Raw genomic sequence first — 55825 nt, 5'->3', positions numbered from 1 at the left:
ACTCGACGACCATTGTTCCGCAAACCGATGCCTGGATCGTTTAGCTTTGGCGTTGGGTTCATGGCTTGCATGTCAACCAAGGGGTTGTTGGTTTCGGAGGCTGGGTGAGTCTGCATTTCGCCACCCATACCGCCCATCCCTGCCATCTTGCTGTGGTCCATGCCGGCCATGTTGGACATGTCGCCTTTGTCCATTCCCGCCATCTTGCTGTGGTCCATACCGGCCATGTTAGTCATATCACCGCTGTCCATGCCGGTCATCCCGGTCATGTCACTTTGGTCCATGCTCGACATCTTGCTGTGGTCCATGCCAGCCATGCCTGACATGTCACCTTGTTTCATATCGCCGCCGCCCATACCAGCCATGCTGCCATGGTCCATGCCCGCCATACCGCCCATTCCCATGTCATCCATGGTCAAAAGAGGCCGAGGATCGGTCGCAGGCACCTGTGCCTGCAATCCTTCGCGAACCGCCAGGGTACCGCGTGCATAACCGGTTCTATCCATGGACTGGGCGAAGATGGTGTAAGCCTCTTCGCTGGCAGGTTCTACGATCACGTCATACGTTTCTGCCACGGCGATGCGGAATTCATCGACGCTGACTGGTTTGACATGTTGGCCGTCAGCCGCCACAACGGTCATTTTCAAACCAGGGATGCGGACGTCGAAATAGCTCATACCTGAGCCGTTGATAAAGCGCAGGCGCAGCTTCTCGCCCGGCTTGAAAATACCGGTCCAGTTACCATTCGGCGCCTGGCCATTCATGAGATAGGTGTAAGTATCCCCACTGACGTCTGCGAGATCGGTGGGGTTCATTTTCATTTCAGCCCACATCTTCCGGTCGGCCACGGCAGCAGACCAACCTTGCTTGCTGACGTCGTCGATGAAGTCGCCCACGGTACGTTTGTGGTGGTTGTAGTAGTCCGATTGCTTCTTGAGCTTGGCCATGACGCGACTAGGGTCTTCATCGGTCCAGTCAGTCAACATCACCACATAGTCGCGGTTGTATTGAAAAGGTTCAGGCTCTTTCGAGTCGATGACGATTGGACCGTAAACGCCTGCCTGCTCCTGCAAACCAGAGTGGCTGTGGTACCAGTACGTACCGTTCTGATGCACCTTGAATTTGTACTCGTACATGCCATCGGGCGCGATGCCATGGAAACTCAAACCCGGTACACCGTCCATGTTGGCGGGCAGAATGATCCCGTGCCAATGAATGGAGGTGTCTTGGTCTAGGCGATTTTTCACACGCAGTGTGACCATTTCGCCTTCGCGCCAGCGCAGCAAAGGTCCGGGCAACGAACCATTGATGGTCATGGCTGTGCGCGGCGAGCCAGTTATGTTTACAGGGGTTTCACCAATAAACAGATCAAATTCGTTACCGGTGAGAACGCTCGGCAGACCAGGGCTGGTCACTGCCCATACAGGAGTGCGCCACAGACCAAGGCCGCCGAGAATGCCACCAGCGGCCAGGCCTTTAACGAATGTCCGCCTAGAGGTTTTGGAATGCATGCCGTTTATGTCCGATCAGTCAAAAGGGAAGCCGTGCGAAGCAACCAATGAGTTGCTCAAACAGGTTGAAGGCACTCTCTCGGGGTTTTGTGATGAGCCCGAATGAGCTTCGCTCGCCGTCACTAAAAACGAGTACTTACGGCAAGCGAGCTCAGAAATTGCCACATTTGAACCACCACAGTGATTACATTTCTGTCAGCTTGGGAACGCAGCAAGCTATTCAGCAATTCTTGTGGTCCATCGCTTTGGGTTGGCTTTCTGCGATGGGAGGTTGGGTGCTTTGCTTTTGGGCTACTTGATACGATTCCATTGAATTATTCCTGGCCGCTTCCATACGTGCGAACGCCCGGTCACCACCGCCTTCAGCCATAGCCAAAGAAGAGACGGTCAGGGCTGCGACGACAAACAAAGTTTTGATGGGTGTCATTTGGTATTCCTCGGATGAGTATTGGTAACCCCCGAATCCACATCAGATGATTCTTCGGGGTGAGCTTGATGCTCAATAGGACTATAAGACTCATCCCCTGTCAGGAACCTTAGGCCAATATTACAGTTGTGACAGGTTGCGATATTCTCTTGAGGAACACGCTAGTTACTCCGTAAGGTCTCGATCATCCAGCGATCGCATAACCGCCATTTACCGAATAAAATTTTAGCTATGTATTTTTGTAAGCTTCCGTTCACGTTCAAGGTGGCGAGAGGCTTTTAGTTCCTGTGCTGAAATTGAAGTGCGTCGGATTGAACGCACGCGGTCAGCATTGATTATTCGGTATCGTGGTAAATAGTAGCGTTACTGAAGGTGATTAGGTTTGAGTATTGATTTTGAGAAAGCGCTTGGCTCCGCAGAAAGATCGTTAATTTACCGTAGCCAAAGAGCTGAGTTGCTGAGCAACAATATCGCTAACGCCGATACCTCGAACTTCAAGGCCCAGGATTTAGGATTTTCTGCTGTGCTTGAAGGCCAGACAAAAGGTGCTCTTGTTACTCCGTTCTCTTGAAAACAATAAGGCTACTTCATATTGCCGGAGAAGAATTAGCAGGTGCCATTTACAGAGGTTCTTTTCTTTACAGCACACCGGATCAACCTTCCATTGATCAAAACACTGTCGATCAACAGGTCGAAGTCGCAAAGTACGCAGAAATCGAAATGCGTTTTTATGCCGCTTTTACTAGGTTGAATGGAGTATTTAAAGCTTTGCTTAAAGTTTTACGAGGTGACTAATAAGCAAAGGCCGGCCCAAAGGGTCGCTGGCAGCAATTTCACCGTCCAATTCCCAGATTTGAAGTGGTTTATTTTTGAGCCTCACCGACGTATACGCTGCACGACCGACTTTACCCTTTTATAGTGCGGCTAAACCCTGCCACGGCAAGATCTGATCCATCTGAATCTGGGAGCGGTCGCGGGTCTGCTTGGGTTACCGGCATACTCGGTATTGGCGAAGGCCATCTGTTTTATCGGGGTTCAACCGTTCAGGTCGTGCGATACGGGTATTCCCCAGCGATGGAAGTTTTTTTCAGTTCCCTAAGGGCTATTCGCCACGAAATGCTAACCAACTAGAAGCTGACAGGAATGTAATATTGATTTCTGTCGACTGTTCGCCTAGCGTGGTCTAGGGTGAAATATGAACCCTGAGCACGCATTTTCTGACTGCTATGAAACAGCATTTTGCTCGCATTAAGACTGGTATTTGTCTGCAATATCCTAATTCGCTATCTATCCGAAATGATCAGCTTTTTTAACCGAAACTGTCGAATCTCGATGGTCCCAACACCACTGCTAGCAAGGAGAACATAGCTATGACCAACACTCCGATGCCCCTCACATGGCGCCTCAGCAGTGGCTAAGGCTAGTCGGGCCCCAATTGCAGGTACAGAAATGGCGATTTCTGTACGCAGGGGCAATGGTATGTATATGCCAATCTTCCGCCTTCTAACAGGAGATTCACAATGTCCAAGCATATCAAGCACAACAGCTCTAGCCGGTTCACTTTATCGGTAAGGGCGGTCGCGATGGCTGTCGCGGTGATGGCAACAGCGCCGACGTGGACCAGTGCCGCAGAGCCCGCGAAAAGCGAAACAATGCCGATGTCTTCCGAGCATATGGATCATTCGAAGATGGACGGCATGAAAAAAATGGGTGGTATGTCCAAGACCGGCGATGTGGATTATGACTTCGCGGCAAACATGCGCATGCATCACCAGATGGCAGTCAAGATGGCGCAAGCCGAACTCAAGAGCGGAAAAAATCCAGAGATGCTCCGTATGGCCAAAGACATAATTGCCGCACAGGAAAAGGAAATCGCCGTACTTGATCAGTGGATTAAAGCTAATAAAAAACCATGACCATGACCATGACCATGGTGATGTCGATCTGTGCACTGCATCTTCGACAGAAATAGCCGCACCAGTTTGGCCGGTAATTCGCCGCCAGTGCACATTACCTTGAACGGGTACGGGACGAAAAACCAAGCTCCGCTTGGTCCATGGCTTGAAATGAACCCAAGGGGAGCCTGGGCATGCGGGGCTCTTACCCTGGGAGAGAATCAGCGCGCTCAGGCGCTGATCTGGGAAGGAAAACCTAACGCCTCGACAGCTTTACGAACCTGCTCTGGGCTTTGGCTGCTTTCAACGCTCACCTTACCGACTGCCCGATCCACGGAAACCCCCCGGTGTCAGGATAGTTGTAGCCTCTCCGGTTGTTCCTAAAAAAGCACATCGGGGAGCGGAGCAGCATGGGCGTGACTGTGGTCGTGGTGGCTCGATATGGGAGGCATGGCTATTTCCCTTTTTCGTCCTTGTGGGTTGCTGCCTGATCGCCATGGCTATGTCCGCCGTGTCCATGTCCAAAAAAATGCATCAATGGACAGATCAACAGAATCAGATAAGGCCAAAATGGATAAACGTGGCTGAAATGCTCCCGCACCACGTAGAAGGCACCAATCGCAATGAGCATGATCAGTACGACGCCTGTTTTGCTCCTCCAAAATGGTGCGGTGGTGTTTCCATCCGGATGCTGATGGTTATTCATGATCTAAACCCCACTGTGTGAGCGTTGCTGTGATCTCTGCGACAGAGCGTAGCCAACTCTTGCGTCGAAGCGGTGTTAGCAGCCAGCTCCGGCTTACTTCAGGTCAAACTGACCAACCATCCCTGACTGATAATGCCCCGGCACGTTGCAGGCAAACTGAAGCCCAGTGCTGTTGTTGAAGGTCCAGATCAGCTCCTGGGTTGCGCCTGGCTCGATCAGGACGCTGTTCGGGTCGTTGTGTTCCATTCCGACCATCTTCATTCCACCCATGCTGTGGCCCATGTCGCTCATCGTTTTCCCTGTACCGGTGGGGTTAAGCGTCCCGTTCTGGAACATGCTTGCCATTTCTTTTTGGTGCGCTGCATGAGCAGCGGCTTTGCCGATGTTGAACTCGTGCAGCATCGAACCCTCATTGCGAAGGACAAATCGAATGGTTTCACCAGGTTTTACGTCGATGCTTTCAGGCTTGAAGAAAATATCACCCATCTCCACCACCACCGTACGGGTAACCTCAGAGGCGACTCCAGGCTGGCCGATGCCCTCTTTCCCATGACCTACGTCGGCCATGGCCGTAGCACCGAATAGTAGAGTGATTGCTGCGATGACAGGGGTAACGAGCTTATCTTTCATAGTGACCTCGAGAGTAAGAGGGGGAACACTGGCTATGCTAAAGACACGGAGCTGCCAGTTAACTGACCTGAACACTACATTTCTGTCAGTTTTCGAAATAAATACGGCGTCCAGATGACGCCGCATTCAACAAGACTGTTCAAAAAGCTCTTTTCAGCGAGTTGCTCACTGGTGATTCTCTGAAAGCATCAATTTGTGCTCGCGCTGCATTTGGCTCAAAACGTCGTCGACAATTTTGTCGTGCTTTTCCATCCAGGCCAGGTGCTGCTGGGGTGACATTGAGGCGTCTGGATGATCTTTATGGAGTTGGCTCATGATGTCGCCGAGCATCTTCATATGCTCGGCCATGTGGACATGACGCTGTCCTTCAGGGGCTTTTTCAGCTTGAATCAGTACGGCTTCAGCTTTGTCGCGCAGGCCTTCCATACGTTCTATCACCCGGTCTCCACCACTTTCAGCCCATACAGAAGCTGAGACGAGTATCGAGCTCACAAAAAACAGCATTTTCAGGCGATTCATGGGGTAACTCCTTATGGAATTGTTTTCCGGCTCCCAAACGTTTCATGCTGAAGAGACGGTCGAGCACCAGGAAGTACTCATGCTTGAACCCTAGACAGCGCTTGCTGACATCTACCTGAAGCCAATATTACTTTTCTGTCAGTTGCTGGTTGGCCGGCGTGTTTCGTTGCAGACTGCGCTTCATCATTATCCGAGAGCCACCCTCATGAGACTTCTGGTTGCTGAAGACGAACCCAAAATAGGTATCTATTTGGAGCAAGGACTCACGGAGGCGGGGTTCAATGTGGATCGCTTTACCAATGGCAAAGTGGCGCTTCAGCACGCTTTGAGCGAGGCCTATGACCTGCTGATTCTAGACGTCATGATGCCTGGGCTGGATGGCTGGGAAGTACTTCAGAAGGTTCGTGCATCCGGAAAAGATGTTCCCGTGCTCTTCCTCACGGCGCGAGACCGCGTTGAAGATCGAGTGAAAGGACTTGAACTCGGGGCAGATGATTACCTGATCAAACCCTTCGCATTTTCTGAACTGTTGGCTCGTGTCAGAACGTTGCTGCGTCGGGGTAACGGCGCTCCCTCTCAAACCTATATGAAATTGGCTGATCTGGAGGTGGACCTGCTCAAGCGTCGGGCCATTCGTGGAGGTAAGCGTATAGACCTTACGGCCAAAGAGTTTGCGCTGCTTGAGCTGTTGCTACGTCGTCGAGGGGAGGTGCTGCCAAAATCACTTATCGCCTCCCAGGTTTGGGATATGAACTTCGACAGCGATACCAACGTTATCGAGGTTGCAGTGAGACGGTTGAGGGCCAAGATAGATGACGACTTTGAGGTCAAGTTGATTCATACCGCAAGGGGAATGGGTTACATGCTCGACGCACCTGATTCGGAGTCGGAATGAACCGAATGTCCCTGACAGCTCGCATGAGCCTTATGTTCATGCTCGCGGTAACGGCCGTTCTCACTGTTGCCGGACTCAGTTTCAATAACCTCAGCCGGCATCACTTCAAGATGCTGGATCAGCAGGCGCTGAACGAAAAGCTCAATTCGACTCAAAGAATTCTGACGGGGTTGAACAGCATTGATCAATTCAGTGATGTTAAGCCTGAGCTAGAGGCGCTGCTTGGCGCTCACCGTGATTTGACTGCTCTAATAATCGATGGTGGCGGCAAACTACTGTTTGCTGATCCCGGTCCCGTCGATGTACCGGAGGAATTTCGCACCATTCCAAACAACAACGTCTGGGAGTGGCGAGATCAAGAGCAGATGTTCCGTGGTGTGACGGCACAAGCCATTGTGACGGGACAAGACAAGCCATTGACCGTCATGTTGATCTTTGACGTTACTCAGCATATGTCCTTTTTCGAGACGCTCGAGCGATGGTTTTGGATAGGGCTGGTGATCAGCGCGCTGGTCAGTGCAGCGTTGGGCTGGATGGTCGCGAGCAGTGGCCTGCGGCCTATTAGCCAAGTCACTCAGGTCGCGGCTTCAATGTCAGCTAAATCACTCAAAGAGCGTATTCCATTAGCACCGGTTCCCAAAGAGCTTCAGCAAATGGTGCTGTCATTCAACGCAATGTTATCTAGGTTGGACGATGCGTTTGTTCGTTTATCGAATTTCTCTGCGGACATTGCTCACGAGTTACGGACCCCCGTCAGCAACTTGATGACCCACACGGAAGTGGTGCTTTCTAGAAAAAGGAATATCGAGGACTACGAAGACAATCTGTACTCAAATCTTGATGATTTGAAGCGTATGGGGCGAATGATCGATGACATGCTTTTTCTGGCGAAGTCTGACAATGGTCTGATCACGCACGAGAACAAACCGATAGACCTGGTGGAAGTCGTAGAGAAATTGCTCGAATACTACCGCCTGTTGGCTGATGAGCGAGGCATTGAGCTCACGGTTTCAGGAAGGGGCAGTGTTCGAGGCGATGTTCTTATGCTCCACAGAGCCATTTCTAATCTGCTCTCAAATGCGCTGCGCTACACCTATGAAGGGAAGTCCATCAGTGTCGATATTCAGCAGAAGGATATGTCGGTATTGGTCGTTGTGGAGAACCAAGGAGAGCCCATTGCTCCCGAACATCTTGAAAAGCTGTTCGATCGCTTTTACCGGGTGGACCCAGCTCGGCGAGAAGGCAGTCCCAGCAACGCGGGGCTAGGTCTGTCAATTACCCGATCAATAATTGAAGCGCATGATGGAAAGATATGGTGTACGTCCTTTAATGGAAGAACGGCCTTTCATCTAGAGTTTCCTAGTGTTGACTTGAGGGTTAGCTGAACAACGGCGCATTTGCGATCAACGGCGATCTCTCAGCCTGCGCCCAGCGTCCACTTTCGTTATTTTTGAATGAGTGAAAACCCAGGTGTCGCGGGCACGCGGTCTCGTCTTTAAGTCTCGCTACGCCCGCCAATTCGAGGCCAAACACCGCGTCAAGCTGACTGAAATGTAATCGAACAGTTTGCGTTCGTGTGGCATCGTGGTCTTGCACTGTGACGTTGGGGCCTAGTGAGTTTCTCGTGTTCAACCTGCCCTAGAACACGGAGGCTACTAGCTAATCATCAGTGGTTTTAACAAGAATCGAAAAGTAAAAACTAGATATTCCCAAACAAACCTCGAATCAACAGCTCTTGCTGTGAGGAGTCTTGCATGTCATTCCTTAAAACTACCACCGTAGCTGTTGCACTTACCGCTGGTTTGCTTCTGAGTGCAGTTGCTCAAGCACATCCAAAGCTCCTTTCTTCCACTCCGGCAGAAGGCTCGGATGCGGCGGCCCCTTCGAAAATTGAACTGCACTTTTCTGAGAATCTCACCACTCAGTTTTCCGGTGCAAAACTGATCATGACCGATATGCCTGGCATGCCGAACTCCCCAATGGGTGTTAAGGCCGCCGTCGCTGGTGGCGGTGATCCGAAAACGATGGTGATTACACCGGCAGCACCTTTGACCACCGGTACCTACAAAGTCGAATGGCGTGCGGTCTCCTCGGACACTCACCCGATCACCGGCAACTTCTCATTTAAAGTGAAATGATTTATGAGCGACTCAATAAATATTGTGGTTCGCTTTGCTCTTTATTTCGACCTGATGTTGTTATTCGGATTGGCAATTTTCGGCTTGTACAGCCTCAGGGGAAAGGAAAGAGTATCGGGCACGGTCTTGAATTTTGAGTCGCTTCTTTACGGTACTTCTGTCGCAGGTGTAGCTCTATCCCTTGTCGCCATGTTGTTGCTTGCGAAAGCAATGAGCGGTGTGTCGGAGCTTATGGAGCTACATCACCATATTTTTGAAATGGTCCTCATGGGGACCGACGTCGGGTTGACCTGGATGGTCCGAATAGCTGCCTTGGTGATGGCAATTATTGGCGTCGCATTGAATAAGCGATTTCCGACACCCAGTCTCTGGATCGTCACCGTATGCGGAGCGATTGCGTTGGCGACGTTGGCTTGGACAGGGCACGGTGCCATGGATGAAGGCAGCCGACGCTACTGGCATTTCATCACCGATATATTCCATCTTTTAGCCGCAGGTGGCTGGTTGGGTGCTCTATTGGCATTCGCTCTACTGCTGCGGTTGAAATCGCTAAAGGGCGAACAAGAAGCTCGAATTCTTGCACGGGTGCTGACTGGTTTTGAATCGGCCGGCGCTGTGATCGTAGTGATCATAAGCATCACAGGCGTAGTGAATTATCTGTTTGTCATCGGTCCAAATCTCGATGAAGTGATGCTCAGTACGTACGGTGTCCTGCTGTTTTTGAAGATCCTGCTCTTTGCCGGGATGATCGTGTTAGCCACGCTGAACCGCTTTCACCTAAGTCCGGTATTGGAGCGGTCAGTTCGGAGTGGAGAATACTCTGCCGCGGTCAATGCCTTGCGCCGCAGCATGACACTCGAATTTTTAATGGCAGTCATCATAATTTGTCTTGTCGCATGGTTAGGCACTTTAAGTCCGGAAATGGAAATGAGCGCAGGATAGAGGTTGGTGACAGCCGACTAAGGAGTCTAGTAGGTGAATTGTAAGGGCCATTTCCACCGGCTACACTCCAGCCCATGAAACGCTACCTACGGTTTTGCCTGATTTTCCTGATTAGCCTGGCGCTTCCCCTCAGCGGGATGGCGGGTGTCCAGGCGTCGACTGAACCCTGCCCCATGAAAACCATGGGCATGGCGATGATGAACGGCATGGGTCAAGACTGCTGTCATGACATGAAAAGTCCCACCGAGCACGGTAAACCCTGTAAGCCAGGCCAGGAGTGCAAGACTGGTGGCATGCTGCAAGTCTCCATCATCAAGCCTCCTATCACCTTATCCAGCCCCCTCATACTGTCCTTCTCCCTAGATTCCCATCCAGTACAAACCCCGTCAGGGGTATGGCGACCGCCCCGCACTTGATTCCTGTACCACACTGAGCCTCATTCCGCGTTAGCGGGATGGCATATCTGCGTGCATGTCTGATGAAGCGCGCAGTGGATGATCACAGGAATCGTAAACATGAACTCCAAGTGCTATTGCACAGGCTGGTCCCTCGTGGCCGGTCTGGCGGCAAGCGTACTGGCATTGCCGAGCCTCGCTGCCGCATTGACACTCGATGAAGCGTTGCGGCTGGCCGAAAACAATGCACCGTCGCTGACCGCACAAGACGCCAGAATTCAGGCTGCCAGCAGTGCAGCTATTCCAGCCGGTGAACTACCTGACCCCAAACTGCTGCTGGGTGTGCAGAACTACCCCATTGGCGGTCCGGATCGCTGGAGCATCGACCAGGACTTCATGACCATGCAAATGGTCGGGGTCAGGCAAGAGATGCCCAACAGCGACAAGCGCAAAGCGCGCATTGAGGTCGCCGATGCGGCCGTTGATCGCGCCGCTGCGGAGCGTCGAGTCGAACGTCTGAAGGTACGCCAGTCCACGGCGTTGGCATGGATCAGTAGCTACTCGGTTGAGCGTAAAGATGCGCTGTTCCAGGACTTCTACAAAGAAAATCGCCTGCTGACCGATACCGTCCGGGCCCAGATTGCCGGCGGCCGCGCTCAACCCGCCGATGCGGTGACGCCCAAGCAAGAAGCGGCTCAACTGGCGGAGCAACAGGATGATCTGATTCTCCAGAGAGCGCAGGCCCGAGCAGCCCTCAAACGCTGGATTGGCTCAGCCGCCAACGACAAGCCTGTGGGCAGCTTGCCTGAATGGCCCGTCGATACCTCAAGCTACTCTCATAAACTGCAACACCATCCCGAGTTGGCAGCGTTTGCGCCGATGACCCGTGAAGCGCAAGCCAAGGTTCGTGAAGCCGTGTCGGAGAAGCAGTCGGACTGGAGCTGGGAACTGGATTATCAGCGCCGTGGCCGTGAGTTTGGCGATATGGTCAGCGTGCAATTTTCCTGGGACCTACCGCTGTTTCCTGACTCGCGCCAAAACCCCAAAATCGCAGCCAAACAGGCTGAACTCAGTCAGCTTGAGGCCGAGCGCGAAGCCCTGTCACGCGAGCACACTCAGCAACTAGAGAGCGAACTGGCCGACTATGAGCGCCTGAATCGTGCCGTGCGCCGAAACCAGGAAAGCCTGTTACCACTGGCCAAGGAAAAGGTCGAACTCAGCATGGCCAGTTATCGGTCCGGCAAAGGCGATTTAAACGCCGTTGTTGCCGCCCGACGTGAACTCATCGAAGCCCGCCTCAAACAGATCGACGTGGAAGAGCAGCGAGCGCTGACCAGTGCGCGTCTGTATTTTGCTTATGGGGAGTCCAGCCAATGATCCTTAAAAAATGGAACGGGGCATTGCTGGTAGGCATCTCGCTGGCATTGGGTGTTGCCGGTGGTTACTGGTTCGCTCACCAGCGCATGAGCGGAGTACCAGCTACCGCCCCAGATCAGAGCCTCAATCCACCGGATGAACGCAAGGCTCTGTATTGGTACGACCCCATGTACCCGCAGCAAAAGTTCGATAAGCCGGGAAAATCCCCCTTCATGGACATGCAACTGGTTCCCCAATACGCCAGCGGCGCAGGGGACCGTGCGACCGTCAGCATCGATCCGAGTCTGACCCAGAATCTCGGACTGCGTTTTGCGACTGTCACCCGTGGAATCTTTGATTCCAGCCTCGACGTGACAGGTGTCTTGGTGTTCAACGAACGTGATGTCGCTGTGATTCAGGCGCGCACCACTGGCTTTGTGGAGCGGGTCTATGCCCATGCTCCCGGCGATGTGCTCAAAGCCAACGCGGCGTTGGCGGATATCCTGGTGCCCGAATGGGCAGCCGCCCAGACAGAGTTCCTTGCCCTGAAGCGCAACGGTGATGCTGACCTGTTAGCTGCGGCCCGCCAGCGACTGCGGCTCACCGGGATGCCGGCAGCACTGATTGCTCAGGTAGAGCGTGGCGGTAAGGTTCAGCCGTACCTGACGCTCACCAGCCCCATTGCCGGTGTGCTGCAAGAATTGAACGTACGTGCGGGGATGACCGTGGCGACCGGCGACACCCTGGCACGCGTCAATGGCTTGAGCAGCGTCTGGCTCGCCGTGGCCGTACCAGAATCGGATGCCGGATCGATCACCGTGGGACAGGGAGTCGAAGCGCACCTGCCAGCTTTCCCAGGGACAATGCTCAACGGCAAGGTCAGCGCGATTTTGCCAGAGACCAATCCGGACAGTCGCACCCTTCGCGTGCGGGTGGAACTACCCAATCCGGACGGACGCCTCAGACCGGGTTTGACGGCGCAGGTACGCCTGAATCGTTCGACCGGGCAAAGTGTGTTGTGGGTGCCGAGCGAAGCCGTCATTCGCACGGGCCGACGTGCTCTAGTGATGCTTGCCGAAGACGCGGGCCGCTACCGTCCCGTGGAGGTGCAACTCGGGCAGGAAAGCGATGGCAAGACGGCGATAGTGAAAGGCCTGGAAGAAGGACAGAAGGTAGTTACCTCTGGCCAGTTCCTGCTCGACTCGGAGGCCAGTCTTAAGGGCATTGTTGCCCGCTCAGAGGAAGAGTCATCACCCAGCGCAGCAGCCTCCAGCTTTCATGAGGCGGATGGGCAGATCGTTGAGATCAACGATAAAGAAGTCACGCTTGCCCATGGTCCCTTCAAGACGCTGGGCATGCCTGGTATGACGATGATGTTCCCACTCGCTAGTCCGGCGCTGATGCAGGGCCTCAAAACGGGCGATAATGTTCGGATTGCGGTGAGCCAGACCGATGATGGTTTGCGTGTTGAGCGTCTGGATAAATCGGGGAGCCAGCCATGATCGCTGCCCTGATTCGTTGGTCAGTGGCCAACCGATTCCTGGTGCTACTGGCGACGCTGTTTGTCACGGCTTGGGGCATTTGGTCGGTGCAGAGCACGCCCATCGATGCGCTGCCAGATCTCTCGGATGTCCAGGTGATCATCCGCACCCCTTATCCGGGACAAGCGCCGCAGATTGTCGAGAACCAGGTGACCTATCCATTGGCCACCACCATGCTCTCGGTACCGGGAGCCAAGACTGTGCGTGGCTATTCCTTCTTCGGTGACAGCTTCGTTTACGTGCTGTTCGAAGACGGCACTGACTTGTACTGGGCTCGCTCGCGGGTGTTGGAGTATCTGAGCCAAATACAAAGTCGGTTGCCGGCCAGCGCCAAGCCGGCGTTGGGGCCGGATGCGACGGGGGTGGGCTGGATCTATCAGTACGCATTGGTGGATCGCAGTGGAGGACACGACCTGGCGCAGCTACGCGCACTTCAGGATTGGTTCCTCAAGTTCGAACTCAAGACCCTGCCCAACGTTGCGGAAGTGGCCACCGTGGGAGGCATGGTCAAGCAGTACCAGGTCCAGCTCGATCCGCTCAAACTGGCCAGCCTCGGTATCACTCAGGCTGAGGTGACCGAAGCGATCGGCAAGGCCAACCAGGAAACCGGTGGTGCCGTGCTGGAGATGGCAGAGACCGAGTTCATCGTGCGCGCTTCCGGATACTTGAAGACGCTCAATGACTTTCGGGCGATCCCGCTCAAGCTGGCTTCGGGAGGAGTGCCGGTGACCCTTGGCGATGTCGCCACGATTCAGTTGGGACCGGAAATGCGGCGTGGCATTACTGAACTCGACGGCGAAGGCGAGACCGTCGGCGGCGTGGTGATTTTGCGCAGCGGCAAGAATGCTCGCGAGACCATTGCAGCGGTCAAGACCAAACTCGACGAACTGAAAAGCAGCCTGCCGGCCGGGGTGGAAATCGTCACCACCTACGACCGCAGCAAGCTGATCGACCGCGCTATTGAAAATCTCAGCCACAAGCTAATCGAAGAGTTCATCGTCGTCGCGTTGGTGTGTGGGATCTTCCTCTGGCACCTGCGCTCATCCCTGGTGGCGATCATCTCCTTGCCTGTTGGTGTGTTGATTGCCTTCATCGTCATGCGCTACCAAGGGATCAACGCCAACATCATGTCCTTGGGCGGGATTGCCATCGCCATCGGCGCCATGGTCGATGCCGCCGTGGTGATGATCGAGAACGCCCACAAGAAGATTGAGGCATGGCACGTGGCCAACCCGGGGGAAGAACTGAAGGGTGAGCGTCATTGGCATGTAATGACCGAAGCGGCGGCAGAGGTAGGCCCTGCGCTGTTCTTCTGTTTGTTGATCATCACCCTGTCGTTCATTCCGGTGTTCACCCTGGAAGCACAAGAGGGGCGGTTATTCGGTCCATTGGCTTTCACCAAGACCTACGCCATGGCTGCAGCGGCGGGATTGTCAGTGACCTTGGTGCCAGTGCTGATGGGCTACTGGATTCGAGGACGAATTCCCAGTGAACATCAGAACCCGTTGAACCGGTGGTTGATTCGGATCTATCAGCCAGCCCTGGACGCAGTCTTGCGTCGACCAAAGATCACGCTGCTGGTGGCGCTATTGGTTTTTGTCAGTGCGCTATGGCCAATGTCTCGCTTGGGTGGCGAGTTTCTCCCCCCGTTGGACGAGGGTGACCTGCTCTATATGCCTTCAGCTTTGCCGGGACTGTCGGCGCAGAAGGCCGCGCAACTGCTGCAACAGACCGACCGCCTGATCAAGACCGTACCAGAGGTTGAACACGTCTTTGGTAAAGCCGGCCGCGCTGAAACCGCCACCGACCCGGCACCGCTGGAGATGTTCGAAACCACCATCCAATTCAAGCCGCACGAGCAATGGCGTCCAGGCATGACCCAGGAAAAGTTGGTGGAAGAACTGGATCGAGTGGTACGAGTCCCTGGGCTGACGAATATCTGGATACCGCCGATTCGTAACCGTATCGACATGCTTGCCACGGGGATCAAGAGTCCCATCGGAGTGAAAGTTGCCGGCACCAATCTATCGGAGATCGATGCCGCGACTCAGGCCGTCGAGCGAGTGGCCAAGGGCGTACCCGGCGTCAGTTCGGCTCTGGCCGAGCGACTAACGGGTGGTCGCTATATCGATGTGGATATCGACCGCAAAGCCGCCGCCCGCTACGGGCTGAATATTTCGGATGTGCAGTCCATCGTGGCCAGCGCTATCGGCGGTGAAAACGTCGGGGAGACCATTGAAGGACTTGCACGCTTCCCGATCAACGTGCGTTACCCACGGGAATGGCGTGACTCGCTCGGCGCCTTGGAGCAATTGCCGATCTACACCCCTCTTGGGAGCCAGATCACCCTCGGCACCGTGGCGAAGGTCAAGGTCACGGACGGTCCGCCGATGCTCAAGAGCGAGAACGCACGACCCTCTGGTTGGGTTTACATCGACGTGCGTGGCCGGGACATTGCCTCGGTGGTCGCTGATCTACGCCGGGTCGTCAATGAACAGGTCAAGTTGCAGCCCGGCATGAGCTTGAGTTATTCAGGGCAGTTCGAGTTTCTCGAAAGGGCTAACGCACGACTCAAACTGGTGGTGCCCGCCACGCTGCTGATCATCTTCGTGTTGCTCTATCTGACGTTCGCACGCTTTGATGAGGCGTTGTTGATCATGGCCACGTTGCCATTTGCACTGACTGGCGGGGCATGGTTCCTCTATCTGTTGGGGTTCAACCTGTCGGTCGCCACCGGAGTCGGCTTTATCGCGTTGGCCGGTGTTTCTGCCGAGTTTGGCGTGATCATGCTGCTCTACCTGAAGAACGCCTGGGCCGAACGTGAAGACCTCGGTGACAACACTGAGCGCGGGCTGGTTGCGGCCATTCGTGAAGGCGCTGTGCAGCGCGTTCGACCCAAGGCCATGACCGTGGCCGTGATCATTGCCGGCCTTTTACCCATCTTGTTGGGCAGCGGTACTGGTAGCGAAGTGATGAGCCGCATCGCCGCGCCTATGGTCGGCGGCATGATCACGGCACCCTTGCTTTCCCTGTTTGTCATTCCGGCAGCCTATCGCCTGATGCGTCGCCGGCACCTCATAGTTGAACCCATCAACCCTCAAGGAAAATTCATATGAAACTGACCCTGATTGCAGTTGCAAGCACCGTGTTTACGCTGTCTCTTTCGGCCCACGCAGAGGATATGCCGGGCATGAAAATGGACGGAATGGAGGGCATGCAGATGAAGCAGGAAACAACGCAGACTCCAGTCGCCACCGCCGACGGAACGATCAAGGCTATCGATACTACGAAGCATACGGTGACCATCTCTCACGGCGCTGTTCCAGCTGTGCAATGGCCGCCGATGACCATGGCCTTTTCCGTGACGGAAGATCAGCTGACAGGGCTGACGGCTGGAGACCGAGTGTCGTTTTCATTTCGAGTAGAGGGTGGCAGAGCGACGATTGTTTCAATAAAAAAGTGAATTAGCGGTGGTGGAAGTGACCGGCGCACTATGTCGCGCCGGTCGTTACCAGTAAATCGTCTTGTTCAGGAAACCCGGTACTTCGGGATGTTGCATCGACCGGTTGAATCCACAGCCGATAGCTGCCGCAGGCGAGTGAGTCATGCCCAGATGCATTTTTCTCAGTTTTTTGGCTCGCCTTGTTTCACCATGGCGCGCCATTCCTGGACGCTTGATCGCTCGTGCATTTTGGCATGCCATGCACGCAATGCTTCACATTCATCAGGTATAGGCAGTTTCACCAGCGAGGCGAAAATCATGCCGCCCAGTACCGCAATGTCGGCCATCTCGCGATGAGCGTACCGTCGGCCAACTCGAGGACGGGAAGTGTTCCGGAGTAGTTGATGGCTAGAAACGCTGGCTTCTTGTGCTCGCCTGTCCATAGATTGACCGGCACAAACTCGATCCGGGACAGCAGGCCTTTCTCTGCTAACGCGATTCGGACCCGCGCCGGGGAGGGCCCGTTGTACCAGTCGTAAATTTTCATAATTAGGAATTTCGACGCGTCGGAGTGTTGCTGCTGAAAAGTCATGATTTATTTACCTACCTATCAAGTGGTAGGTAGAGGCTGCGGAATACCAGGACCTGCCCGAGGAGGTGAAAAGTGAAGTGCTGGCGTTTGCAGACATCAATGTGGCATGGCTGACGAAAGTACTCTCTGATATCGGTCTGGGAAGCATTGAAGTGTGCGAGCGACGTGCCCGCGCCATTTACACCGCCGTTGCTGGCGCTCAATTGATTGCCCGAACTCGCTTCGATATCGGTTTATTCGACGAACTGGTTCAGAGCTATCAAGAGGCGGGACTCCTTCCGACATAACTGGCTTAACGCGTCATGTGGGCCGTTTCCAGCCTGACCGAAGGGGTGAAAGCAGTACGTCACGAATGGCTGCTTACAACCCTGGCTGTTTGAAAACGTTTTAGAAACAGTTCGACAGTCAGAATCGGCGATCACCGCGTCTCGCGGATGCGGCATCAGCTCGCCGAAGACCGCACAACTCCCTTGCGACGGTTGGACTTTTCCTCGAGTTGGATGGCGAAATCCATGGCCTCTCGGTAGCTGAAACGGTAGGCCCAGGTCTTGCCAGTGTATCGCTCGATGACCTGGAAGATGCCGAGCTGCATGGTCACCACCTGGAAGCGAACACCGCGGCGCGACTTCAGTCGATTAGTGCGCCGGAAGAAATCGATGCGTGCTGCATTGGAGTGGATGAGCAGGGCGCCGAGCTCATCGATGCGCTGCAGAAAGGATGGATGCATGTCTGATCCTCGAAGTGGGGAGCATGTATTCGTAAGCACTCGTGCCGCTAGCTGCTTGTCTATGGATGCAGAGGTAGTTCTGACGGATAAATGTAGTCGTAAAAAAGCCACATCGAAACCTGACTTTTCTTTTTGCGTTAAACAGACTTCTTCGCGAACCCGAGGGTTTTCTCTCACAACCCTTGCTGGGCCTGCGTGGATCGACTGCCGGGAAGGCGAAAGTCACCCTCCATCTATTCAAGGCAGATTCCAGGCGTTGCGGGCAAGCTATCGAGAAATGCGGCAATCTGCCGGGTACCGCGCAAGTGCACCGTAGAAATTTTCGGGCCTATGGCCAGGCGCACCGCCTCGATACCTGGGCGATAGCCACGATCGAAATTCAACACGAAGTTCAGAAAGGTCAGGAATGCCCGGTCGAGCTTCTCTGTACAGCCAGCTGCAAGGTCAGGGCGAGGGCGGTTCATTACGCTGCGCATGATCACCCGGGTGAAACAGGTGAGCCGCGACGTATCGAGCCAGATGATCAGGTCGGTACGGGGCAGGCGCAGGTCGAAGGTTCGCCGCGCATAGTTGCCTTCACAAATCCAGGCATCCGGTGCGATCGCTTCGCGGACCCGTGCGCGGAACTGCTCAGCGTCGGGTTCGACCCAGCCGGGCTCCCAGAACAGTGTGTCCAGGTGCACCACGGGCAGGCTCAGGCGCTTGCCGAGCGCACGGGCGAGGGTGGATTTGCCGCTACCGGCATTGCCCAGAATTACAATCCGTTGCTGCATGAGGACTTCCTGTCGCGAAAAAAGCCGGCAATTGTGCAGGTTCTGGAGGGCCAGTTAAAGGCCCAAGCAGATCACCCGATACAACGGTGGGGCCTGGGGCTGGTATTTGAGCTGAAGCACCGACCGTCTATTTCAGGTACCACCCCCACGGCTGGTCGCTGACGTACTCGGTCACTTGCTTGACCTCCAGGTAATTGTGCAAACCCCACTGGCCGAGTTCCCGGCCAATACCGCTGTGTTTCATGCCGCCCCACGGTGCCTCGACGAAGGTTGGTTGCGAGCAGTTAACCCAGATAATCCCGGCGCGCAGTTGGTTGGCGACGCGGGCGGTACGTTGCAAATCAGCACTCATCACGGCGGCGGCGAGGCCGAAGCGGCTGGCGTTGGCCATTTGCAAGGCTTGCTCTTCGGTCTTGAAGCGCTTGATGCACAGCACCGGACCGAACACCTCTTCGCGCCAGAGGATGCTGCTGTGTCCGGGCTCGTCGAAGATGGCCGGTTCGATGAAATAACCCTCTGGCAGATACGCCGGCTGCCGACCTCCGGTGAGCAGGCGTGCGCCGCTGGCCAGTCCCTGATCGATAAAGCCGAGGACCTTGTCGTGTTGACCTCGGCTGACCAAAGGGCCCAACAACACGCCGGGTTCCAGCCCTGGGCCGATGGTGATCTTGCGGGTTTCCTCAACCAGTCGCTCGATCAACCGCGAGGCGATGTTTTCCTGTACCAGCAAGCGTGAAGTGGCGCTGCACACCTGGCCCTGGTTCCAGAAAATCCCGAACAGAATCCACTCCACCGCCGCTTCGACATCGGCATCGTCGAACACAATGAACGCAGACTTTCCGCCCAGCTCCAGGCTGATGTTCTTGATGTCGCGAGCGGCCGCCGACATGATTTTTGCCCCGGTGGGCACGCTGCCGGTGAAGGCCAGTTTGTCCACGCCAGGGTGTTCGGTGAGCGGGCCGCCGGCGTCGGCTCCAAGACCGGTCACGACGTTCAGGACCCCGGCCGGCAAACCGATGCGGTCGGCGGCCGCGGCCAGTTCCAGCGCCGTGAGTGGCGTCAGCTCGGACGGCTTCAACACCAGCGTCGCCCCGGCAGCCAGCGCCGGTGCGACTTTCCACGCGGCCATCAATAGCGGGTAGTTCCAGGGGATGATCTGCCCGGCAACGCCGATCGGTTCATGGCGGATGCGACAGCGAAAACGCTCGTCCGGCAGCGCCAGCGGTTGGTCCTGCTGTTGATCCAGTTCCCGGGCCAACCCGGCGTAGTAACGAAAGCAACCGATCGCATCGCCGACGTCCCACTGCGCTTCGGGCAACGGTTTGCCGTTGTCGCGCACTTCCAGTTCAGCCAACGCCTGTTGACCACTGTCCAGTTCATCAGCCAACGCTTCCAGCCACTGCGCGCGCTCGGCGCCAGTGGTTTGGCTCCAGCCGTTATCGAACGCTCGCCTGGCGGCGCGCACCGCATGATCGACATCCTCTTCGGTGCCCGCGGCTATCCGATGGAAAGCCTCTCCGGTGGCCGGGTCGATGACGTCCAGGTAACCGCCCAGATCCGGGCTGACCCACTCGCCGTTGATGTAAAGCTGATCACGCATGGTGAGACTCCTGGACGCCGGTGCGGCGGTTTTGCAGGTGACGGGAAGTGAACAGCAGCGCCAGCGACGCGCAGATGATGACGGTCGAAACCGCGTTGATCTCCGGGGTCACGCCGCGGCGGATGGATGAAAAGATGTAGATCGGCAAGGTTGTTTCGGAGCCGGCGACGAAGAACGCGATGATGAAGTCGTCGAAGCTGAAGGTGAACGCCAGCAGAAACCCGGCCATGATCGCCGGACTGATCTGCGGCAGGGTGACCCGCCAGAACGTTTGCATTGGGGGTGCGTAGAGGTCGGCCGAGGCTTCCAGCAAGGCCTTGTCCAGTGAGTCGACGCGGCTGCGCACGATCACCATGACCAACGCCATGGTGAACAGCGAGTGCGCGGCGATCACGGTAAAGAAGCCCATGTTCAACCGTGGAACGCTCGGTATCCAGCTCGCCAGCAACGGGTTGATCAGGTCGAACAGGCTAATGAACGCAATCAGCGTCGAGATGCCGATGACGATCCCGGGCACGATGATTGCGCAATAGGTCAGCGCATCGAACAGCAACCGCACTTTGGCGCCGGCACGTTGTAAACCGAACACCGCGAGCGTGCCGAACAGCGTGGCAATCACCGCTGAAGTGAAGGCAATGAACGCGCTATTGCCCAGCGCCTCCATGATGAACGGGTTACCAAACGCGCGACCAAACCACTGCACCGAGCAGCATTCGAACGCCAGGCCACTGCGCCCGGCGTTGAAGCTGAACAGCACGATCAACGCGATCGGTGCGTAGAGAAACAGGTACAGCGAAGTCGAATAGCTGCGCAGCCACATGTCACAACCCTCCGTCAGCAGGGCGGCCGCCATAGCGCGCCACCAGTTTCAAATACACGCCGATGATCAGCAGCATCATCGCCACCAAGGTCATCGCCAGCGCGCTGCCGAAGGGCCAGTTGCGCGATTGCAGAAACAGGTCGACCAGTGCGTTGCCGACGAAGAACACTTTGCCGCCACCGAGAATGGCCGGGATCAGGAACTCGCCCATCAACAGGATGAACACCAGCATCACCCCGGTGATGATCCCGGGTGCGGAGAGTGGCAGGGTGATCCGCCGCAAGCTTTCGAAAGCGCTGGCACCCAGGTCCGCCGAGGCTTCGAGCAGACGCTTGTCGAGTTTTTCCAGGCTGACGTAAATCGGAAACACCATCAGCGGCAAGTAGCCGTAAACGATGCCGATCAGCACCGCCCACGGCGTATTGATCAGCCGCACGTCTTCAAGGCCAAGGCTGGCGAGCAAGGCCGGAATGCCTTTGCCGCTGAGGATGAAAATCCAGGCGTAAGTGCGGATCAGGAAACTGGTCCAGAACGGCACAATCACCAGCGTCAGCAACAGTGAGCGGTTCTTGCTGACCTTGACCGCCAGAAAATACGCCAGCGGGTAAGCCGCCACCAGGCACACCAGCGTGCCCAGCGGCGCCAACATCAGCGTGTTACTGAACGCCGCGCCACGGGAACCGAGGTTCAGGTAGTTGGCCAGCGTGAAGCCACCGGCGTAACCGCCCACGGCACTGCGCTCGCCGAAACTGAAGACCAGGATGATCACCAGCGGCATCAACAACAGCAGCAGGAACCACAAGGTCGAGGGCAAGAGCATCAGCAGGGTGATCCGCCGGCCGAGGCTGCGCCGTTGTCGAACCTCGACCGACAGGGCATTGCCCGGCTGCACCGTTTGCGGGTGGGTGGTGGCGTTCATGGGGGACTCCTCATTGGCCATGGCCAGGCGATCAGGCGGACTTGAAACGAGCCATCAGTTCGGCGCGCGCCGGGCTGGTGAGCGTCGCCGCGGCACCGAACTCCAGAGGACTGAGCGCTTCTGCGGCCGGGTACATGATCGGATCGTCGAGCATGGCGGTGGGCAGCAACGCATCGACGCGTTTGTCGCCGCTCGGGTAGCCGTGGCTTAACACTTCGAGCTTGTTGTGCTGCGGATCGAGCAAGTAGTTGATGAAGGCGTAGGCCGCGTCCTTGTGCTCCGAGCTTTTGGGAATCGCAAAGAAGTCACTCCACAGTTCGCCGCCTTCCTTGCCCAGTTCGAACTGCATCTGCGCGTTGTCGCGGTGCAACTGAGAGGCATCGCCGGTCCAGGACATCGCCAGCCAGGCATCGCCGCTGCGCATTGACGGCTGGATGTCGGAGTTGATGGCGAACAGGTGCGGCTTGACCTCAATCAGCAGTTTTTCGGCATCGGCCAGTTCTTTCGGGTCCAGGGAGTTGAAGCTATAGCCGAAGCTTTTCAGCGCGTTGCCGATGGCGGTCAGTTGGTAGTCGTGAACCATCGTCCGGCCGCTGGCGGGGCCTTGAGCGGCAACCCAGAATTCTTTCCAGCTGGAGGGGCCGTTCTTCAGTTTGCCGGTGTCGTAGAGCATGCCGGTAGTGCCCCAGTTTTTCGGCACCGCATACACCTTGCCGTCCACCGTTCCTTGGGCCATGAACTTTTGCTGGAAAGCCGACGCCTCAAAGTTGGGAATGCGCGACAGGTCCAATGGTTCGATCAGGCCCAGGCCAACGTAAGTGCTAATGGTGTAGTTGGTCGGCACCAGTACGTCCCAGCCACTGCCACCGGCCTGCAATTTGGCAAGCATCTCTTCGTTGGAACCGAACACGCTCATCGAAACGCGCGCACCGGTGGTTTTGGCGAAGGTGTCGAGGTTTTCCTGGCTGTGGTAATTCGGCCAAGTCGCCAGCGACAGGCGATCGCCCAGTTTGGCCTGCTCGGCGGCCTCGGCGGTGGAGGTCAGCAGGCCGGGCATGTTGGTTGCGACCACCGCTGCGGCGATTCCCAGGCCTGTGCGGCCAAGGAACTCGCGGCGGCTGATCGAGCCGTTCTGCCAGCTACGCAGGGTTTTGATAAACGTCTTCCGGTCCATAGCACGCTCCACATTCGGTTGATGAAACGAATCGATGATTTACAACGCCATGGCCAGGCCATTGGCGTGATCCCAGCCGACGCTCACTGCAGCGCCGTGTTCGAATGCATTGGCGCCGTGATCCTGCTGGCGCGGCACACGCACGCAAACCACGCCAAAGGCTTGGGTGCGCACGCGATATTCGGTGGAGTTGCCGAGGTAGATGCGGTCTTCCACGTGGCCTTGCAGCTTCACTTCGCGGGTCATGTCGGCGTTGGCGCTGGCGATGCTGATCAGCTCCGGGCGCACCGCGATGCAACCGGCGACGTCTGCGCTTAAGGCTTTGCCGGTGGGCGTCAGGGGGCTGGTCAGCTCCAGACCTTGCTCGGTGCGCAGCACGACTGAATCGCCCTGCATTTGACGAACCGTGCCGTTGAACAGATTGGATTCGCCGATAAAGTCGGCCACGTAACGGCTGGCCGGCGCTTCATACAGTTGTTCCGGGGTGGCGGTCTGGATGATCGAACCGTTGTGCATCACGCTGATGCTGTCACTCATCGACAAGGCTTCTTCCTGATCGTGGGTGACCAGCACAAAGGTGATGCCGACTTCGCGTTGCAGGCGCAGCAATTCGGATTGCATTTCCTTGCGCAGCTTGCGGTCCAGCGCCGCCAGCGGCTCGTCCAGCAGCAACACGGTCGGCTTGTTGACCAGGGCCCTGGCCAGGGCTACACGCTGCTGTTGGCCGCCGGAAAGTTCACTCGGCTTGCGTTGGCCGAAGCCGCTCAGGCGCACCATTTCCAACGCTTCATCAGCCATGCGCAGTTGGGTTTTTTTGTCGGGTCGCGGGGTGCGATATCGCAGCCCATAGGCGATGTTCTGCGCCACTGTCAGGTGCGGGAAGAGGGCGTAATGCTGGAACACCATGTTCACCGGCCGCTCAAACGCCGGCACTCCGGCAACGTTCTTGCCCGACAGGCGCACTTCGCCGCTACTGGGCTGTTCGAATCCGGCGATCATGCGCAGGGTGGTGGTTTTGCCGCAGCCGGAACCGCCGAGGAAGGAATGGAATGAGCCGCGGCGCACCGCGAAGTTCAGGCCATTGACGGCTGACACCTCGCCATAGCGTTTGACCACGTTGCAGAATTCGATATCGCTTGGCGAAGTGTCGTTCACGCTGTTGTTCACGAGGCGGGCTCCCTTGCAGTGATGAATCAGTGCGTTGGGGGCCAAACTAGCAATCGGGGTTTTGCGCTGTATATATCCCTTGGGGGATAGAGTCGGTTTCAGGTGTCAGGCTTCGACGACCAGTTCCTGGCCGGTAAGGTCGCGGATAAACAGCCCGAGCAATTCGGACTGGCTGCCGATGCCGAGCTTGGCGTAGATGTTCTTGCGGTGAATCTTCACCGTGCCAGGACTGATGTTCAGTTGTTCGGCGACCGAGGCGCTGGAGTGACCGCGTAGCAGCAACTGCACGATCTCTTGTTCGCGGCCGGTGAGGATGTGCGCGCCGAACTGATCGAAGGCTTCGCGGATCTTGAAGTCCAGATCCTGCGCCGGGCGTGGTTGCTGGGCTTGACGCAAACGCCAGGCTTCATTGATGACCTGTTCAACCACGGCCTGCGCGCACTCGATCAACTGCATCTCGTCACGACCAAAAGCACAGCTGGCGGTGGATCGCATCAACGACAGAACGGCCATGGCGCCGCCACCGAGGTCGACGAAAAACGCCACTTCTTCAGCCAGCCCGGTTTGCTGGTAATACGTCAGGTAATACTCGCCGAGGTAGAAGTGGTCGGGTGCGAACTGTCGCAAACGCCACAGTCCAGGCGCTTGCCCGCGAGTGCATGCCAGGTAGAACGGATCAAGCAAATAGGGCCCGCACTGATAGTCATCGACATACACCGAACGCTTGTCGGCTGCGAAGGTGTCGAACAGCGCCAACGGCCGATGATTGCCTTCGTAGACGAACAGAACGAAGTGATCGACCGGGCATACTTGCCGCAACCAGTGACTTAAGCCTGCTAACCGCGCATGCCCGGGAGGAAGGTCCAGTAAATGGGCAACACCGGTAGTCCAGAGTTTCAGTTCCTTGGGGCGCATGGCGGCTTCAAGCAGGATTGGATTGCATTTAGATGCACAATTTACGCCATGGCTGTTTTGGCCTTATAGGGCGGGGCGCGTGATGTCGAGTCGTTGAAACGACGCCCCGTAACGGGGCCGGATGTTACCGAGCGCTACAGGGTTAGTATCAAAAGTGATGGGGTCGGCCGCCCATGGGCCAGGCGTTCAATTCTCGGCGGATCGGCCTCGGCATCGCCCATTCGGACTAGGCAGCCCTGACGATTCTCTCGTGTTCCCCTGGCACCAAACTCGAAGGCCAGAGGGGTGTCGCTTCATGCGTGCCCCGCCTAACGAGCAGAAGGCGCCGCGATGGAGTTTGCATTCAGCGACGAACAGGAAATGATCCGCGCATCGGCCGAGGGCTTTCTCGCCGATGTCTCGGATTCTGCCGCCGTGCGAGCGGCGATGGTCAGCGAGCGAGGTTTTGACGAGGCGCTCTGGCAGCGCCTGTGCCGCGAAATGTACTGGCCGGCAATTCATATTCCCGAAGCGTACGGCGGCCTGGGACTGGGCTTTGTCGAACTGTCGATTTTGCTGGAACAGATGGGCCGACGCTTGCTGTGTTCGCCGTTCTTCGCCACCACCTGCATGGCCACACCCGCGCTGTTGCTGGCCGCCAACGAACAACAAAAACAACGCTGGCTGCCGTTGATCGCCGACGGCAGCCTCACCGCAACGCTGGCCTTCAGCAGCGCCAACGGCTGGGCGGCCAAGGATGTTCAGGCCACGGTGGTGACAGAGGGCGAGGGCTTTGTGCTTGATGGAACCCTCAATCATGTGCTCGACGGGCACAGCGCTGACCTCTTGATCATCGCCGCACGGGTTCCCGGGTCGACCGGCGAGGCGGGCATCAGCCTGTTCGCCGTGGACACGGAGCGGGCAGGGATCGAGCGTCAAATGTTACCGACCATGGACCAGACCCGTCGTCAGGCTCGGATTCAGCTCAAGGGGCTGTACCTCAGCGCTGACTGCCTGCTCGGTGAGTTCGGCGCGGGCTGGCCGCATCTGCAGCGGGTCCTGCAACTGGCTTGCATCGGCCTGGCTGCCGAACAGACCGGTGGCGCGCAGCAGGTGCTCGACCTGAGCGTTGCCTATATGCAGGAACGCCAGCAGTTCGGTCGACCCATCGCCAGTTTCCAGGCGCTCAAACACCGCGCCGCCGACATGATGCTGCAGGTCGAATGTGCACGTTCGGCCAGTTATTACGCGGCCTGCGTGGCCCAGGAAGTCCTCGATCCTGAAGGCGACCCGCAGGTGGCCGCCGAGCTACCGCTGGCGGCGGCGCTGGCCAAGGCGCACTGCTCTGAAACGTATTTCCACTGTGCATCCGAGTCGATCCAGTTGCATGGCGGCGTTGGTTTTACCTGGGAATACGACCCGCACCTCTACTTCAAACGCGCTCGCGCCAGCGAAAGCTTTCTCGGCGCACCTGCCTGGCATCGAGAGCGCATTGCCGTGGCGATTCTTGGGGAGCAACCATGAAAATCAGTTTCAGCGAACAGGACGAGCGCTTCCGTCAGGAAGTAGCCGACTGGTTGAGCGTGAACCTGTGCGGTGAATTCGAGCCCCTGCGTTTTCGCGGCGGCCCGGGTGACGAACATATGTTTCCCGAAGAGCGCAAAGCCTGGGAACGCAAACTGGCAGAAGGCGGCTGGACGTGTGTGGGCTGGGCGCCGGAGCACGGTGGGCGTGGTCTGTCGATCAGCCAGCAAGTGATTTTCCACGAAGAGTACGCCCGCGCTGGCGGCCCGGGACGCATGGGGCATATCGGCGAAGGGCTGGCCGGACCGACCATTGCCGCGTTCGGCACTGCCGAGCAGCAACAGCGCTTTCTGCCGGGCATCGTCAACGGCACGTCCTTCTGGTGCCAGGGCTATTCCGAACCGGGTGCCGGGTCCGACCTGGCCAACGTCAAGACCCGCGCGGTGCTTGATGAAGCCAGCGGCACCTGGGTGATCAACGGACAAAAAGTCTGGACCTCCCTGGCCCATGAGTCGGACTGGTGTTTTGTGATCGCCCGCACTGAACCGGGCAGCGTTGGCCATCGCGGCTTGTCCTTCTTGCTAGTGCCCATGGCCCAGACGGAGATTACCGTGCGGCCGATCGAGCAGCTCACAGGCACCTGCGAGTTCAACGAAGTGTTCTTCGATGATGCCTGCACCGACGCCGCCAATATCATCGGCGCGCCGGGCGAGGGCTGGAAGATCGCCATGGCGTTGCTCGGTTTCGAGCGTGGGGTATCGACCCTCGGCCAGCAGATGCAATTTCACAATGAACTGAACGAAATCATCGCCATCGCCCGGGCCAATGGCGCCGCGCGCGACCCGATCCTGCGCCAGCGCCTGGCCGAGGCCTGGAGCGGGCTGCGGATCATGCGCTACAACTCGCTGCGCATGCTGTCCGGGGCGCAGGACGGTTCGCTGCGCAAGGAGGCGACCATCTACAAACTGTTCTGGTCCACCTGGCACGCCAGCCTCGGCAAGCTGGCGATGGACGTCCTCGGTGCCGAGGCCGAAGTGCTGGAGGCCGCGCCTTACCAACTCACCCGTTTGCAATCGCTGTACCTGTTCAGTCGCGCCGACACCCTCTACGGCGGCAGCAACGAGATCCAGCGCAACATCATCGCCGAGCGCGCCCTGGGAATGCCCAAAGAACCGCGCCCGCGCACCTGACCAAGGAGTTTTCCATGTCTGTTCCTCACTATGTTGCAGGTCACGGCCTGCTGCGTGACAAGTCGGTGCTGATCACGGCCGCGGCCGGGGCCGGTATCGGTTTTTCCGCCGCGGTGCGTGCCGCCGAGGAGGGTTGCCGCGCTTTGATGATCAGCGATATCCATGAAGGTCGGCTGGCAGAAGCGGTGTCGAAGATCCGCGAAACGACCGGTCTGCAACAGGTCTTCGGTCAGGTCTGCAATGTCGCTGACGAAGCTCAGGTTCAACAGCTGATTGCCTGCGCCGAGCGCGATCTGCAGGGCGTCGATGTGCTGATCAACAACGCCGGTCTTGGTGGTTCACGGCTGCTGGTGGACATGACGGATGAGGAGTGGAACCGGGTCCTCGATGTGACGCTCACCGGCACCATGCGCATGACCCGTGCGATGTTGCCGAAGATGATCGAGCGGCGTGCCGGGGTCATCGTCAACAACGCTTCGGTGCTGGGCTGGCGGGCGCAGAAAGAGCAGTCGCATTACGCCACGGCCAAGGCCGGGGTCATGGCGTTGACCCGTTGCGCCGCGGTCGAGGCCGCCGACTACGGGATCCGCATCAACGCGGTGAGCCCGAGCATTGCGTTGCACGATTTCCTGCGTAAGTCCGCCCCTCAGGCGGTGCTTGATCAGCTCGCCGCCAACGAAGCATTTGGCCGTGCCGCCGAGGTCTGGGAAGTGGCCAACGTGATGATGTTTCTGGCCAGCGACTACAGCTCCTACATGACCGGCGAAGTGTTGTCGGTGTCCAGTCAGAGGGCTTGAACATGCCACGTATTTTCGACACGCCCCTCGCCTTGCACGATGCCGTGGGAGAGGTGCTGGGCGTCAGCGACTGGCTGGTTCTTGCGCAGGACCGCATCGACCGGTTCGCCGAGGCGACCGGTGATCACCAGTGGATTCACGTCGATCCGCTCAAGGCAGCCACTGGTCCCTTCGGCGCCTGCATCGCCCATGGCTATCTGAGCCTGGCGTTGGTCAATCTGTTTTTACCGCAGATCGTCGAGGTGCGCGGCATTGCCATGGGTGTCAATTATGGCTGCGAGCGGGTGCGCTTTCCCACGGTGGTGCGCGTTGGCTCGCGGGTGCGCGGCAGTGCGCAATTGATGGCGGTCGAGGAGGTCAAGGGCGGCGTTCAGGCGACCATTCGCGTCAGCGTCGAAATCGACGGCGAGGAGCGCCCTGGCTGTGTGGTCGACACCATCAGTCGTTACTACCCCGCGTGAACCCTTTAGCAGAACATTCGAGGAATCCAGCATGAAAGAAGCCGTCATCGTTTCGACCGCCCGTACCCCGATCGGCAAAGCCTTTCGCGGTGCATTCAATGACACCGACGCCCCGCAACTCGGCGGCCATGTGGTGCGCGAAGCCGTGCGTCGCGCCGGCATCGAGCCGGGCGAAGTGGACGATGTGATCATCGGCGCGGCGGCGCAGCAGGGCACTCAGTCCTATAACTTGGGGCGTCTGTGCGCGATTGCCGGCGGCTTGCCGACCTCGGTCGCCGGGATGGCGGTCGAGCGTCAGTGTTCATCAGGGCTGATGAGCATTGCCATGGCCGCCAAAGGCATCATGTGCGACGAAATCGACATTGCCGTGGCCGGTGGCCTGGAGTCGATTTCGCTGGTGCAGAACAAGCACAAGAACCTGTACCGCAATCAGTCAGGCTCGGTGATCGAGCTTGATCCGTACGCCTACATTCCGATGATCGAAACCGCCGAGATCGTCTCCGCGCGCTACGGCATTTCCCGAGAGGAACAGGACGAATACAGCTATCAGAGCCAGGTGCGAACCGCGCTGGCCCAGAGTGCCGGATTGTTCGACCGTGAACTCGCGCCACTGACCAGCCGCAAGGCGATTTTCGACAAGGCCAGTGGCGAAACCCGCTTTGAGGCCGTCACCTTGCTGCGTGACGAGTGCAACCGCATCGACACCACCCGCGAAAGCCTGAATGCGCTGGAACCGGTGTGGCCGGGCGGTCAGTGGAGTGAAAAGGGCCGCTTCATCACGGCCGGCAACGCCTCGCAACTGTCCGACGGTGCTTCGGCCTCGGTGTTGATGAGTGCCAAAATGGCCGAGAAGCGTGGCCTGGAGCCGCTGGGGATTTATCGCGGGATGGCGGTCGCCGGCTGCAACTCCGACGAGATGGGCATCGGTCCGGTCTACGCCATCCCGAAACTGCTCAAGCGCCATGGCCTGACCGTGGACCATATTGGCCTCTGGGAGTTGAACGAGGCGTTTGCCTGTCAGGTGCTGTATTGCCGCGATACCCTGGGCATTCCCGCTGAACGCATGAACGTTAACGGCGGTGCGATTTCGGTGGGCCATCCTTTCGGTATGTCCGGTGCGCGGATGGTCGGTCACGCGTTGGTCGAGGGGCAGCGCCGCGGTTTGCGTTATGTGGTGGTGAGTATGTGCATCGGCGGCGGCATGGGTGCCGCCGCACTGTTCGAGGTGGTCTGAATGGTCAGTGCACAACAGGTTCAAGCGACCATGGCGCGTTATGTGGAATTGGTGGACGCCGGTGACATCGACCGGATCGTCGCGCTTTACAGCGAGGATGCAGTGGTCGAAGACCCGGTCGGTCGACCGCCGTTGCAGGGGATCGTCGATATAGAACGTTTCTACCGCGAAGGGCTGGGCGCGAGCAAAGTCTCGGCGACCCAGACCGGCCCGGTTCGGGCGACACTCAACGGTTGTGGGGCGATGCCGTTTCGGGTCGATATGGAATGGGCCGGGCAACCGTGCTCGATCCATGTGATCGACGTGATGGAGTTCGATGCCGACGGCAAGATTCGCTCGATGAAAGCCTATTGGAGCGAGGTCAACCTGACCGCCCCAAGCCACGCATAAACTTTGTAGCAGCTGCCGAGCCTGCGAGGCTGCGTTCGACAGCTGCTACAGGGCGCGTTCCTGAGGAGTGGCGTCGAGGAAGTCGCGATTCTGCGTCTGCCCGCTTTCGTAGTACGCCTTGAGGTTCTCGGTGATCTGGCGCACGACGTTGTTGAACGCCTTAGCCAGCAGCATTTCCACCAGTCGTCCACCGCGCAGGCTGTAGCTCATTTGGGTGGTGATGCGTGTCGCGTCACCCTCGGCCTGCAAGGCATAACTGAAGCTGGCCTCGCGGAACGGGAACGGCGCGCCGCCGCTGGCCTTGTGCAAAATCAGCACAAAACCGACACCTTCCTGCCAGTGCACCACGCTCTCATCCAGCCACTGACCACCCTTGCGGAACACCCGGCGACTGGCGCCAACCCCTTCGCGTGCGCCGGGATGAAACTGGCATCCGGTCAATCCCGGCACGTAATGCGGGGCGAGGCTCAGGTCGCGCAGTTTGGCCCACGCGACTTGTGGGGTGAGGTCGAGCAGGACGCTGTGGCTGGCAATCGCGGGCATGTCGGGACTTCTCTGGTTCAATGGGATTGTTCAAAGATCGCAGCCTGCGGCAGCTCCTACAGGTATACACAGTCAATGTAGGAGCTGCCGCAGGCTGCGATCTTTTCAGGATTGTGCCGCATCGAGAAACGCCGGGCGTTCGCCACCGCCGTGCACGGTGATGTCCGCGCCGCTGACATAACGTGCCAGCGTTGATGCCAGGTACAGACAGGTATCGCCGATGTCTTCCGGAGCCGCCAGGCGTTGCAGCGGGATGGTCGCTGCCACCCGGGCAATGCTCGCCTGATCGCCATAATGCATGGCCGCCTGCTCGGTGAGAATCAACCCGGCGGTCACCGCATTGACCCGCACCTTGGGCGCCCACTCCACGGCCAGCGAACCGGTCAGGTTCAGCAGTCCGGCCTTGGCCGCGCCATAGGCGGCAGTGCCGGGGGAAGGACGGGTCGCGCTGACGCTGCAAATGTTGATGATTGCACCACCGTCGGCTTGCGCCTGCATCACCTGATTGGCCTGCTGACAGAGATTCAGCGGCGCCAACAGGTTGAGGCGGATGATCGCTTCGCTAAAGCGCGGCGAGGCAATGGCCGCGTCGGCATTCGGTGAACCGCCGGCATTGTTGACCAATACATCGAGGCGACCGAAACGCTCGACGATACTGTCGATCAACCGGCCGGACTGCTCGACATCCCGCAGGTCGCAGGGCAGAAACAGCGCCTCGCGCCCAGCGCTGGCAGGCAGGGTGTCCGGTGCTTCGCGACCGCAGATCACCACTTCGGCACCACAGTCGAGAAAACGCTGGCTGATGCCGCGGCCGACCCCTTTGCCACCGCCGGTGACCAGTACCACTTTGCCGCGAAAGTCCATTGGATCAAGCATGGTTGCCTCGTTCTGTCGCTCGGTAATGCTGCGATGCTAGGTCCACAGCCTAAGCCGGCCAACGTCCGAAAAGACTAGGGCGGCGTAGTCCTGTCGGACGATGTTGTTTGCCCGGGCGCTCGGAATAATCCGGCGACAACAACAGGCCGGGAGGACACCTTATGAGCGCATCAGCGCAAGGGCACTTCGTTACGCTGCCGCAGGGTTTGCAGCTGCACTACTTGGATATCGGCGGGCAGGACATCGGCAGCGGCGAGCCGGTGATTTTCATTCACGGCAGCGGGCCGGGCGCCAGCGGCCACAGCAACTTCAAGCAGAACTACCCGGTGTTTGTCGCGGCAGGCTACCGGACCATCGTCCCGGACCTGCCGGGTTATGGCGCTTCTGATAAGCCAGACACCCTCTACACCCTGGACTTCTTTGTCGCCGCCCTGAGCAGTTTGCTCGATGCCCTGGATATCCAGCGATGCGTGCTGGTCGGCAATTCTCTGGGCGGTGCGATCGCGATCAAACTGGCCCTCGACCAGCCGCAGCGGGTCAGCCGGCTGGTGCTGATGGCGCCCGGCGGCCTGATGGAAAAAGAACAGTATTACTTGCAGATGGAAGGCATCCAGAAAATGGGTGCGGCCTTCGCCAAGGGTGAACTGCACGATGCGGGCGGCATGCGCCGGCTGCTCGCGCTGCAACTGTTCGATGAGTCCTTGATCAGCGACGAGACGGTCGATGAGCGGGTCGCAGTGGTGCGACAGCAACCGGTCTGCGTGTTGTCGACCATGCAAGTGCCGAACATGACCTCGCGCCTCGGCGAGTTGCAGTGTCCGATCCTCGGTTTCTGGGGCATGAACGACAAATTCTGCCCGGCGTCTGGCGCGCAAACGATGATGCAGCACTGCCAGAACATTCGCTTTGTACTGCTCAGCGAATGCGGGCATTGGGTGATGGTCGAGCACCGTGAACTGTTCAACCGCGAGTGCCTGGCGTTCTTTGAGGAGGCTCGCTCATGAGTAAACAACTGCGCCATCAATACGGCGAAGAGCTGTATCAGGCGTTGCTGAGCGGCACCACCCTGGCGCCGCTGACCGAGCGCTGGCCATCGATCAGCATCGAAGACGCCTACCATATTTCCCTCTACAGCATCGAACGCCGGGTGGCCGCCGGTGACCGGATTGTCGGCAAGAAAATCGGCGTAACGTCGGCGGCGGTCCAGCAAATGCTCAACGTGCATCAGCCGGATTTCGGCTTCATCACCCGGCAGATGTCGTTCGCCAATGACGCGCAAATCTCCCTCGCCGCGAACAAGCTGATCCAGCCCCGCGCCGAGGGCGAGATTGCCTTCAAGCTCAAACACGATCTGATCGGCCCCGGCGTTACCGAAGCCGACGTGCTGGAAGCGACCGAATACGTGATGCCGTGCTTCGAGATAGTCGACTCACGAATTCATGACTGGCGCATTCGCATTCAGGACACCGTCGCCGACAACGCCTCTTGCGGCGTGTTCGTGCTGGGCGATGTTCAGGTCGATCCACGGGCGCTGGATTTGCCCAACTTGCGCATGCGCGTGTTCAAGAATGGCGAGCCTCTCAGCGAAGGTTTGGGCTCGGCGGTGCAGGGTAATCCGCTCACGGCCGTGGCCTGGCTGGCCAACACCCTGGGTGCTTTCGGTATTCCGTTCAAGACCGGGGAAATCATTCTCTCCGGCTCTTTGGTGCCGCTGGAGCCTGCGCGTGCGGGCGACCTTTTTTCTCTGACTATCGATGGCCTGGGCAGTGCCCAGGTGTCTTTCTGCGCCTGACCTGTGGGGTTTAACCGGATGAGCAAGAAACTCAGAGCGGCCATTATCGGCCCAGGCAATATCGGCACTGACCTGCTGATGAAAATGTATCGATCGCAATGGATCGAGCCGGTCTGGATGGTCGGCGTCGACCCCCAATCCGAGGGCCTTAAACGCGCCCGTGAATTGGGCGTGAAAACCACGGCCGAGGGCGTCGACGGGCTGCTGCCCCATGTGCTCGACGATGATATTCGCATCGCTTTCGATGCCACCTCGGCCTACGTACACGCAGAAAACAGCCGCAAGCTCAACGCGCTGGGGGTGATCATGATTGATCTCACGCCAGCGGCCATTGGCCCGTTCTGCGTGCCGCCGGTCAATCTCAAGGAGCATGCGGCGACGTTGGCGATGAACGTCAACATGGTGACGTGCGGTGGCCAGGCGACGATTCCGATGGTCGCGGCAGTGTCGCGGGTCCAGTCGGTGAGTTACGGCGAGATCGTTGCCACTGTGTCCTCCGGTTCGGTCGGCCCGGGCACTCGCCAGAACATCGACGAATTCACCCGCACCACGGCCGGTGCGGTGGAGAAGATCGGCGGCGCCCGACGCGGTAAGGCAATCATCGTCATCAACCCGGCCGAGCCACCGCTGATGATGCGCGACACCATCCACTGCCTGACGGATGACGAACCGAATCAGGACGCCATTCGCACCTCGGTGTTGCAGATGGTCAAGGAAGTGCAGCGCTATGTTCCCGGCTACAAGCTGATCAATGGCCCGGTGTTCGATGGGCACAAGGTGTCGATTTTCATCGAAGTCGAAGGACTCGGCGACTTCCTGCCAAAGTCCGCCGGCAACCTCGACATCATGACCGCTGCGGGGCTGCGTACCGCCGAGATGTTCGCCGAAGAAGCCCACAAGGGCACCCTGCAACTGCCCGTCCGTTGAGTGGAGAATTGCCATGAATTTGCAAGGTAAGAGCGTCCGTCTGCACGACATGAGCCTGCGCGACGGCATGCATGCCAAACAGCATCAAATCAGTCTGGAACAGATGATCTCGGTAGCGACCGGTCTCGATGCAGCCGGCGTGCCGCTGATCGAAATCACCCACGGCGATGGCCTGGGCGGTGCGTCGCTGAACTACGGTTTCCCCGCCCACAGCGACGAGGAGTACTTCGCGGCGGTGATCCCGCGTATGAAACAGGCCAAGGTCTCGGCGCTGTTGTTGCCAGGTATCGGCACCCTCGATCATTTGCGGATGGCCCATGAACACGGGGTGTCGACCATTCGTGTGGCCACCCACTGCACCGAGGCGGACGTTTCCGGCCAGCACATCGGCATGTCAGCGAAGATGGGCCTGGATACCGTCGGCTTTCTGATGATGGCGCATAGGGTCAGCGCGGAAAAACTGCTGGAGCAGGCGCGGTTGATGGAGAGTTATGGGGCCAACTGCATTTACTGCACTGACTCGGCTGGCTACATGCTGCCTGATGAAGTCACTGAGAAAATCGCTGCATTGCGAGCTGGCCTGAATGCCGGGACCGAAGTAGGTTTTCACGGTCACCACAACATGGGCATGGCGATTGCCAATTCCCTTGCGGCGATCGAGGCGGGCGCCGCACGTATCGACGGTTCGGTGGCGGGGCTGGGCGCGGGAGCGGGCAATACGCCGCTCGAAGTATTTGTCGCGGTGCTTGAGCGGATGGGCGTCAACAGTGGCATCGATTTGTACCGGATCATGGACGTTGCCGAGGACCTGGTGGTGCCGATGATGGACCAGCCGATCCGCCTCGACCGCGATGCGCTGACCCTGGGTTACGCCGGGGTCTACAGTTCGTTCCTGTTGTTCGCCAAACGTGCCGAGCAAAAGTACGGCATTGCCGCACGTGAGCTGCTGGTGGAATTGGGTCGACGCGGCACCGTCGGCGGTCAGGAAGACATGATCGAAGACCTGGCGCTGACCCTGTCACGTTCGCGGGGTGTCTTGCCAACCTGATCTGGCGACAGCACAAAAAAACCACCGGCCTTGCTTGCAGGCCCGGTGGTTTTTTCATGGGAACAGATTACGCACCAGCGGGGGATAGCAATTGATGGCACTGGCCGAACAACTGATGAACGCCGTGGTCGGTCGGTAGGCTTCATTCTTGAAGCGCTGACACAGGCTGGCGGTGCTGCTGGCGCAGACGATGATGAACAGGGCACAGGTGGCTTTTCGCATAGCGAGCCTCGACACGGATTTTATTGTTGTAGAGGCAAGGTATTGCGGCGGGCGGGGCGTGGCTTCGTCCGAATGGACTAGGGGCGGATGGGGGAGATCAAAAGATCGTCCGAACGCGGCCCGAACCTTCGGCAGCACCTACAGTGATCGGGTACAACCGCAAATCCCCGGGTGTATGCAACCCCTGTAGGAGCTGCCGAAGGTTCGGGCCGCGTTCGGACGATCTTCTGATCTTGGCGATTTCAGCCACGTCGGGCCAATGCGCCCATGGCCATGAACAGTGCAGCAATGGCCCGCGCTTCGTTGAGTTCGCCGCGGGCGACCAGGTCGGGGATCTGCGCCAGCGGCACGCGCAGGCATTCCAGCGGTTCGGGCTCGTCGCCGACCAGTTGGCAGGGACTCAACTGTTCGGCCAGCACCACCCGGTAGCGATGGCACAAGTGACCCGGCGCCAGGGTCAGTTCGCCCAGTTCGCTGAGGCGTGCAGCGCGCATCCCGACTTCTTCGCAGAGTTCGCGTTGCGCCGCTTGCAGATAGTCTTCATCAGGCTCCGCGCCGCCCTTGGGCAGGCCGAGCACGGTTTTTTCCACGCCGACTGCGTACTCACGCACCAGCAATACATGCAGTGGATCGGGCATCGCCACCAGCATCACCGAGCGATAACCGGTGCCGCGCAGACGCTCGTAAACCCGCTGCTGGCCGTTGCTGAATTGCAGGTGCAAAGCTTCGATCTGAAAATAGCCGCTTTCAGCCAGCAATTCAGTCTTGAGGATGGTCGGACAGTTGCGCATGGTCAGGCCCCTGGTTGGGATAAAGCCACTGTGCGCCGTGCCGGGATAGCCGCCATCGTCCGAGCGGACGAGGGCGGAGGTTGAACGCTAACCGAGGGTCGCCACGCTGCGCAGGATTAGCCGCACGAGCATGGTCTGGCGGGTCACGCCGGTCTTGGAGAAGGTTGACCGCAGGTGCGCCCGCGAGGTGTTGCGGCTGATGCCCAGCTCTTCGGAGGCTTCGTCGAGGGTCAAACCGTTGGCCAACAACATGGCCAGTTGAGTTTCGGCCGGGGTGAAGTCGAACAGCGCGCGGACGATCTCCTGTGGCGCGGTGGACTGTTGCTCCGGGTCGCTGATGAAAATCACCACGGTGGGGCATTGTTTGCCTTCGCTCCAGTCCGACAACGGCACCGAGCGCACGATGATCCCCAGGTCCGCTCGCCCGGACGGTCGTTGCACGCGCAGGGCTTCGACCACCGACGGGTTGCTGCTTTTTTGCGAGAGCAGCGATTGCTTCACCAGGCGCCGGAACTCTTGAGTGTCTCGCGCGGTGCCGACTTGCAGGCCGTCGTTGACCAGTTTGATGCCGTCCTTTTCCTGGATCAGCCGATCGGCGACCTGGTTGGTTTGCAGCACTTTGCCAGCCTCGTCGAGGATGATCGTACCGACCGCCAACTGATTCACCGCGCCGGCGTAGAGGTTGCGCTCGGCTTCGATGCGATTGAGCTGCATGTGGATCTTGATCGAGCGTTCCAGGTGCGGAATGAAGTGCGTCAGCAAGGCTTTCTCTTCGTTGCCGAAGGCCTTGTCATCGCGTCCGCGACTGATGCGGATACGGCACTGGGCGCCGTCGCAGGTGTTGATGTCGGCGCCGAGAATGTGGAACACATCCACCGGTTCGAGGAAATTCTTGTAGAACTCCGAGTGCTGCCAATCGTCGTTGGAGACGAACTCGGCGAGGGTCACCACCTGGCGGTTGGGCAGGTCGACAAACGGGTCGAGGGTGAAAAAGTGTTTGTTATACGACGCGGTCGCCTCGGTCGACGTACCGGTGGTGTTGACCATCAAGCCATCCACATGCGCGCTGGGCGGACGCAGGATGAAGGTCACGTACTTGCTTTCCAGGTACACGTTGAGCTGGTTGAGAAAGGTCGCCCAGGGAATGGTTTCCAGCGGTCCCTGATAGAGGTTGCCGATCAAATCACTGAACGTATCGAGGCTGAGGCTCTGCTGCATAGGGAAAACCGTTCTTATTATTAGCGTTGGCGGTGGCCGAGAATAAGCGCCGATATCGACTCCTTGCAACGCTCGGGCTCAAGGCCTGACGGGCGGCTGCCGGTCAGGCGCAGGGAGCGCGACAGGCCGCTGTGTTCAGGCCGGTTCGCTGGCGCGCACGACGAACCGTTTCTGCTCCAGCACGTCGGCCGAGAGCGCCGCGACGTCGGTGTAGAACTGCTCGTACCAGCGGCGCAACTGATAGACCGGACCGTCGCCGTCACACAGCAACGGGTTGTCGACGCGGGTCTTGCTGTGCCAGATCGTCACGTCTTCGTAGAAGGCTTCCTGTGCTTGCTGCACATAGGCCTTGGCCATCGCCTGATTCTGTTCTTCGCTCAGCCCCGGAATCTTTTTCACCAGCACGCCGTAGCGCAGGGTGAAGCTGTCGAGGTCGATCGGCACATGGCAGTTGAGCAGGATCGAATGGATCGGCTGGCCGTTCATCGCGCCGGTCATTTCGGTGATCTGATAGGCCGGGCCGAAGTAGGTGGCCACGGTGCTCAACGCGCTGTCGCCGGACAAGCGCTCACTGCGGGCGCTCATGATCTGGGTGGCCAGATGGCCTTCGAAGACGTTGCTGAATGCTTCGACGGGCGCGCCATGCACCGTTCCGAAGTGCGCCATGTCGGCGATGTTGTCGATCAATTCGCGGCAGTTGGTGCCGATCTGCAACTCGGCAACTTCCCACGCGGCCCACTCGTCACTGAAGCAAGCGTCAATGCGCGGGATGCGCTGCTCAGGAAGCGGCGGGTTGCCTTCCGGGTCATTCCAGACGAACAGCAGCTGGTTTTCTTCCATGAGTGGCCAGCTTTTGAGCCGGGCCCGTGGCGGAATGCGTTTGGCGTAAGGAATGTCATCGCAGACACCATCGGCACCCCAGCGCCAGGCATGGAACGGGCAGCGAATCGAGTTGCCTTCAACGCAACCGGTGCTGAGGTCGGCGCCCATGTGCGGGCAATAGCCATCCAGAATATGCAGTTCGCCGTCTTCGCCCTGAAAGGCCACCAGCCGGGTGCCGAACACCTCCAGACGATGGGCCTTGCCGTCGCGGTATTGGGCAGCCAGGCCCAGACAATGCCAGCCACGGGCGTAGCGGTCTTCCAGCAGTTTGGCTTCGATGCGGTGCAAGGTACTCATCTTATTATTCTCCCAGGGTTCACGGGTTTGGCGCCTGTCACGGATTCTGCCGCCCCTGTAGAAGCGGGCATCGTCTGAATGGACGATGGCCGGTTTACGTCCGCCCGCTCTACTGACGCCATTGGACCCAGTGCAGGAGTTGGCGATGAGCAATGAACAAGGGCCGGTCGCGGTGATTACCGGGGCCGCCAGTGGTATTGGCCGGGGTTTGGCCGAACATGCGGCAAGGCTGGGGATGCGCCTGGTGCTGGCCGATCTCGATGGGCCGGGGTTGCAAGCGCTGTGCGATGAACTACAGACGGGCGGTGCGCAGGCAATTGCTTGCGTCACGGATGTTGGCGATCTGGCGCAAGTCGAGCGCTTGCGCGATATCGCCCTCGATCACTTTGGCGGGGTTGATCTGCTGTTCAACAACGCCGGAGTAATGCAGACCGGCTACAGCTGGGAAATCACTGCGCAGCAATGGCAACGGATGCTCAACGTCAACCTAACCGGTGTGATCAATGGCATTCGCAGTTTCGTGCCGCTGTTTTTGCGCCAGGGACGGGCGGCCCATGTGATCAACACGGCGTCCCTCGCGGGCTTGCTCAGCAGCCCGTTGATGGCGCCTTACAACGTGACCAAGCAGGCAGTGGTCGCACTCTCGGAAACCCTGCACTACGAATTGAGCATGCTCGGTGTGCCGGTATCGGTCTCGGTGGTGTGCCCAGGGCCGGTGGCCAGCGAAATCATGGCGTCGAATCAAGTGGTGGACGCGGCCGGTTCGTCATTCAGTCAACTGCTCGATAGAAGCATCCGCCAAGGCATGACGCCGAGCGAACTGGCGGAGCAGGTGTTCGCCGCCATCGCCGAAAAACGCTTCTGGGTCTTCCCTCACAAAGGTTTCAAACCGGCGCTGGAGCGACGTATGCAAAGCATCCTGGAAGAAACCAATCCGCAGTTTCAAATGACCGATGTAGAGGGAGATGCTCATGCCGCTCGATAAGCAGATCGCCGCAGTGCTCCAGCAGTTTCGCGACCTGCCGGAACCCGACTTCAGCCAGCTCGATGCAAAGCAATATCGGCAGTTTTGCGACAACCTGCTGCCCGCCATCCCCGGCGACCCGATGATCGAAGTGCGTAACTTGCGGGTCGCCGGCGCGGCGGGCGAACTTGATGCGCGGCTGTATCGGCCACTGGAGCAGGACAACCTGCCGCTGCTGGTGTTCTTCCACGGAGGCGGTTTTGTCATGGGCAACCTCGACACCCATGACAACCTCTGCCGTTCACTCGCCAGTTTGACGGAGGCGGTGGTGGTGTCGGTCGCCTACAGACTGGCGCCGGAACACAAATTCCCGGCGGCACCACTCGATTGTTATGCGGCCACCTGCTGGCTGGTCGAGCATGCGTCTGAACTGGGCGTTGATGGCAACCGGCTCGGCTTGGCCGGGGACAGTGCCGGGGGCAACCTCGCGCTCGCCGTGAGTCGTCTGGCGGCGCAACGCCAAGGGCCGAAAATCAGTTATCAGTGCCTGTTTTACCCGGTCACCGATGCACGCTGCGACAGTCAGTCTTATGAGGATTTTGCCGAGGGCTATTTTCTCACCGATGCGATGATGTACTGGTTTTGGCAGCAGTACCTGCAGGATGCCGATCAGGGGGATGATCCCTTGGCCTCGCCGTTACGCGCCGACCGGTTGGCGGACTTGCCGCCGACCACCCTGATCAGCGCCGGGTTTGATCCTTTGCGGGATGAGGGCGAGGCGTTTGCCTTGCGTCTGCGGGAAGCCGGCGTGTCGGTACGCGTGCAGCGCTGCGAGGGCATGATTCACGGGTTTATCAGCATGGCACCGTTTGTCGAGCGCGCTGCACAAGCCTTGTCCGATGCCGCGGCAGACCTGCGCAGGGCGCTATCTGAAGTGAACACATAACCTGTGGGAGCGAGCTTGCTCCGGGCGGCGTTCCGACGATGGCTATCTATCAGACACATTTAGCCCAAAGTCTGCCTCACCCTCAGGCATTTACAGGTCTAGCCTTCTCATGACATCAGCATGAAAGAGGCAAAGGAATGCCTGATTTACCCGCTTCACATCGTTTACGCATCGGCCGCTATCCCGAACCCAACAGGATTTATCTATTGACCACCAACACGCTTGACCGAGAACCCGTTTTCAAGGATTTCGGCTTGGGCAGGATGGTCGTCGACCAATTTCGAAGTGCACAGGAACAAGGCTGGGCGAAGTCTTTGGCCTGGGTTGTCATGTCCGATCATTTTCATTGGTTGATCGAATTGCAACAGTGTTCACTGAGTGAACTGATGCAAAAAACCAAATCATTGAGTACGCGGGCCGTGAACATGTCTACCGGCCGTCGAGGCGGCCTTTTGCAACAGGGTTATCACGATCGGGCGCTGCGGCGAGATGAGGACTTGGTAAAACTTGCCCGTTATGTCGTTGCGAACCCATTGCGGGCAGGGTTGGTAGAGAAGCTGGGCGAGTATCCGCTGTGGGATGCAATTTGGGTTTGATCAGAAACAGTGTCGTCTCCATCGCGAGCAAGCTCGCTCCCACAGGGGATTGGGGTCGTACACGAATACCGAGACCGGCAAAAAACCTGTGGGAGCGAGCTTGCTCGCGATAGCGGTTTGGCAGGCGACATAGAATCTCCCACAGAGAGGTTCTGCATGCCTTAAGGTTTTATTCCCCGCAACATTTCCTTCGCCTGATCCTGCACCGCACCGGGTGTACTCATGTTGCCGTCGATCACGGTGATCACCGCATGCCCCTGCCACAACTGATACGCATCGGCCTGTTGCTGGGCGACCGTCGGTGTCGGCGGGGCCACCAGGTTGACGTGAACCACGCCGTCGGTGCCGCGCTGAGAAGTGAAGTTCACCCGATCCCAATTGCCGATCGGGGCAACACTCACGCCTTTGACGTCACTGGCCGCCAGCGCCGGGTAATTGATATTCAACCCGCTGACACCCGGCAAACCGAGCACATTCAATTCGCAGTCGGGGTTGTTTTTTCCACAGGCCTTTTTGGCTTGAGCACCCGCCAGGCTTGCCTGCTCGATAACCTTCACCGCAAACCGGGCGGTGTCATCCATGGCATCGAGGGTTTTGCGGTAGCCGGCCTGTTGGTCGCGGATGATCAGGTCCATGTCGATGGCGGTCGACACCGCCACCGCCGGAATGCCCTTGAACATTGCGCGGACCGCTGCGTTCAAAGTGCCGGACATTTGCGCCAGCGGGCCGACGTTTTCGCCAAAATTACTGCCCGACACCACCAGGTCTGGGGGATTGCCTTTGAGCAGCACGTCCAGGCCAACGTTGACCGCATCTACCGGGGTGCCGATGGCGGAAGTCTTGCCCGGGGGCGGGGTGTAGCCCTCGGGTGGGCCGACGCAAAATTTGCCTGGCGCCAACTCGGTCACTGCCAACGCCTGCCCGGGCACGACCACGCTGGCCGCGCTGATGCCACTGCTGTCGTTCAACGGACCAACGAGGGTCACCTGATGCCCGGCGGCCGTCAGCGCCCGGTACATCGCATCGATGCCGGGCGCCCGGCAACCATCGTCGTTGGTCAGCAGGATGTTCAAGGCGTTGGCCTGCATCGACAGACCGACGCTGGCCATGGCGATGACGCCAGTGAGCAATTTATTCATGGGGAGTTTTCCGTGAAATGAGCGAGTTCAAAAAAGCACAACGCCCCGACCGAGTAAATCGGTCAGGGCGCAGAGGGCTTAGCGGGTGCCGAGTTTGCGCAGATTGCCGGGGGTGAATTCGTCTTCAGTGAAGGCGGTGGCGTTGAGCTTGGCGGGCTTTTGATCGATCAACATACGGTCAACCAGATACGAACCGGCGATCAGATCGTGGTAGATCCCGAGGCGAGCGTGGTAGCGCTGCAACTCGTAGGCGTAGATCGAAGTTTGCATGTTGGTGCGCCAAAGCTCGCCGCGGCTGTCGTAGTTGTCGGCCAGGGTTGCGGCCCAGGAGTCCTCGTCCAGGTACAACACACGCTTGGCGTAAATATGGCGGGCGCCTTCCTTGAGGGTGGCCTGCAGCACCCAGACGCGATGCTTTTCGTAGCGCATGTATTGCGGGTCGATGTGACCGGTGGTGGCCAGTATCTGGTTAGTATTTACGCCCGGCTCATCGATCTTGTAGTTGTGGTACGGGATGTAGATTTCTTTCTTGCCGACGATGGTCCAGTTGTAGCGATCCGGTGCACCGTTGAACAAGCGGTCTTCGTCATACACTCGAAAACCGCCGGCGCCGCTCGGTGAGTCATAGCCTACGGTTGGCGCACGACGTACCCGACGTTGCCCCGGGCTGTACTGCCAGGCCTGGCGAGGGGAGGCGGTCGGGTTGATGAACTCGTGACCGACGACAATCTCGCCTTTCTTGCGCACCGGTTCCAGGGTGGTGATCAGGAAGTTGGTGAGAATGCCGTTGGCGCTCTCCAGGGTTTTATCCGGGCTGGACCAGATCGAAAAGATCTTGTAATTGACCTCTTCCAGTACCCGTTCCTTGTTGGAGTACACCACGGCCTGACCGTAGTTGGCCTCTTCGGTATTGGCGCGTCCGGCCAGCGTATGGTTGAACATCAACTCGCTACCGTTCTTTGGAATCGGGAACGGCGAGGCGCCCCAGGCGTTTTGCGTGTCGTTGTTGTCGTTGGCCAGTTCGGCGCTGACCGCGTTTTTCTTGACGAGGTCTTCCAGGCGCTGATCGAAACGGAAGTCGCGATGGCTCGGGTACACCGGAATGTTGAAGGTCGCGGGGTAGCGTTTAAGCAACGCTTTTTGGCCATCGGTGAGGTTGTCGGCGTACTTGTCCATGTTCTGCGCATTGATCACGAACATCGGCTTTTCTGCCGCGTACGGGTCCGGGTACGGCGTGCCAGGGCCCGCGTATTTGAGCTGCGGCGGCAAGCCGCGCCATTTTCCGGTCCAGGCCGGGATGCTGCCGTCGGCGTTGCCCGCTTTTTCGGCACCCATCGGGGTCAGGTCCTGACCCAGGCGTGCGGCTTCTTCATTGCTGATTTTGGCCTGAACCAGGCCACTGCCGAGCAGGCTGACGACCAACGCCGTGCCCAACAATGTGTGGGTAAATCTAGACATGCTGTGCTCCTCCATCAGGGGATTCAGAACCGGTATTTGAAGTTGAGGGCGACGTTGTCGCGGTCTGCCAACGGGGCGTTGTTGGCGTTGCCCAGGTAGGCGTTGTAACGGGCTTCAACGGTGAAGTTGCCCAGATAGCGCCACGAGCTGCCGATGCTCGCGCGGTCGTCGCCCTGGCCTGAGTTGATCGAGCCCACCAGTGCGCTGTCATGCTGGGCGGCGGTGCTGTAGGTGACGGGCACCGACATGTCCCAGCCGCTGAACACGTTGTTGTAATCGAAGTTCGCCTGAACCGTGTAACCGAAGGCGTCGCGGTCATAGACCAGACTTTCGGTGCCCGGCAGCGAGAATCCGGGGGCCAATGTCACAGGTTCCGACTTGTCGTTGCTGAGCACGGTGTTGTAGACCAGCTCACCGATCAGGGTGGTGTTGTCGGCCCATGATGTCGGGCCAAGCACGTAGATCATCGACGTCTGCGCCTGCATGGTTTTGCCGCGCACCGGGCTTGAGAAACCGTTATCGACCATCACTGGCTGGCCGTCGCGGTAGCTGACTTCACCGGCCCAGCTCACGCTGCCCAGCACCGTGGCGAAACTCGCTCCGTACAGGTCGATGTTGTCGAAGTAGCGCACTCGGTAGCGCCCCAGGTCGGTCTGAAAATCCAGCGACGGGGTCTTGTCGTGGTAGCGCGAGTAGTAGAGGCCGAACTCGGTGTTGTTCAGCGACTCTGCCGCATAGGTCAGGGCCACACCGTATTGGCCGCTGTCGCTCGGCTTGTCGTCACCCAGGCGTGTCAGGAAACCGCTGGCGTCGTTGAAGCCGCCCTCGTCGATGAAGTCGGTGGTGGAGAAGTAACTACCCACGCCGAACAACTCGGTTTTTTCCCATTTGTATTGGTAGTAGGCCTGCAGGTCGAGGCTGTCGGTCAGGCTGAACTGCGTGAACAATTGGCCGACGGGCAGCAGGATTTCCTTGACCTCAACCCCCGGAGTGGTCGACTTGGTCGCATCCACCGGGCTCTGGGCAGCGGAAATGCCGGGGTAGAACAGGCTTTCACCCCAGCTCACCACCTGATTGCCGAGCCGCGCGTTGAAGGTGTGGCCACCGATGTCCCAGGTGCCATACGCGTAGTAATCGAGCATGCGCAGTTCATTGCGGTGTTGATCGATGGTGTCCTGGGAAAACCGGTCGGGACGGTTGCAATGACCGCCGGCGAAGCAGTTCGAGGTGCCCGTGTCGTTGTCGTTGCCCTGATCGTAAACGTTGTCGTAGAACCCCGTCCCACGCAGGAACACCCCGTAGTCCTCACGCCATTTGATGTTGGCCTCGGTGAGGAAACCAGTGCGGTTGTTGATCAGGCTGCCTTTGTCGAACGCGTTGTCGCCATCGTTGCCGTTGGCATTGGCCGTCAGCTTGTGATCGCGAGAGTCGGTCCGCCAGGCCAGGCTGTACGTCAGTGTGGTATCCCAGTCGACGCTCAAATCCTCGTTCGGCTGGAAACTCATGGCGCTGGCTTGACTGCCCAGTCCACCAGCCAGCAAGAGCATGGCCAGCTGTACGCGAGGGTGCAGCGATTGTGGGGCGATTATTGTTTTTATCATGTCGTCCTCATGCCCAGGTCAGACCTGCCCGACCTGCATTTCAGGGGGTGATTGGTGCTGTGGGCGACTATGGAGTCAGCTTTCGAGCGCAACATCGTCCAAGCGGACTAAGCGATTTGCACGGGGCTGGGGCGCCCATCGCCTTAGTCCCATCGGACGATGACCGTTCAGGGCACGCGGCGAACAATCCCGAGACCGACTGCACCGGGCGAAGATCTGGCGGCGGCGGTTTCTGCCTGATGGGCGCTGAACAAGGGTGATCGCATGAAAGCTGCCGGGATCAAATGGGATGAGTGCTGCGATGTACTGGTGGTTGGCTCCGGAGCGGGGGGAATGACTGCGGCGCTGCGTGCCCACGATCTGGGGCTCAATGCGCTGTTGATCGAGAAGAGCGCCGAATACGGCGGCACCTCGGCGGTGTCTGGCGGCGGCATCTGGATACCGGACAACCACCGGATCAAAGCTCTGGGCGGCAGCGATTCAGCAGCGGAAGCGATCGCCTATATCCGTGCAGTGACCCATGGCGAGATCGATGACGGGCGTATCGAAGCCTATGTCGAACACGGCCGCGAGATGGTCGAATACCTTGAGCAACAGACCCGCGTGCGTTTCGAGGCGCAGCCTCGTTATGCCGATTACTACCCGCAAGTCGAAGGCGGAAAACCGGGTTATCGCTCCATGGACCCGCAACCGTTTGACGCCGCCGAACTGGGTGAAGAGTTTCTGCGCATGCGTGCGCCATCCCCCGGAACGCTGATGATGGGACGCATGGCGATGACCATGAAAGAGGCGCAGGTGCTGCTGTGTCGTGGCCCTGGCTGGTTGCGACTGACGCTGCGGGTGATGTGGCGTTACTGGCGTGACCGCGAGGGGCGACGGTTGTCACGCCGCGACCGCTTCCTGACCCTTGGCAATGCCTTGATCGGCGCCTTGCGCTGTTCGTTGCAGGACCGCGGCAAGTCCCTTTGGCTGAACTGTGCACTGGAAGAACTGCTGCTCGTTGGTGATCGGGTTGGCGGCGCTCGCGTCTGTCGCGACGGGCAGTTACTCAACGTCAAGGCACGCTACGGCGTGATCATTGCCGCCGGTGGTTTCGAGCGTAATCAGGCGATGCGTACGCAGTATCTGCCCCAGCCGACCCAGGCCACCTGGAGTGCCACACCGCCGCACAATACCGGTGACGGCATTCGCGCCGGTCAGGCAATCGGTGCTCGCACAGCGCTGATGGACCATAGCTGGTGGGCGCCGACGACCCATGTTCAGGGCGAGGAAAAGCAGCGTGCATTGTTCGTCGAGCGGACCTTGCCGGGCTGCGTGCTGGTCAACTCTGCCGGCGAACGTTTCGTCAATGAAGCCGCACCCTATACCGACATCGTTTACGCGATGTACGCCAACAACCGCGAAGGCGCGGTGAGTGTGCCGTGCTGGATGGTGTTCGACGCCGAATTCCGCCGCAAGTACCCCTGCGGCGCGTTACTGCCAGGCTACGCCCAGCGCGATTGGCAGCTGCCCGAGCATCTGCGCGAGTACTTTTACAAGGCTGCGAGTTTGCAGGCACTGGCAGAAAAAATCGGCGTCGACGGTGCCGGTCTGGTCCGTACGGTGCAGCGTTTCAACGGCATGGCCGTGCAGGGTGTCGACGCAGATTTCCATAAAGGTGAATCGCTGTTCGATCGCTACTACGGTGATCCGAATGTGCAGCCCAATCCTTGCCTGGCGCCGTTGCTCAAAGGTCCGTTCTACGCCGTGCGCATTGATGCCGGGGATATCGGCACCAAGGGTGGTTTGCTGACCGATGTTCACGCCCGCGTATTGCATGAGGACGGGCAACCCATCAACGGTTTGTATGCCATCGGCAACAGCGCCGCTTCGATGATGGGGCGCACGTACCCGGGCGCCGGTTCGACCATTGGCCCGGCGATGACCTTTGGTTACCTGGCGGCCAATCACATCAAGTGTCAGAGCGAGACCAGCACGGCCACAACCTTGTTCAGGAGTGTCGAATGAATAGCCAACGCAAACAGGTTGCCGTGGTGACGGGCGCCAGTCGTGGGGTCGGTCAGGGCATCGCCCAGGCCCTTGGCGCAGCGGGCATGACGGTGTTCGTCACCGGACGTGCGCCGGAGCACGGCGGATCGAATGTGTACGGGCATGCATTGCGCGGCTCACTCAACGACACGGCTGCCGCGATTACTGCTGCGGGTGGGCGGGGTATCGCGGTGGTCTGCGATCATGCCGATGATGCGCAGGTCCAGGCACTGTTCGCCCGGGTTGAAAAGGAATGCGGGCAACTGGATTTGCTGGTGAACAATGCCGCGTTCATTCATGACCAGTTGATCGAACCGGGACCTTTCTGGGAGAAACCGCTGGACCTGGTGCGGATCCTCGACGTTGGTCTGCGTTCGGCTTATATCGCCAGTTATCACGCCGCGCCGTTGTTGCTGCGCACCGGTCGAGGGCTGATCTGTTTCACCTCGTCATTCGGTGCCGGGTGTTACATGCATGGCCCCGCGTATGGTGCGCAAAAGGCTGGTTGCGACAAACTGGCGGCCGACATGGCCGTCGACTTCGAGGGGCGAGGCGTGGCGGCGTTATCGCTATGGCTCGGTCCGCAATTGACCGAACGCACCCGGATAGCCGGCGAGCAACATGGCGAGCAATACAAGGCCTTTCTGGCGGATGCCGAAACCCCGCAATTCAACGGCCGGGTGATTCACGAATTGCTCAATGACCCGCAGTTGATGACGTTCTCCGGGCAGACATTAATCACCGCCGAAATAGCCGCCGGTTACGGCATCAGCGAAGCCGGCGGCCGCCAGCCACCTTCCCACCGCGCTATGCTCGGCGACCCGCGCCAGCAGCATCCTGCGCGGGTGATCTAGCCCACATTCGGCAGGTCAAACACAAAACCCTGTGGGAGCGAGCTTGCTCCGGGCGGCGTTCCGACGATTAGGCCATAACATTCAACATCTATGTTGACTGTCAGGCCGCTATCGCGAGCAAGCTCGCTCCCACAGGGATTGTGTTCGACTGGAGAAATGAAGTTACCAATCAGTCAGCGCCAATCCCGGCCCACTCACGCAACACATTCTTGGTCACTTTGCCCGCTGCGTTGAGCGGCATGCTCTCAAGCACTCGCACCCGGCGCGGGACTTTGTAGTTGGCCATCTGCTCGCGGCACCAGGCGAGGAATCGGGCCTGCTCGATTTCTATGCCCGGAGCCGGCAGAAGGAAGGCCATTGCCACTTCACCAAGACGTTCATCGGGGATGCCGATCACCGCGACCTGGGCCACGCCGGGGTAGGTCAGCAAACAGTGCTCGATCTCCGCCGGGTACACGTTGAAACCTCCAGTGATGAACATATCCTTGAGGCGGTCGGTGATGCGCAGGTAACCCTGTTCGTCGAGCACGCCGATGTCCCCGGTGTGCAGCCAGCCGTCGGCATCGAGGACTTCCCGGCTGGCCTGCGGATCATTGAAATAACCCTGCATCAGGTTGTAGCCGCGCACCTGAACCTCGCCGGGAACGTTGGCCGGCTGGCTGCGGCCCGTGCTGCCAACGCAGCGGATTTCCACACCGGGCATGGCCCGGCCGCTAGTGTTGGCCACCAATTCCGGCGAATCGCCAGGACGGCAGATCGTCGCAAAACCGCAGACTTCGGTAAGACCGTAGGCGGTGACGATGGTGGCAAACCCCAGTTCGTCACGCATGCGCCGGATCATCTCCACCGGAATCGCCGCGGCACCCGTCACCGCTACCCGCAATGACGTCAGGTCAAATTCGCTGCGTTGCGGATGGGCAAGCAAAGACTGATAGAGGGTCGGCGGGCCGGGCAGCACGGTGATCCGTTCGCGCTCGACGCATTCAAGCACCGCCTGCACATCGAACACCTGCTGCGGCACGATGGTGCAGCCGCGCATCAGCGCCGCCAGCCAACCGGCCTTGTAACCGAAGGAATGGAAGAACGGATTGACGATCAGGTAGCGATCGCCCTCACGCAAACCCACCACCTCGCTCCAGTCGCGCACCACCCGCAGGTTTTGTCCATGGTTGGTCATCACGCCTTTGGGCTTGCCGGTGGTGCCCGAAGTGAACAGCAGGTCGGACAGTGCTTGTGGGCCAACGCTGCGTTCGCGGGTTTGCAGCGCCAATTGCGACACGTCGGCCGCCAGATCGAGAAAATCTTGCCACCCCAGCGTGCCCGACCCACCGTCGCGCAAGGTGACGATCTGGCGTAGCGCCGGCAGTGCTTCAGACGCCAGCATGCGCGGGTAATCGGCACCCAGAAACTCACCGATGGCAAACAGCACGCAAGCGCCACTTTCACGCAGGATGTAACCAGCCTCGCTGCCCTTCATGCGGGTGTTAAGTGGCACCAGTGCAGCGCCGACGCTTTGTAGCGCACCGGCGGCCACGATCCATTCCCACATATTAGGCGCCCAGATCGCCACCTGATCCCCGGCTTGAACGTTCATTGCCAGCAGCGCGCGGGCGGCTTGGCGGCGCAGCTGGTCGAGTTCCCGGTAGCTGATCGAGCGCCCGTCATCCTCGATGGCCGGGCGGTCGCCGTAGGCCTGGGCAGCGTTGGCGAACAGTTGGGCGATGGTCAGTGCGTGTGCGACAGGCGGCATGGGGCCTCCTCGGCTAGAGGACAAGTGCGAAAAGGGGAGAGGCCGGGCAGGGTGCCCGGCCGGATAGCGAATTATTGGGCGGGCGGGGCGAAGCGGCGACCGGCGGAGAAACCACCGTCCACGGCGATCATCTGGCCGCTGACAAAGGACGCTTCGTCTGAAGCCAGGAACAGCGCGACGTTGGCCACTTCTTCCGGTTGCCCGGAGCGATTGAGCATGTGCTGCGAGGCGAAGAAGGCGTGGAAGGCTTCCTGCTCGCGGACCATGCTGGTCATCGGCGTTTCGATCAGGCCGGGGCACAAGCCGTTGACGCGGATATTGGCGTAGCCGTAATCAATGGCCATCGAGCGGGTCAGTTGGTTGATGCCGCCCTTGGAGACGTTATAGGCGACGTTGCCGTCGCAGCCTTGCAGGCCGAAGATCGAGCCGACATTGATGATCGAACCGCTGCGTTGCGACACCATCGATTCCAGCGCGTATTTGCTGGTGAGCATGCTGCCCGTCAGGTTGATGTCCATCACCCGTTGCCAGTTGGCGGTGGTGGTCTGGGTCACGCTGCCCTGGTCGGCGACGCCGGCCGCGTTGACCAGCACGTCGATGCGCCCGAAGTGACCGATGACTTCTTGCATGACCTGCTGGACCTGCGCTTCATCGCGCACATCGAGGGTCATGAACAGGCCAGGGAAATCCGCCGGTGCGGTGCCGATGTCCAGCCCCACCACTTGCGCGCCTTCAGCGGCGAAGCGGCGCACACAGGCCAGACCGATCCCTGAAGCGCCGCCGGTAACCACCGCGACCTTGTTCTGCAAACGAGCCATAACTGCACCTCTTTTATTGTTGTGGGCTAATGCTGTGGCCGAGTCTAACCGCAGACCCGGCCAAGGTGATCGTCCGTTGAGACTATGGCTGACGGACGTTCAATCCGGGAATTTCAACCGTACCCGGGCGCCGGTCGGACGGCTCTGGCAGGCCAGCGTCCAGCCTTCGGCCAGTTCTTTAGGGCTGAGCACATCGTTGCGTGCCAGCTGGATCTCACCTTCCTGGACGATGCACATGCAGGCCCCGCAAAAACCTTCTTCGCAGGACGAGGGCACGTCCAGGCCTGCCGCTTTGCAACTTTGCAGCAGGGTGTCGCCAGGACGACAAGCGATTTCGTGTTGCTGACCATCGAGCTCGACAATCAACGCCTCGCACAGTGATCCGAGGGCAGCGAGCCGGGCCAGGGTTTCTTCGGCCAGTAGTTCGTCGGGATCCGGAGGCGATACAAATCTTTCGACATGGATGCGTTCGGCGGCTTCGCCCAGTCCCAGCAACGTCCGCTCAACGGTGTCCATGAACGGCCCCGGTCCGCAGATGAAGTAGTCACCGCCAGCCGAACCGCGCAGCAGATGCCGCACCTGGGCATCGGTGAGGTAACCCTGAACCGAGTCGAGGACGTGCACCACGTGCAGTTGATCAGGATGCGCCTTGATCAACTGACACAACTCATCCTTGAAAATCACCGAGGCTTCATCACGGTTGGCGTAGACCAACTTGATCGGCCGCCGGCTGCTGCGCAGCGTCGATTTGAGTATGGAAAACACCGGGGTGATGCCCGATCCGCCACCGAACAGCACCAATGGTTTTGCGTTGTCGTCTGACTGTCGTTCGTCCAGACAGAAATGCCCGGCTGGCGGCAACACCTCCAGCCAGTCACCGACCTGTACCTCGTTCATCCAGTTCGACACCCGACCGCCCTCGACCCGTTTGACCGTGACCTTGGGCCGCGCATCCGACAGCGGCGAGCTGGCCATGGAGTAACAGCGGGTCAACAGCTTGCCGGCGCAAGGCACGCGAAAACTCAGGAACTGGCCCGGTTTGTAACGAAAGCGTTCACGCAGTGGCGGTGGTATTTCAAGCACCAGCGAGCGCGCATCAAAGGTCTCGTCGATCACCGCGCACACTTGCAATGAGTAGCTTCCTGTCGCTGATTCGGCCGGTGTCAGGTTCTGCTGTTGCGTGCCCATGTTCACCTCGGCCTCAGAGCCCGCTGATCAATTGGGCGTTGTCGACGCGGATCTCGGCACCGTTGACGAAACGTGACTCGTCAGTGGCGAGGAACAGCACCACATTGGCAATGTCCCGGGGCGCGCACATACGATTCATCGGGTCTTGGTCGAGGGCTTCCTGAGGGATCGGCTGGCCGCCGGTCAAGGCCTGGGTCATTGGCGTGTTGACGCCATCGGGGTGCACGCTGTTGCAGCGAATGCGATAACCCTGTTGCTTGCAGTGCAAGGCAATCGAGCGAGTCATTGCCGCCACCGCACCCTTGGAGGCCGAGTACGCACAGAACATCGGCATCGCACCCAGCGCCGCCACCGACGACATATTGATGATCGAGCCGCCGCCGGTTTCCTTCATGGCCTGGATCGCGTATTTGCAGCCGAGAAAGTACCCGTCTCCATTGATTTTCTGCACCTTCTGCCACAGTTCCAGCGTGGTGTCTTCGATGCTGCCCAAGGCCAGAATCGCAGCGTTGTTCACCAGTACGTCGAGGCGCCCGAAGTGTTCCAGGGTGGTTTTGATCACGTGTTGCCAGTCGCTTTCGCTGGCGATGTCATGGCGAATGAACAGCGCATTGCTGCCGATTTCTGCGGCGACCTGGCATCCGGCTTCTTCGTTGAGATCGGTCAGCACGACTTTGGCGCCTTCACGGGCCAGCAGCAGGGCGTCTTCGCGACCGATGCCGCTGGCGGCGCCGGTGATGATGCAGACTTTGCCTTCTACACGTTGCATTGTTGTTCTCCTGAGCGTGTGGTTTGAAGTGCGACTTGATCGGCCAAATGGGCAGCGGCCCGGCGACCGGAATAGATGCAATCGGCCAGCGACAGGCCGGAGACATAAAGGTTGGAAGCGATCCCGACTGCATTGCGGCCGGCGCTGTACAGACCACGGATCGGCTGACCTGCGTGGTCCAGCACCTGACCGCTGTGCTCGCAGACTTTCAGCCCGCCAAGGGTGATGACCGGGCAGGGAAACAGGCGGCTGGCGAATGACAGATCGAGGGCGTACCACGGCCCCTGGTCCATGTCGGCGAGCATGGCTTGCGACTTGCCGAACGTATCAACGACTTCGCCCCGCGCGGCGCGGCTGTAGGTTTCTACGCTCTGTCGCAAGGCCTCGACGGGCAATCCGCAACGCGTGGCCAGCCTCGTCAAGCTGTTGCTGCGCCGGGCGTTAAACAGCAAATTGAGCAGCACCGGCAGGCGCTGGAATTGCCAGACTTTGCCCGGTCCGACCTGACGCAACGCCTCGCGCACCAGCGCCCGGTTGAGAATCAGAATCGCGCGACCGTCCTGCTCTTCGACCATCGCGTGGCCGAGGGTCGCACCGTAGATTTCTTCGTTGGCGTAACGCTGACCCCGAACATTGACGATCAGCCCTCGGGCCCAGGCCAGTGGTGGATTGATAAAACGCCAGGCGCTGACCTTGTCCATCCGCGCCACACTGCCACCGGCACTCTGGCCCAGGGCGATGCCGCTGCCGTTACAGCCGGTGGTCCCCAGCGGCAAACCGGCCAAATACTGCGGCGCATGCTGGCGGACCCACCCGCGATTGAAGATAAAACCGCCGCTGCTCAGCAACACACCCTGTTCGGCGCGAATCAGCTGGCGTTCGGCACTGGTTTGTTCGATGCGTCGCAAGCGAGCGCGCAAACGGTCGGCCAATGCCGGGGCGTACAGGTGGATGGCGCTGGCCCAGCGCGAAAGCCGGGCATGTTGACGGGCTGCGCGACTACCGGGCGGCAGGTGCCAGGCTTCGACCCCCAGCACGTGATCGCTGGTGTCGAGCACCAGCCGCCGCACTTCGCACTGGCTGCGCAGGCGCGCACCGTGACGCAAGGCGCTGGCCTTGAGCGGGGCGAACAGGCTGGCGCCAGACATGCCGGGGCCTTGGGTGCGGTGACCGCGAGGTGCCGGTTTGGCAATGGCGGCATAGGCCGGCACGGCTTCGTTGCCGGAGTAATAAAGGTAGTACTGGTCGCTCGGGTACGAAGTTTTATGCGGTGGCACGCTGGATTCGAACGCGACACCCTGACGCTCAAGCCACGCCAGTTGTTCGGCACTGCCTTCGCAGAAACTACGCAGCGTCTGACTGCTGACGGCTTCGCCGACTTCCTGGCGCAGGTAGTTGAACATCGCTTCGCTGCTGTCTTCATAGCCGGCCTGGCGCTGATACGGCGTGCCGCCACCGGCATACACCACTCCGCCACTGAGCGCGGTGGCGCCGCCACCTTCAAAGCGGTCCAGCGCCAGCACCGTCAATCCGCGACTGGCGGCTTCGATGGCGGCACAGGCGCCGGCGCCGCCAAAACCGACCACCAGCAAGTCGCAGCGATCATCCCATTGCAGCTGGTCGGCGCTGCTCACTCGCAACGCCGTCAACCCGTTCAGGCTGTCCATTTTTTCAGGCCTCAGCCGGCGACAGCGAAGGAGGGTACGGGTTTCGCGGTGGTGGTGTAGGTGCCGTCGAGGTAGACCAGCGGGGTGATCGCTTCGCTGGTGTGGATTTGCAGGATGCGCCCGATGAAGACGGTGTGGGTGCCGTAGCTGAAGTGGCCGTCTTGCCGGCAGAGGATTGCCGATTGGGCGTCACCCAGATAGGGAATGCCGCCGGCACTGGTCAGCCAGTTGCCTCGGTCGAATCGTGCTTCGCCTTTGATTGCGCCGCTGCACAGGTGTGCCAGGTCTTGTTGTTCGACGCCGAGGATGTTGACGCAGAAGTCTGCGCCGGTCGCCAGTGCGGCATGGGGGGAGGCGGTTTTGTTGATGCAGATGAGTAGCGATGGGGGTTCGGTACTGAGGGAGTCGACTGCCGTGGCGGCCATGGCGAAACGCTCGGAGCCATTGCTGGTGCTGATTATGGTGACTGACTTGGCCAGGCGGCGCATGGCCTGGAGCATGTCGGCTTTCAAATTGATGTCGTTCATCGCACTAGCCCTTTCGTTGTGCATGGAGTGCGATGGATTCTTGCTCTGACGCCCCGTTGTAACATCGTCCGAGGGGACTAGGCCTTGGCGGCCTCTGGGCCGACCATGTTCCTGTTGATGGTGTACATATCCGTTGCTGCGGTAACGGCGGCTGGCGGTTTCGCCCTTACGGCCATCCCTTTCAAGGTCTTCGTTTAAAATCCCCTAAAACTCCAGTCAGGGTGACTAAAGCGATGTGGGCAGAAGTTTTAGCGCGGTTCGAGAA

At 59.0% G+C, this 55825-nt stretch carries 53 protein-coding genes and 4 pseudogenes (1 of these 57 cut by a window edge); 27 read left to right on the top strand and 30 right to left on the bottom strand.

Translation table 11 applies throughout. The features are described 5' to 3' along the window. Together ACIQU2_RS24005 and ACIQU2_RS24000 are read right to left on the bottom strand one after the other, a co-directional pair. Positions 1-1511: the 5' portion of a copper resistance system multicopper oxidase gene (locus tag ACIQU2_RS24005; RefSeq protein ID WP_347805028.1), read on the bottom strand. 409 nt of this gene lie to the left of the window's left edge; only the first 1511 of its 1920 coding nucleotides appear in the window; it begins with the start codon at positions 1509-1511; its stop codon lies off the left edge, out of view. A gap of 220 nt (positions 1512-1731) precedes the next feature. Continuing rightward, a complete protein-coding gene (locus tag ACIQU2_RS24000; RefSeq protein ID WP_347805027.1) occupies positions 1732-1938 on the bottom strand; it encodes a co-regulatory protein PtrA N-terminal domain-containing protein in 207 nt (68 codons plus the stop codon). Between the two features lie 382 nt (positions 1939-2320). Here ACIQU2_RS24000 and flgB point away from each other — a divergent pair. Continuing rightward, a pseudogene (flgB, locus tag ACIQU2_RS23995) lies at positions 2321-2733 on the top strand (flagellar basal body rod protein FlgB). A gap of 725 nt (positions 2734-3458) precedes the next feature. Next, positions 3459-3854 (top strand): DUF305 domain-containing protein, encoded by a 396-nt coding sequence (locus tag ACIQU2_RS23990; protein WP_347805026.1) that lies wholly within the window; start codon positions 3459-3461, stop codon positions 3852-3854. Positions 3855-4063: 209 nt separating this feature from the next. Here ACIQU2_RS23990 and ACIQU2_RS23985 read toward each other — a convergent pair. The 4 genes and pseudogenes from ACIQU2_RS23985 to ACIQU2_RS23970 all read right to left on the bottom strand — a co-directional run. After that, positions 4064-4174 (bottom strand): annotated as a pseudogene (locus ACIQU2_RS23985) (heavy metal transporter); the annotation flags it as partial. A 113-nt stretch (positions 4175-4287) separates the two neighbouring features. Continuing rightward, positions 4288-4539, bottom strand: coding sequence for a DUF2933 domain-containing protein (locus ACIQU2_RS23980; RefSeq protein WP_403144367.1), 252 nt, complete (start codon positions 4537-4539; stop codon positions 4288-4290). Between the two features lie 93 nt (positions 4540-4632). Continuing rightward, on the bottom strand, positions 4633-5169 hold the full coding sequence (locus ACIQU2_RS23975; protein WP_403144364.1) for a plastocyanin/azurin family copper-binding protein: 537 nt from the start codon (positions 5167-5169) through the stop codon (positions 4633-4635). A gap of 165 nt (positions 5170-5334) precedes the next feature. After that, the gene (locus ACIQU2_RS23970) at positions 5335-5688 is read right to left on the bottom strand and encodes a co-regulatory protein PtrA N-terminal domain-containing protein (protein WP_403144362.1); all 354 of its coding nucleotides are present in this window, start codon (positions 5686-5688) and stop codon (positions 5335-5337) included. A gap of 205 nt (positions 5689-5893) precedes the next feature. On the opposite strand from ACIQU2_RS23970, the gene ACIQU2_RS23965 reads away from it, so the two are divergent. The 9 genes from ACIQU2_RS23965 to ACIQU2_RS23925 all read left to right on the top strand — a co-directional run bounded on the left by ACIQU2_RS23965 (position 5894) and on the right by ACIQU2_RS23925 (position 16418). Then, positions 5894-6583 carry a heavy metal response regulator transcription factor gene (locus ACIQU2_RS23965; RefSeq protein WP_347805023.1) on the top strand — a complete coding sequence of 230 codons (690 nt, stop codon included), beginning with the start codon at positions 5894-5896 and terminating at the stop codon, positions 6581-6583. Further along, complete coding sequence (locus ACIQU2_RS23960; protein WP_403144359.1) at positions 6580-7968, top strand: heavy metal sensor histidine kinase; 1389 nt, start codon at positions 6580-6582, stop codon at positions 7966-7968. The genes ACIQU2_RS23965 and ACIQU2_RS23960 overlap by 4 nt, the downstream gene beginning before the upstream one ends. Positions 7969-8337: 369 nt before the next feature. Then, positions 8338-8721 carry a copper homeostasis periplasmic binding protein CopC gene (gene copC, locus ACIQU2_RS23955; RefSeq protein WP_017737057.1) on the top strand — a complete coding sequence of 128 codons (384 nt, stop codon included), beginning with the start codon at positions 8338-8340 and terminating at the stop codon, positions 8719-8721. A 3-nt stretch (positions 8722-8724) separates the two neighbouring features. Then, positions 8725-9663, top strand: coding sequence for a copper homeostasis membrane protein CopD (gene copD / locus ACIQU2_RS23950; protein ID WP_403144356.1), 939 nt, complete (start codon positions 8725-8727; stop codon positions 9661-9663). Between the two features lie 74 nt (positions 9664-9737). Continuing rightward, positions 9738-10079, top strand: a complete 342-nt coding sequence (locus tag ACIQU2_RS23945) for a hypothetical protein (RefSeq protein WP_403144354.1) — start codon at positions 9738-9740, stop codon at positions 10077-10079. 99 nt (positions 10080-10178) lie between these two features. After that, the gene (locus ACIQU2_RS23940; protein ID WP_403144352.1) at positions 10179-11435 is read left to right on the top strand and encodes a TolC family protein; all 1257 of its coding nucleotides are present in this window, start codon (positions 10179-10181) and stop codon (positions 11433-11435) included. Then, entirely contained in the window at positions 11432-12916 is a 1485-nt protein-coding gene (locus ACIQU2_RS23935; RefSeq protein WP_403144351.1) for an efflux RND transporter periplasmic adaptor subunit, read from the top strand. The genes ACIQU2_RS23940 and ACIQU2_RS23935 overlap by 4 nt, the downstream gene beginning before the upstream one ends. Beyond that, entirely contained in the window at positions 12913-16071 is a 3159-nt protein-coding gene (locus tag ACIQU2_RS23930) for an efflux RND transporter permease subunit (RefSeq protein WP_403144350.1), read from the top strand. Before ACIQU2_RS23935 ends, ACIQU2_RS23930 begins: the two co-directional genes overlap by 4 nt. Beyond that, the gene (locus ACIQU2_RS23925; RefSeq protein WP_347805016.1) at positions 16068-16418 is read left to right on the top strand and encodes a copper-binding protein; all 351 of its coding nucleotides are present in this window, start codon (positions 16068-16070) and stop codon (positions 16416-16418) included. Before ACIQU2_RS23930 ends, ACIQU2_RS23925 begins: the two co-directional genes overlap by 4 nt. A gap of 161 nt (positions 16419-16579) precedes the next feature. On the opposite strand, the pseudogene ACIQU2_RS23920 reads toward ACIQU2_RS23925, so the two are convergent. After that, a pseudogene (locus ACIQU2_RS23920) lies at positions 16580-16989 on the bottom strand (glutathione S-transferase). A 35-nt stretch (positions 16990-17024) separates the two neighbouring features. Between ACIQU2_RS23920 and ACIQU2_RS23915 the strand changes: the two are divergent. Beyond that, a pseudogene (locus tag ACIQU2_RS23915) lies at positions 17025-17276 on the top strand (TetR/AcrR family transcriptional regulator); the annotation flags it as partial. Between the two features lie 155 nt (positions 17277-17431). Here the strand turns inward: ACIQU2_RS23915 and ACIQU2_RS23910 are convergent. The 8 genes from ACIQU2_RS23910 to ACIQU2_RS23875 form a co-directional block, all read right to left on the bottom strand. Continuing rightward, on the bottom strand, positions 17432-17716 hold the full coding sequence (locus tag ACIQU2_RS23910) for a hypothetical protein (protein WP_403144348.1): 285 nt from the start codon (positions 17714-17716) through the stop codon (positions 17432-17434). Positions 17717-17949: 233 nt separating this feature from the next. After that, the gene (locus tag ACIQU2_RS23905; protein ID WP_403144347.1) at positions 17950-18489 is read right to left on the bottom strand and encodes an AAA family ATPase; all 540 of its coding nucleotides are present in this window, start codon (positions 18487-18489) and stop codon (positions 17950-17952) included. Positions 18490-18616: 127 nt separating this feature from the next. Then, complete coding sequence (locus ACIQU2_RS23900) at positions 18617-20089, bottom strand: aldehyde dehydrogenase family protein (RefSeq protein ID WP_403144346.1); 1473 nt, start codon at positions 20087-20089, stop codon at positions 18617-18619. Then, the gene (locus tag ACIQU2_RS23895; protein ID WP_403144345.1) at positions 20082-20909 is read right to left on the bottom strand and encodes an ABC transporter permease; all 828 of its coding nucleotides are present in this window, start codon (positions 20907-20909) and stop codon (positions 20082-20084) included. Before ACIQU2_RS23895 ends, ACIQU2_RS23900 begins: the two co-directional genes overlap by 8 nt. Position 20910: 1 nt before the next feature. Then, positions 20911-21828: an ABC transporter permease gene (locus ACIQU2_RS23890; protein WP_403144343.1), complete on the bottom strand. Its 918-nt coding sequence runs from the start codon at positions 21826-21828 to the stop codon at positions 20911-20913. A gap of 31 nt (positions 21829-21859) precedes the next feature. Further along, the gene (locus ACIQU2_RS23885; protein WP_347804362.1) at positions 21860-23002 is read right to left on the bottom strand and encodes a spermidine/putrescine ABC transporter substrate-binding protein; all 1143 of its coding nucleotides are present in this window, start codon (positions 23000-23002) and stop codon (positions 21860-21862) included. Between the two features lie 39 nt (positions 23003-23041). Further along, on the bottom strand, positions 23042-24169 hold the full coding sequence (locus ACIQU2_RS23880; RefSeq protein ID WP_403144341.1) for an ABC transporter ATP-binding protein: 1128 nt from the start codon (positions 24167-24169) through the stop codon (positions 23042-23044). A 105-nt stretch (positions 24170-24274) separates the two neighbouring features. After that, positions 24275-25084, bottom strand: a complete 810-nt coding sequence (locus ACIQU2_RS23875; RefSeq protein WP_403144339.1) for a response regulator transcription factor — start codon at positions 25082-25084, stop codon at positions 24275-24277. A 330-nt stretch (positions 25085-25414) separates the two neighbouring features. Here ACIQU2_RS23875 and ACIQU2_RS23870 point away from each other — a divergent pair, with 330 nt between their 5' ends. The 6 genes from ACIQU2_RS23870 to ACIQU2_RS23845 are packed head-to-tail and all read left to right on the top strand — an operon-like array spanning position 25415 to position 30659. Then, a complete protein-coding gene (locus ACIQU2_RS23870; RefSeq protein WP_403144337.1) occupies positions 25415-26587 on the top strand; it encodes an acyl-CoA dehydrogenase family protein in 1173 nt (390 codons plus the stop codon). Beyond that, positions 26584-27777: an acyl-CoA dehydrogenase family protein gene (locus ACIQU2_RS23865; RefSeq protein WP_403144336.1), complete on the top strand. Its 1194-nt coding sequence runs from the start codon at positions 26584-26586 to the stop codon at positions 27775-27777. The genes ACIQU2_RS23870 and ACIQU2_RS23865 overlap by 4 nt, the downstream gene beginning before the upstream one ends. Positions 27778-27791: 14 nt before the next feature. Beyond that, positions 27792-28574: an SDR family oxidoreductase gene (locus tag ACIQU2_RS23860; RefSeq protein ID WP_403144335.1), complete on the top strand. Its 783-nt coding sequence runs from the start codon at positions 27792-27794 to the stop codon at positions 28572-28574. Between the two features lie 2 nt (positions 28575-28576). Continuing rightward, complete coding sequence (locus tag ACIQU2_RS23855; protein WP_403144333.1) at positions 28577-29035, top strand: MaoC family dehydratase; 459 nt, start codon at positions 28577-28579, stop codon at positions 29033-29035. A 31-nt stretch (positions 29036-29066) separates the two neighbouring features. Then, on the top strand, positions 29067-30269 hold the full coding sequence (locus ACIQU2_RS23850) for an acetyl-CoA C-acyltransferase (protein ID WP_403144331.1): 1203 nt from the start codon (positions 29067-29069) through the stop codon (positions 30267-30269). Continuing rightward, positions 30270-30659, top strand: a complete 390-nt coding sequence (locus ACIQU2_RS23845) for a steroid Delta-isomerase (RefSeq protein WP_403144329.1) — start codon at positions 30270-30272, stop codon at positions 30657-30659. A 45-nt stretch (positions 30660-30704) separates the two neighbouring features. Here ACIQU2_RS23845 and ACIQU2_RS23840 read toward each other — a convergent pair whose 3' ends face one another. Then, positions 30705-31202 (bottom strand): SRPBCC family protein, encoded by a 498-nt coding sequence (locus ACIQU2_RS23840; protein WP_403144327.1) that lies wholly within the window; start codon positions 31200-31202, stop codon positions 30705-30707. Positions 31203-31307: 105 nt separating this feature from the next. After that, positions 31308-32078 carry an SDR family oxidoreductase gene (locus ACIQU2_RS23835; protein ID WP_403144326.1) on the bottom strand — a complete coding sequence of 257 codons (771 nt, stop codon included), beginning with the start codon at positions 32076-32078 and terminating at the stop codon, positions 31308-31310. A 161-nt stretch (positions 32079-32239) separates the two neighbouring features. Between ACIQU2_RS23835 and ACIQU2_RS23830 the strand changes: the two genes are divergently transcribed. From ACIQU2_RS23830 to dmpG, 4 genes are read left to right on the top strand one after another with little or no spacing between them, the layout of a single operon-like run. Next, positions 32240-33082 carry an alpha/beta fold hydrolase gene (locus ACIQU2_RS23830; RefSeq protein ID WP_403144325.1) on the top strand — a complete coding sequence of 281 codons (843 nt, stop codon included), beginning with the start codon at positions 32240-32242 and terminating at the stop codon, positions 33080-33082. Beyond that, positions 33079-33870: a fumarylacetoacetate hydrolase family protein gene (locus ACIQU2_RS23825; protein ID WP_403144323.1), complete on the top strand. Its 792-nt coding sequence runs from the start codon at positions 33079-33081 to the stop codon at positions 33868-33870. Before ACIQU2_RS23830 ends, ACIQU2_RS23825 begins: the two co-directional genes overlap by 4 nt. An 18-nt stretch (positions 33871-33888) precedes the next feature. Continuing rightward, positions 33889-34797: an acetaldehyde dehydrogenase (acetylating) gene (locus ACIQU2_RS23820; RefSeq protein ID WP_403144321.1), complete on the top strand. Its 909-nt coding sequence runs from the start codon at positions 33889-33891 to the stop codon at positions 34795-34797. A 13-nt stretch (positions 34798-34810) separates the two neighbouring features. After that, entirely contained in the window at positions 34811-35845 is a 1035-nt protein-coding gene (gene dmpG / locus ACIQU2_RS23815; protein WP_134418698.1) for a 4-hydroxy-2-oxovalerate aldolase, read from the top strand. Positions 35846-35899: 54 nt separating this feature from the next. On the opposite strand, the gene ACIQU2_RS23810 is transcribed toward dmpG, so the two are convergent. The 4 genes from ACIQU2_RS23810 to ACIQU2_RS23795 form a co-directional block, all read right to left on the bottom strand. After that, positions 35900-36067 (bottom strand): hypothetical protein, encoded by a 168-nt coding sequence (locus tag ACIQU2_RS23810; protein ID WP_403144319.1) that lies wholly within the window; start codon positions 36065-36067, stop codon positions 35900-35902. A 242-nt stretch (positions 36068-36309) separates the two neighbouring features. Further along, on the bottom strand, positions 36310-36858 hold the full coding sequence (gene nudE / locus ACIQU2_RS23805; RefSeq protein ID WP_403144318.1) for an ADP compounds hydrolase NudE: 549 nt from the start codon (positions 36856-36858) through the stop codon (positions 36310-36312). An 87-nt stretch (positions 36859-36945) separates the two neighbouring features. Next, entirely contained in the window at positions 36946-38076 is a 1131-nt protein-coding gene (locus tag ACIQU2_RS23800; RefSeq protein ID WP_046054842.1) for a helix-turn-helix transcriptional regulator, read from the bottom strand. 135 nt (positions 38077-38211) lie between these two features. Then, positions 38212-39255, bottom strand: coding sequence for a Rieske 2Fe-2S domain-containing protein (locus tag ACIQU2_RS23795; protein WP_403144316.1), 1044 nt, complete (start codon positions 39253-39255; stop codon positions 38212-38214). Between the two features lie 145 nt (positions 39256-39400). Between ACIQU2_RS23795 and ACIQU2_RS23790 the strand changes: the two genes are divergently transcribed. The 3 genes from ACIQU2_RS23790 (at position 39401) to ACIQU2_RS23780 (ending at position 41761) form a co-directional block, all read left to right on the top strand. Next, positions 39401-40240: an SDR family NAD(P)-dependent oxidoreductase gene (locus ACIQU2_RS23790; protein ID WP_403144315.1), complete on the top strand. Its 840-nt coding sequence runs from the start codon at positions 39401-39403 to the stop codon at positions 40238-40240. Continuing rightward, positions 40227-41165, top strand: coding sequence for an alpha/beta hydrolase (locus ACIQU2_RS23785; RefSeq protein ID WP_403144313.1), 939 nt, complete (start codon positions 40227-40229; stop codon positions 41163-41165). Before ACIQU2_RS23790 ends, ACIQU2_RS23785 begins: the two co-directional genes overlap by 14 nt. Positions 41166-41302: 137 nt before the next feature. Then, a complete protein-coding gene (locus ACIQU2_RS23780; RefSeq protein WP_403144311.1) occupies positions 41303-41761 on the top strand; it encodes an REP-associated tyrosine transposase in 459 nt (152 codons plus the stop codon). Between the two features lie 161 nt (positions 41762-41922). Here ACIQU2_RS23780 and ACIQU2_RS23775 read toward each other — a convergent pair whose 3' ends face one another. From ACIQU2_RS23775 to ACIQU2_RS23765, 3 genes are all read right to left on the bottom strand, one after another. Then, entirely contained in the window at positions 41923-42900 is a 978-nt protein-coding gene (locus ACIQU2_RS23775) for a 5'/3'-nucleotidase SurE (RefSeq protein ID WP_403144309.1), read from the bottom strand. 78 nt (positions 42901-42978) lie between these two features. Further along, positions 42979-44358, bottom strand: coding sequence for a DUF1329 domain-containing protein (locus tag ACIQU2_RS23770; protein WP_403144307.1), 1380 nt, complete (start codon positions 44356-44358; stop codon positions 42979-42981). Positions 44359-44381: 23 nt separating this feature from the next. Further along, positions 44382-45959, bottom strand: coding sequence for a DUF1302 domain-containing protein (locus ACIQU2_RS23765; RefSeq protein WP_403144306.1), 1578 nt, complete (start codon positions 45957-45959; stop codon positions 44382-44384). A gap of 264 nt (positions 45960-46223) precedes the next feature. On the opposite strand from ACIQU2_RS23765, the gene ACIQU2_RS23760 reads away from it, so the two are divergent. Together ACIQU2_RS23760 and ACIQU2_RS23755 are read left to right on the top strand one after the other, a co-directional pair. Beyond that, positions 46224-47966, top strand: a complete 1743-nt coding sequence (locus tag ACIQU2_RS23760; protein WP_403144305.1) for an FAD-binding protein — start codon at positions 46224-46226, stop codon at positions 47964-47966. Next, complete coding sequence (locus tag ACIQU2_RS23755; RefSeq protein ID WP_347804341.1) at positions 47963-48841, top strand: SDR family NAD(P)-dependent oxidoreductase; 879 nt, start codon at positions 47963-47965, stop codon at positions 48839-48841. Before ACIQU2_RS23760 ends, ACIQU2_RS23755 begins: the two co-directional genes overlap by 4 nt. A 169-nt stretch (positions 48842-49010) precedes the next feature. Here ACIQU2_RS23755 and ACIQU2_RS23750 read toward each other — a convergent pair whose 3' ends face one another. The 6 genes from ACIQU2_RS23750 to ACIQU2_RS23725 all read right to left on the bottom strand — a co-directional run bounded on the left by ACIQU2_RS23750 (position 49011) and on the right by ACIQU2_RS23725 (position 55560). After that, a complete protein-coding gene (locus ACIQU2_RS23750) occupies positions 49011-50591 on the bottom strand; it encodes a FadD3 family acyl-CoA ligase (protein WP_403144303.1) in 1581 nt (526 codons plus the stop codon). Between the two features lie 71 nt (positions 50592-50662). Then, positions 50663-51409 (bottom strand): SDR family NAD(P)-dependent oxidoreductase, encoded by a 747-nt coding sequence (locus ACIQU2_RS23745; protein ID WP_046054830.1) that lies wholly within the window; start codon positions 51407-51409, stop codon positions 50663-50665. A 99-nt stretch (positions 51410-51508) separates the two neighbouring features. Continuing rightward, positions 51509-52597 carry a 2Fe-2S iron-sulfur cluster-binding protein gene (locus ACIQU2_RS23740; RefSeq protein ID WP_403144302.1) on the bottom strand — a complete coding sequence of 363 codons (1089 nt, stop codon included), beginning with the start codon at positions 52595-52597 and terminating at the stop codon, positions 51509-51511. A 13-nt stretch (positions 52598-52610) separates the two neighbouring features. Further along, on the bottom strand, positions 52611-53366 hold the full coding sequence (locus ACIQU2_RS23735; RefSeq protein ID WP_403144301.1) for a glucose 1-dehydrogenase: 756 nt from the start codon (positions 53364-53366) through the stop codon (positions 52611-52613). Then, positions 53354-55033 (bottom strand): FAD-binding protein, encoded by a 1680-nt coding sequence (locus ACIQU2_RS23730; RefSeq protein ID WP_403144299.1) that lies wholly within the window; start codon positions 55031-55033, stop codon positions 53354-53356. Before ACIQU2_RS23730 ends, ACIQU2_RS23735 begins: the two co-directional genes overlap by 13 nt. 11 nt (positions 55034-55044) lie before the next feature. Next, on the bottom strand, positions 55045-55560 hold the full coding sequence (locus ACIQU2_RS23725; protein ID WP_046049829.1) for a flavin reductase family protein: 516 nt from the start codon (positions 55558-55560) through the stop codon (positions 55045-55047). Positions 55561-55825 lie beyond the last annotated feature (265 nt).

This window comes from Pseudomonas sp. NPDC098740 (assembly GCF_044760065.1).
In the GTDB taxonomy this organism is placed as follows: Bacteria; Pseudomonadota; Gammaproteobacteria; order Pseudomonadales; family Pseudomonadaceae; genus Aquipseudomonas; species Aquipseudomonas rossensis.
The sequence above is the reverse complement of the archived record's forward strand: the minus strand, read 5'-3'. Positions and strand labels throughout refer to the sequence as shown.

Excerpts from the sequence above, each read along its gene's own strand:
- ACIQU2_RS24000 (WP_347805027.1), bottom strand. The coding sequence starts at position 1,938 with ATGACACCCATCAAAACTTTGTTTGTCGTCGCAGCCCTGACCGTCTCT.
- ACIQU2_RS23990 (WP_347805026.1), top strand. The coding sequence starts at position 3,459 with ATGTCCAAGCATATCAAGCACAACAGCTCTAGCCGGTTCACTTTATCG.
- ACIQU2_RS23980 (WP_403144367.1), bottom strand. The coding sequence starts at position 4,539 with ATGAATAACCATCAGCATCCGGATGGAAACACCACCGCACCATTTTGG.
- ACIQU2_RS23975 (WP_403144364.1), bottom strand. The coding sequence starts at position 5,169 with ATGAAAGATAAGCTCGTTACCCCTGTCATCGCAGCAATCACTCTACTA.
- ACIQU2_RS23970 (WP_403144362.1), bottom strand. The coding sequence starts at position 5,688 with ATGAATCGCCTGAAAATGCTGTTTTTTGTGAGCTCGATACTCGTCTCA.
- ACIQU2_RS23965 (WP_347805023.1), top strand. The coding sequence starts at position 5,894 with ATGAGACTTCTGGTTGCTGAAGACGAACCCAAAATAGGTATCTATTTG.
- ACIQU2_RS23960 (WP_403144359.1), top strand. The coding sequence starts at position 6,580 with ATGAACCGAATGTCCCTGACAGCTCGCATGAGCCTTATGTTCATGCTC.
- copC (WP_017737057.1), top strand. The coding sequence starts at position 8,338 with ATGTCATTCCTTAAAACTACCACCGTAGCTGTTGCACTTACCGCTGGT.
- copD (WP_403144356.1), top strand. The coding sequence starts at position 8,725 with ATGAGCGACTCAATAAATATTGTGGTTCGCTTTGCTCTTTATTTCGAC.
- ACIQU2_RS23945 (WP_403144354.1), top strand. The coding sequence starts at position 9,738 with ATGAAACGCTACCTACGGTTTTGCCTGATTTTCCTGATTAGCCTGGCG.
- ACIQU2_RS23940 (WP_403144352.1), top strand. The coding sequence starts at position 10,179 with ATGAACTCCAAGTGCTATTGCACAGGCTGGTCCCTCGTGGCCGGTCTG.
- ACIQU2_RS23935 (WP_403144351.1), top strand. The coding sequence starts at position 11,432 with ATGATCCTTAAAAAATGGAACGGGGCATTGCTGGTAGGCATCTCGCTG.
- ACIQU2_RS23930 (WP_403144350.1), top strand. The coding sequence starts at position 12,913 with ATGATCGCTGCCCTGATTCGTTGGTCAGTGGCCAACCGATTCCTGGTG.
- ACIQU2_RS23925 (WP_347805016.1), top strand. The coding sequence starts at position 16,068 with ATGAAACTGACCCTGATTGCAGTTGCAAGCACCGTGTTTACGCTGTCT.
- ACIQU2_RS23910 (WP_403144348.1), bottom strand. The coding sequence starts at position 17,716 with ATGCATCCATCCTTTCTGCAGCGCATCGATGAGCTCGGCGCCCTGCTC.
- ACIQU2_RS23905 (WP_403144347.1), bottom strand. The coding sequence starts at position 18,489 with ATGCAGCAACGGATTGTAATTCTGGGCAATGCCGGTAGCGGCAAATCC.
- ACIQU2_RS23900 (WP_403144346.1), bottom strand. The coding sequence starts at position 20,089 with ATGCGTGATCAGCTTTACATCAACGGCGAGTGGGTCAGCCCGGATCTG.
- ACIQU2_RS23895 (WP_403144345.1), bottom strand. The coding sequence starts at position 20,909 with ATGTGGCTGCGCAGCTATTCGACTTCGCTGTACCTGTTTCTCTACGCA.
- ACIQU2_RS23890 (WP_403144343.1), bottom strand. The coding sequence starts at position 21,828 with ATGAACGCCACCACCCACCCGCAAACGGTGCAGCCGGGCAATGCCCTG.
- ACIQU2_RS23885 (WP_347804362.1), bottom strand. The coding sequence starts at position 23,002 with ATGGACCGGAAGACGTTTATCAAAACCCTGCGTAGCTGGCAGAACGGC.
- ACIQU2_RS23875 (WP_403144339.1), bottom strand. The coding sequence starts at position 25,084 with ATGCGCCCCAAGGAACTGAAACTCTGGACTACCGGTGTTGCCCATTTA.
- ACIQU2_RS23870 (WP_403144337.1), top strand. The coding sequence starts at position 25,415 with ATGGAGTTTGCATTCAGCGACGAACAGGAAATGATCCGCGCATCGGCC.
- ACIQU2_RS23865 (WP_403144336.1), top strand. The coding sequence starts at position 26,584 with ATGAAAATCAGTTTCAGCGAACAGGACGAGCGCTTCCGTCAGGAAGTA.
- ACIQU2_RS23860 (WP_403144335.1), top strand. The coding sequence starts at position 27,792 with ATGTCTGTTCCTCACTATGTTGCAGGTCACGGCCTGCTGCGTGACAAG.
- ACIQU2_RS23855 (WP_403144333.1), top strand. The coding sequence starts at position 28,577 with ATGCCACGTATTTTCGACACGCCCCTCGCCTTGCACGATGCCGTGGGA.
- ACIQU2_RS23850 (WP_403144331.1), top strand. The coding sequence starts at position 29,067 with ATGAAAGAAGCCGTCATCGTTTCGACCGCCCGTACCCCGATCGGCAAA.
- ACIQU2_RS23845 (WP_403144329.1), top strand. The coding sequence starts at position 30,270 with ATGGTCAGTGCACAACAGGTTCAAGCGACCATGGCGCGTTATGTGGAA.
- ACIQU2_RS23840 (WP_403144327.1), bottom strand. The coding sequence starts at position 31,202 with ATGCCCGCGATTGCCAGCCACAGCGTCCTGCTCGACCTCACCCCACAA.
- ACIQU2_RS23835 (WP_403144326.1), bottom strand. The coding sequence starts at position 32,078 with ATGCTTGATCCAATGGACTTTCGCGGCAAAGTGGTACTGGTCACCGGC.
- ACIQU2_RS23830 (WP_403144325.1), top strand. The coding sequence starts at position 32,240 with ATGAGCGCATCAGCGCAAGGGCACTTCGTTACGCTGCCGCAGGGTTTG.
- ACIQU2_RS23825 (WP_403144323.1), top strand. The coding sequence starts at position 33,079 with ATGAGTAAACAACTGCGCCATCAATACGGCGAAGAGCTGTATCAGGCG.
- ACIQU2_RS23820 (WP_403144321.1), top strand. The coding sequence starts at position 33,889 with ATGAGCAAGAAACTCAGAGCGGCCATTATCGGCCCAGGCAATATCGGC.
- dmpG (WP_134418698.1), top strand. The coding sequence starts at position 34,811 with ATGAATTTGCAAGGTAAGAGCGTCCGTCTGCACGACATGAGCCTGCGC.
- ACIQU2_RS23810 (WP_403144319.1), bottom strand. The coding sequence starts at position 36,067 with ATGCGAAAAGCCACCTGTGCCCTGTTCATCATCGTCTGCGCCAGCAGC.
- nudE (WP_403144318.1), bottom strand. The coding sequence starts at position 36,858 with ATGCGCAACTGTCCGACCATCCTCAAGACTGAATTGCTGGCTGAAAGC.
- ACIQU2_RS23800 (WP_046054842.1), bottom strand. The coding sequence starts at position 38,076 with ATGCAGCAGAGCCTCAGCCTCGATACGTTCAGTGATTTGATCGGCAAC.
- ACIQU2_RS23795 (WP_403144316.1), bottom strand. The coding sequence starts at position 39,255 with ATGAGTACCTTGCACCGCATCGAAGCCAAACTGCTGGAAGACCGCTAC.
- ACIQU2_RS23790 (WP_403144315.1), top strand. The coding sequence starts at position 39,401 with ATGAGCAATGAACAAGGGCCGGTCGCGGTGATTACCGGGGCCGCCAGT.
- ACIQU2_RS23785 (WP_403144313.1), top strand. The coding sequence starts at position 40,227 with ATGCCGCTCGATAAGCAGATCGCCGCAGTGCTCCAGCAGTTTCGCGAC.
- ACIQU2_RS23780 (WP_403144311.1), top strand. The coding sequence starts at position 41,303 with ATGCCTGATTTACCCGCTTCACATCGTTTACGCATCGGCCGCTATCCC.
- ACIQU2_RS23775 (WP_403144309.1), bottom strand. The coding sequence starts at position 42,900 with ATGAATAAATTGCTCACTGGCGTCATCGCCATGGCCAGCGTCGGTCTG.
- ACIQU2_RS23770 (WP_403144307.1), bottom strand. The coding sequence starts at position 44,358 with ATGTCTAGATTTACCCACACATTGTTGGGCACGGCGTTGGTCGTCAGC.
- ACIQU2_RS23765 (WP_403144306.1), bottom strand. The coding sequence starts at position 45,959 with ATGATAAAAACAATAATCGCCCCACAATCGCTGCACCCTCGCGTACAG.
- ACIQU2_RS23760 (WP_403144305.1), top strand. The coding sequence starts at position 46,224 with ATGAAAGCTGCCGGGATCAAATGGGATGAGTGCTGCGATGTACTGGTG.
- ACIQU2_RS23755 (WP_347804341.1), top strand. The coding sequence starts at position 47,963 with ATGAATAGCCAACGCAAACAGGTTGCCGTGGTGACGGGCGCCAGTCGT.
- ACIQU2_RS23750 (WP_403144303.1), bottom strand. The coding sequence starts at position 50,591 with ATGCCGCCTGTCGCACACGCACTGACCATCGCCCAACTGTTCGCCAAC.
- ACIQU2_RS23745 (WP_046054830.1), bottom strand. The coding sequence starts at position 51,409 with ATGGCTCGTTTGCAGAACAAGGTCGCGGTGGTTACCGGCGGCGCTTCA.
- ACIQU2_RS23740 (WP_403144302.1), bottom strand. The coding sequence starts at position 52,597 with ATGGGCACGCAACAGCAGAACCTGACACCGGCCGAATCAGCGACAGGA.
- ACIQU2_RS23735 (WP_403144301.1), bottom strand. The coding sequence starts at position 53,366 with ATGCAACGTGTAGAAGGCAAAGTCTGCATCATCACCGGCGCCGCCAGC.
- ACIQU2_RS23730 (WP_403144299.1), bottom strand. The coding sequence starts at position 55,033 with ATGGACAGCCTGAACGGGTTGACGGCGTTGCGAGTGAGCAGCGCCGAC.
- ACIQU2_RS23725 (WP_046049829.1), bottom strand. The coding sequence starts at position 55,560 with ATGAACGACATCAATTTGAAAGCCGACATGCTCCAGGCCATGCGCCGC.